Origin of the sequence: Streptomyces lomondensis, from assembly GCF_014651035.1 — a bacterium.
Taxonomy (GTDB): domain Bacteria; phylum Actinomycetota; class Actinomycetes; order Streptomycetales; family Streptomycetaceae; genus Streptomyces; species Streptomyces lomondensis.
The window spans coordinates 1-55290 of the sequence record NZ_BMWC01000017.1 but is presented as its reverse complement, the minus strand read 5'-3'; the positions used below and the strand labels follow the sequence as shown (position 1 = coordinate 55290).

Here is a 55290-nt window from a genome sequence, read left to right as displayed (position 1 = left end):
GAGTGTTCCACACGTACGCCGCCCAGTGCGGTAAGCCCAGCCGGCGGAAGTCGGCGATCGCCTGCTGACAGTAGGGCAGGGCCTCCAGGTGCCGGCCCAGCACGGTCAGGTACCAGGCCGTCCCCTTGCACGCGACCGTCTCCAGCAACTCGTCGGAGCAGCGTCGCGCCATGTCGAGTCCCTTCAAGGCGCAGGCGAGGGCCGCTTCGTCGTCGCCGGCCCTGTGCAGGATGGCCCCGAGCGCCAGCTGCACATGAATCTGCTCCGCGGGTTCGTCACAGCCCTCGAGCAGCGCCACTGCCGTACTCATATGAGTCATGGCCTCCTCGTGCCGCCCCGCCTTGCCCAGACAGCCGGCCAGCGCGCGGTGCAGCCTCGCCTGCTCGACCTGGTCTCCGCAGCGCCGGGCCGCCCCCAGTGCGATGAAGAAGACCGCGGCCGCCTCCGACAAACGCCCCTGGGTGACCAGGTAGTCCTGGATCCGCCAGGCCAGGTGGGTGGCGTGCCGGTCGAACCCCGTGTCCGCGGCCTGCCGCAGCACGGCCCTGAGTACGGCCTGTTCCGTCGCGTACCAGGCCATGACCTGCTGCTCGTCGCCCAGGCGCTCCGGTGTCACCCCGGGGACGGGCGGCGGAACGGCGGACCACGGCGTGAGGGTGATGCTCGGGCCGCTGAGTGACGCGGTGTGCAGATAGTGGTCATACATGCGGACGAGGGCCTCGGTGCGCGCCGTCTCCGTCTCGTGTTCGCCGACCAGCTCCCTGGCGTAGATGTGCAGCAGGTCGTGGAAGCCGAAGCGGCCAGGAGCACGTTCGTTGACCATGCGCGTACGGGTGAGCTCGGTGAGCAGGCGGCGGGTGTCGGCGGGCGGCAGGCCGGCCAGGCTCGCGGCGGCGGCCGCGGAGAAGCAGGGGCCCGGGTGCAGGGCCAGCAGGCGGAAGAGCCGGGCGGCCGGCGGGGTCAGCGCACCGTACGACCAGGAGAAGACGGCGCGCACGTCGACGGCCGTGTCGAAACTGCTGAAGGCGTCGAGGGTGCCTTCGCCGGCCCGCATGTCGTCGGCCAGGGCCCCCAGGGGAAACTCCGGATGCAGCGTGGCGCGTGCCGCGGCGAGGGCCACGGCGAGCGGCAGCCGCGCACACAGACGGATGATCTCCTCGGCGGCTTCGGGTTCCGCCTGGACGCGTGGCGCTCCCAGGCGCCGGGCCAGCGCGTCCCGGACGTCGGCCACGGGCGGTGTGTCCAGGGTCAGGGTCCGGGCTCCGGCGGTGGTGACGAGTCCGTGCAGCTGGTTGCGGCTGGTGATCACGACCATGCAGCCGGAGGCACCGGGCAGCAGGGGGCGGACCTGGTCCTCGTCCCGTGCGTTGTCCAGTACCAGCAGCACGCGACGCTCGGCCAGCACGGTGCGCAGCAGGGCGGTGCACGCGGTGGTGCGCGCGGGGACGGCCGCCGGGGGCACGCCCAGTGAGATCAGGAACTGCTGGAGAACCTCCTCCGGCTCCATGGCGGCACCGCCGGGGCCGAAGCCGCGGAGGTCCGCGAACAGCTGCCCGTCGGGGAAGGAGCCGCTGACCTGGTGGGCGAAGTGAAGGGCGACGGTGGTCTTGCCGACGCCCGGTACCCCGCCGATGACCGCGACGGGGGGAGCGGCGCTCTTCCCGGCCTGCTTCGGCACAAGCGCGTGCAGGGCGTCCAGTTCGGCCCGGCGCCCGGTGAAGAAGGCGGCAGCGGGCGGCAGTTGTGCGGGGCGCAGGCCGGGGCCGCCCGCCGGGAGCACGGCGGGGTCCTCGTCGGGCAGGCCGCGCGGTGCCGTGCCGTCCGCCGCCGAACCCGGCCGCGGCTGGGGCCGGGCGTCGTCGCGGGACCCGCGAACGGTCTCCAGAACGCGCGGTTCACGCGACAGCAGGGCGTCCTCGTACCCTGCGGCGACGAGGGACCGCGAGGTGTGGGTGACGAAGGCGAGGTCGTGGCGGAGGATCGCCTCCTGCAGCTCGCTGACCACCGGGCTCGGCTGGAGGCCGAGGTCCTCGGACAGGTGTGTGCGCAGTTCCTGGAACCGTGCCAGGGCGTCGGCGTGACGGCCGGTGAAATACAGGGCGCACAGCAGCAGGCCCCACGCCACCTCCCGGAGCGGATGCCGCTCGGTGAGCGCTTCGGCCGCGCTGACGGCCTGTCGCACCTCGCCGTCCTGGAGCAGCGTGCTGATGTGCAGTTCCTCGGCCGCGACGCGGGCTTCCTCGAGCTGGGTGGCCGGGCGCACAGCGAACAGGTAGTCCCTGACGTCCTGCAGCGCCGTCCCCCGCCACAGCGACAGCGCGTACTCGACCTCCCTGCGGGCCTCCGCCGCCCGGCCGCCCGCCAGTAAGCGGCCGGCCCGGGCCACCTCCCGCTCGAAACGGACGGTGTCCCGCGCCTCGGGCGGTACGCGCAGCGCGTACCCGTTGGACTCGCGCACCAGCAGCCCGGCCTTGCCGTGCCGGGGACGCTCCGGCTCCAGCACGGTGCGCAGCCTGCTGATGTCGGCCTGCAGGGAGACCACCGCCCTCGGCAGCGGGCGTCCCGGCCACAGGTCCTCGCACAGACGGTCGGTGGAGACGACACGTCCCTCCTCCAGGAGCAGACGCACCAGGAGCCCGCGGCGTTTGGGCGGCCCGACATCGAGCACGGTCCCCGCCCGCCGGACCAGGACCGGTCCCAGCAGGCCACAGAAGAGGTCCGCCGCCGCGGTGGGCGTCTCCTTGACCTCCGTGTCGTTGTTCGTCGTGCGCTTCACAGCCTTCGTTCCGGTCCGGAAGGAGTCGCCCGACCGGTCGCACCGTCGGCTGGCCGGCGGCCGGATCGGGTGGACTCCGGGAGAAGTGGACCTCGTTGTCCACGCGAGAGGTGGCGGCAGTGGGCCGCCCTACGGCCTCAGGGGGAGTATGCGCGCGTAGATGGAGCGCTGTGGGATCGAGGCTACAACCGGCACCAGCTGCGAAGGTATCTGTCCGTGCCCGAGAACGTCTCCCAGAGAGACTCCTCGTCTGAACCGATTCAACAGCCGGACGCGTGTAAGGGGAAGGGAAGGAATCAACCAGGAGAACGATCATGAGCGTCGTGTCCACAGCGTCGGTACCTGCCGAGGATCGGCTGGCGTACTGGTACGAGGTGATCGGTCAGACGTACGAGCAGCTCGCCTCTGTCCGGCTGGACCTCTCCAAGCTCACGAACGCGCCCTACACGGGCATGATCACCGCCGGCCGGATCGGCCCCCTGACCGTCGCCAGCACGGTCGCCGACCCCCTGCACGTCCGCAAGCCGAGGCGCGGGGAATTGACGGACGACGACTGTCTCAACGTGTGCATCCAGGACCACGGCCACCTGGTGATCGACCAGAACAACGGCCAGACACTGCTGAGGCCCGGCTCCCTGACCCTCTTCGACACCACCCGTCCCTACACGGTCACCTATCCCGACCCCTTCCGCACGCACGTCATCCAGATACCGCGGGCGATGCTGGGCTTCCGCGCGGCCGACCTGCACCGTCTGACCGCGGTACCGATCGAGGCCGACACCGAGACGGCCGCGCTGGTCACCCCGTTCCTCACCCGGCTCGCGACCCAGATGAACAGCCACTCGCCGCACATCGGCGAGTTACTCGCCCACAACGCCGCGGACCTGCTGGCCACCCTCCTGGCCGAGCGACTGGACCGTGACCTCCCCGACACCGGTACCGACGCGGCACGCACCCTGCTGCGGCTGCGCATCCAGGCGTTCATCGACCGACACCTCGGCGACCCCCACCTCTCCCCGCGGACCATCGCCGAGGCACACCACGTCTCTTTACGCCACGTCCACCGGCTCTTTCGGGAGCAGGGCACCACCGTCAGCCGCTGGATCCAGCACCGCCGGCTGGAAGCCTGCCGGCGTGAACTCAGCCGCCCCCACCGCGCCGACGTGTCCGTGACCGCCGTCGCACACCGCTTCGGCTTCACCAGCCGCACCCACTTCAGCCGCGCCTTCCGAGCGGCCTACGGCCTGTCCCCCCGCGAGTGGCGCGCCATCGCCCGGCACCGCAAGCACGCCTGACCCAGCACGCACCTGCCCTTCATGACGGACCAGGTGGCGATCGAGCAGGCGGACGCAGGCCTCCCTGCCGTCTGGCCGCTGCGGAAGGTCCTCGTGTTCGGCAAGATCAACGACCCGGGGCTGCCGAGCGGGCTGCTGGCCGCATGCTGGAACGGACGTGCCTGGCACCGGTACCCGTCCCCTGCGTCGACGAGGTGGCCGACGCGGGCACGGACAGCTCGGGCGCCGGGGGAGACATCGGCTGGCCCGTGGGCGCGAGCACGCGTGCTCCTCCGCTGGAGCGGCACCGCCCGGGCGGGCGAGGATTCTTCGGCAGACCTCACGTCCACGAGCCTGGCCGGCTCGATCACAGACCTCGACGGCGTTCCGGCATCCGCGCCGTGCCGGCCGCAGGTAACACCCAGTGCGACAGCCCGACAGACGTGTGCGGTCTGCTCGTCTCAAGCGGCCTGTGCTGACGGACGGCCGGGCTGCGGGTCGGGCGGGCGCGTCGCTACGACGGGCCGGTCGGGGGCGCGCCGCCGCCGTGTGACGGAGGTGTCCGAGGGCGGTCCATGAGGGGGAGGCGGGGGTCCGGGACCGGGTGGGGTACGGCCTGGCGGAGGGCGCCGGCGCGGTGCCGGGCGGGGGTGGGGCCGTCCCGCAGCACCCCGGGCAGGCGCAGCTGTACGGTCTGTTCGCCCGCCGCCCGGCCGAGGGCGGCCGGCCGCGCCGGCGGGGCAGGGTCTGTGGCCCGCTCGATCCGTACCGTCGTCTCGGCATCGGCGGCCGGCAGGGTCGGTTGCTGCCGCAGGCCCGCCAGGAGGGTGCGCCAGGTGGCCGAGCGCGGGGTACGCCACCCGAAGCGGACGGACAGCAGCCGCAGGGCGAAGGTGAGCCCGGCCGCGCACAGCGCCGTGAGCACGTTGAGGTGTCCCAGGTGATGCAGGAGGGCCGTCGTCCCCGCACCGGCCAGGGCCGGGACGACGTAGAGGTCCTGGTTCCAGCGCAGCACCGAGGGGATCTCGCGCGCCATGACACCGGCGATGATGCCGCCGCCCACGCCGCAGCCCAGGCCCAGCGCGGCGGCGGGCAGCGGGCCGAAGCCGTGGGCGAGCGCCTTGATCGCGCCGCCCACGGAGAACAGGCCGAGGGCCCCGGCGTCGGCGACGTCGAAGACGCCCTGCCACCGCTGGACGGTCGTGCTGAAGTACACCAGGGCGGCGGCCAGGACGGGGCTCGCGTAGTACCCGGCGTCCGTGAACGCCGAAGGCGTCACCCCGATGACCAGGTCCCGGAAGACCGCACCGCCCAGGGCCCCCGCCTCGGCCATCAGGATCGTGCCGAACAGGTCGAAGTCCTTGCGGACGGCCAGGAACGCGCCGCCGAGAGCGGCGGCAAACAGGGCCACCAGGTCCGCCGGGTACTGCAGGACATCGGTCAGGTGCTCGATGGACATTCGCCCGGGCCTCCCGTCGCTCGCGCCTTGTGCTCTTGTCCACTCCGCTACGCCGCGCGGGCCGGGCGGGTTCGAGGCGGCGCGATGATCGTTACGCGCTGGTGACGTTGGGTGCGAGGCACGTGTGCGCCCGCCGGTGCGTGCCGGCCGTGAGCGGGCGGGGCTGGTCCGGGGCGGACGGGCCGACCGCACTGCCCGCCATCACCCTCCAACCCCCGGCGTCTACCAGCGCGTCGGCACCCGTATCGACACGGAGGAGACCACCTAGGGGGTCGGGCCTCGGGCGACGGCGGTGCGGCTGCCGGCGGTCAGCCGCCCGCTGTGGGCCTCAGCCCTGTTCCACGCACTCGTTGAAGTGCTCCAGGTCGCTGCGGACCAGCCGGCCGATCGCGTTCGCCTGGGCGAACTCTCGGGGCCGCCGACCTCCCTGACCGTGTCGGGCGGTACGTCAGCCGCGCCAGGACGCGGGCGTGGCTCTCGTCGATGGGGCGCAGCGAGAAGGATCCCGCCGGCTCGGGTCTGTCCGTGGTACGCCTCAGCTGACGATGCCGCGGACGAGCAGTGCCCTGCGCAGCGCCCGCAGCGCGTAGTAGCTGCGTGACTTCACCGTGCCTTCGGGGATGTCGAGGATCTGCGAGACCCGGGCGACGCTGCTGCCGTCGAAGTGCATGTGCCGGAGGATCTCCTGTTGCTGTGGTGTCCAGCGGGTCGGGATTGGCCGGGCGCAGGGTGCACGCGCGGTGGTCGTCGATCAGAAGGTTGCGTACCACCGTGAACAGCCACGGCCGCTGCTCGTGCGGCGCGGCGCCGAGCCGTCCGGCGTGGCGCCAGGCCCGGAGGGCGGCCTCCTGCAGGAGGTCCTCGGCGCGGTGCCAGTCACCGCCCAGCCTCCGCGCCGCGTACCGCAGCAGCAGTGTTCCGTGCTGCTGGTAGATGGCGCGGATGAACGCCTCGGCATCCGCGCCGCGGGGCCAGGCCGCCTCCGGGCCCGAACCGGCGGTCGTCCCTCTCGCGCGGCGGCTCAACGCGCCGGGCATCCGTGGCACTGCTCACGGGGCCTCACACTTCCTCACGTAACTCGCCCAGGGGTCAAGACGGTGGCGGCTGGTCGCGGCGCGGCGCCCGTCGGGGGTGCGGTGGCCTACACGGCCCGGGGTTCGCCGACCCCGCGCGACGCCTCGGGCCTCGGGGCGGCCGGGGTCCGGCCGGGCTTGTCGACCACGCCGACCTGCAGCACGGCCACCTCGTCGGAGCCGAGGTAGGTGAGGGTCCGCTTGTCGAAGACCCACACGTCGCGATCCTTGGAGCCGAAGGCAAGGCCGATGCCGGGACGGCCGGCGGCGTCCTTCGCGTTGTCGACGACGGTCACCCCTGGGATCTTCGCGGCCGTGCGGTACAGGGTCGCGTTCACCTGCGGCAGCAGCGTCGCGGTCGGCAGCATCTGGCCGATCTCCTCCAGGGCTGCGTCCTCGTGGGTCGGCGCCCGTCCCTCGGTGGCGTCCCAGATCCGCTGGTACAGCGTGTCGGGGTCGGCGGGCAGGGCCTGCAGTTCGCGGTAGGTGGTGATGTTCGGGTCGGCCTTGAGGGTCATGTCGTACGTGCCCTCGTCGGCATGGGGGCCGGACAGGACGGTGACCCGGGCGAGCCCGTCCCGCCCGCCGTCGACCGGCTGCCAGTCCGAGCGGCGGAAAACGTTCTCGCCCTCGCCCCGGACCAGCTGGGTTCCCTGGGTCCGGGTGTAGACGTACTGGTCGTCGCGGACCGGGGTGGTGGTCTCGGCGGCGGCGAGCGTGGCGATGCGGTTGAGCAGGTTCACTGCCGCCGTGTCGGTCGCCGGGTGCCCGGCCCGGCCGTTCGTGTTGAGGGAGACCACCGTCGCCAGGACCGCGGCGACGGTGCCGAGCGGCACGGCGATCAGAGTGAGCCGCCGGCGACGCGGGCGGCGCGCGGACGCCGTCCCCGGGGCGCCGTGGGAGCGCGGGGCGGCCTCTCGGGTGATCTCCCGGATCAGGTGCTCCTCCAGGTGCGCCAGGCGGTCGCCCGGCAGGACCGGCTCGCCCGGACTCGGCAGCAACCTGGCGAGTTCTTCGCGTTCAGCGGGGTTCATCGGCCTCTCTCCTGTCCCTGTGTCGACCGGGCCGCCTGCTCGCGGCCCACCTGTACCTGTCCGTTGCCGCGCTGGAGTCCCGTTCTTTCCCGGGCCTTCGCTCTCCCGGGTGCGGGTGGCCCTGCCGAGGAGCCGCCGCGGCGCGCGAGTTCCGCCTCTGCCAGGCCGCGCAGCCGGTGCCGGGCACGCGAGAGCCTGGACCGCACGGTGCTGACCGGCACGTCCAGGGCCTCGGCGGCCGCCGCGTAGCTCAGCCCCGACCACACGCACAGCGCGAAGACCTCCCGCTCGCGGCGGTTCAGCCGGGCCAGGGCCGCGCGGGCGGCGGCGAGCCGGTCGGCGTCCTCCATACGGCCGACCAGTTCGTCGGCGAAGTCCGGTGCCGTGTCGCGTTCGGACGGCCGTCCCTGCAGCCGGCCGAGCGCGGCGGCATGCCGCCGGGTGGTGCGCCGCGTGTTGCGCAGCACGTTGGTGGCCACGCCGAACAGCCAGGCGCGCACGCCGTCGTCGCCCTCGCCCTCGTCGGGCCACTCGCCGTCGGGCCGCAGCTTCTCCCGCAGCCGCCAGGCTTCCAGGAACGTCAGCGACACGACGTCCTCCGCCGTGTGCAGGTCCCCGCTCAGCCGGGCGGCGTGGCCGTACACCGCCTGGGCGTGGGCGCGGAAGAGCTGGGCGAACGCCTGAGGGTCACCGGCCCGTATCCGGGCGCGCAGAGAAAGGTCCACACACTTCTCTGTCCGCTCGCCGGCGGGAGTCCCTGTGACGATGGTCACGCCGATGGGGGCGCCGGGGCCGGTCGATGACGTCGCCCGGCGGGTGGAGCGGGGCAGCCTCGACGTCGGTCGCCGCCCGGACGACCGCAGGACCAGGCGTTACGGGGCGTGGATGACGGGGCAGCGGGCGGAGCTGGAGCCCGCCCATCCGGCGGTGCGCGGTCGCGCCGGTGGCGGGCCAGCAGCCGGGCGAGGTCCGGGCTGTCCACGCGGGAGTGCCGCTCGCTGTCCAGCCACTCCTGCCGCAGCCGAGCGGCCAGGCCCGCCACGGGCTCGCCGGGCTCGTCACGGACCAGGACGGGCAGGGTGTCGGCGAGGGGCCCGACGAGCCGTTCGACGCCGGGCCCCTCGCGGCGGGCGCGGGTCACGGCGACCTCCAGACGGTTACTCCACCAGGCCAGGCAGCGGATGTGCGCGGCGAGCAGCAGGCGGAACAGGAAGCAGCCCTCGGCGGCGGCCCATTCCGGCAGCGTGGCGGTCAGGGCGGAATCGGTGGCGGTCGGATGGGCGGGGAACGTGGGTGGAGGAGGAGCGGGGGTCCGGGCGGGTCGTCCGGACCCTTGCCCCGTCGTGGGGCAGGCGGGGGAAGCGATGCTCGTGGCGGGGGGCGGCGAGCAGATCGCGCCAGTATGGAACACCTCGATCACACTCGCCCTGTCCGTCTGGCTGGTGGGTGCCTGTCTCGGCGAGACCGTGAAGGGCGTCTTCGAAAAGGCAGCGGCTGTTTCTTCGCGCGGGTAGGCGATCCGGTGGGGTGAGTGTCGCGGATTCGTAACGGATGTCGGGGCCGTGCAACAGGCCGCAGAGGCCGTCGAACCCGGGTGTGGGGGTGACCGTAGGCAGGGGTGTCCTGATTCGACGCGAAAGCCGAAGGGGTTTCCCCAATGACTGCTACCCGTTCCCGTCTGTTTCCTGCCCTGGGCGTTCTGCTGGCCGGTGGGATGTTCCTGACCGCGTGCGGCTCGGAAGATTCCGCCGCCTCGAACCCCGCCAGGCCGTCCTCGGCTCCTGTGGCCGCCACGGGGGCGGTGGCCGGTACGTTCACCGGCACGCTCACCTACTGGGCGCCGGGCAAGCTCCGCGTCGGCGAGCGCGCCTTCTGGGTCGCCCAGGACACCCAGATTTGGGGGTCGGGTGGGATCTGCGGTGACGGCAAGGGTCACTCCCTGGTCGAGTGCACCGTCGGCCAGTTGGAGAAGGCGGCGAAGAAGGGCACTGTCCGTGTCGAGGTGACTGTCGGTAAGGATGGCATCGCCAGCAAGGTCGTGGACCAGACGCCCAACAAGACGGCTGCCTCCGGCGGCGAGGGTGCGGGCGGCAACAGTGGTGTCGCCGGTACGTTCGCCGGCACGCTGACCTACTGGGCGCCGGGCAAGCTGCGGGTTGGTGAGCGGGCTTTCTGGCTCGCGAACGACACGGAGATTTGGGGGTCGGGTGGGATCTGCGGTGACGGCAAGGGTCACTCCCTGGTCGAGTGCACCGTCGGCCAGTTGGAGAAGGCGGCGAAGAAGGGCACTGTCCGTGTCGAGGTGACTGTCGGTAAGGATGGCATCGCCAGCAAGGTCACCGAGCAGTAGGACCACGAGCGGTACCAGCCGGACGGGGAGGGGACCCGGGCGGCCAGGCCGTGAACACACGCCACGGCTTGGAACGCCCGGTGGTATCTCTTCCCGTCGGCGCCGCCCGCCCCGGTCCTGCCCGATCAACCGGGGGCCGGCTCCTGAGTTCGTTCTCGGCGGTGGCCCGCGGGAGCCCTTTCGGTAGGGCCACGGGTGCCAGGGGCCAGGCGCTCGGCTCCCTGACGGCCTCGTACTCCTGGCCGAGCGCGACGATCAGGGAGTTCGCGTCGGCCATGGTGGCCCACAAGGGCCTCAATGGCCTACAGGCTGCTCGCCTTCGTGTGCCGGCAGTGCGTGTGATGACCCCGCGCGGGCGCACGCGCGCTTCGGGTACCGGCGGGGCCCGCGGTAGTGTGCTCAGTCCAGGATGTGCCGCAGGTAGGAGTGGGGCTCGGCGAGGTAGCGGCGCCAGTGGTCGACCAGGGCGAGGTCGCGCCAGGACGTCCGGCGCATGCCGTGCTCGCCGACCTCGATGATGTCCGCGCCCGGCAGGGCAGTCAGCAGCGGCGAGTGCGTGGCGCAGACCACCTGGCCGCCGCTCTTCGCCAACTGGTCCATGTGGCCGATCAGTTCCAGGCAGGAGGAGAACGACAGCGCGGCCTCCGGCTCGTCCATCACGTACAGGCCCGGCTGCGAGAAGCTGTCTCGGAACGCCGCGAGGAAGCCCTCTCCGTGACTGACGGCCTCCGGTGCGAGCCCTTCCCGCGTCAGCGCGTCCAGGGCCGTCTCGGCGCGCAGGAAGAACCCCGTGCGGGCGGACCAGGCGGCGAGCATGCGCCGTCCGCGCGGGGCGGCGTCGAAGCGGATCCGCTCACCCAGCGCCGACTTGGCGCGGTGGCTGGCGTAACGCCAGCTGTGCGAGCCGCCCCAGGAGTCCAGGCCGAAGCCCTCCGCGAGCGCCTCGACCAGGGTGGACTTGCCCGAGCCGTTCTCGCCGACCACGAAGGTCACCGGGGCGGTGAACCGCAGCCCATCCGCCAGGAGGCTTCGCACGCACGGTACGGACCAGGGCCACTCGTTCGTGTCGTACGAGACTATGTGCGCGTACGCCCGTTCGACGATCACTGTCGGTCTCCTGCGAGGGGTCATGGGCGGGTGCTCAGCGTACGACGCGGGTGTACAGGAGCGGCCGTCGAAGAAGAAGTGAGCGGCCGGCCCGCAACACGTGCAGCTGTCTGCCGAAGACCGCGGCGGCGCGGTGGAGTCATTCGACATCGTGGTGCGGGAGGCGGTGGTGCAGAGGCTTCCGCACCAGCTTCAGCGCATCATGCGAACGGCCATGGGCGCCGCCTGCCCGAGGTCCACGACACCGCTGCACAGACTCTGGATCGCATGCGCTGCGAGATGGCGGCCCGGCCTGATGGCGCGCTCGCCGGCATCAGCACGTGGGCCCGACACCGTCACGGTCCTTCGTCGCGTGGAACGTGGAACTCCAGACAACCGGGCCGACTCCGGTGTTCCACAGAGGAGGGTGTCCGATACCGGGCACCCTCCCCTCCGCCGAGGGTCGGGCCGCTCTGGCTGCTGCCGCCAGACGTACCGACGGCAGTGGTACGTACCCGAGTCGTCCCAAGAATCTGTGCTCGTTGTAGCGCGCCGTGTGCCGCACAGTGGATGTCGTGCCGCACCGAAGGCCTGGTGAGACGGATGCGGTTCCTGTTCAACCCCCGGCCGCCTCCGGGCGCTCATCCCAGGTACTTGTGGGACGTATGCGGGATCCGGCGATCCCTAGGACCCGTGGGACTCGGGCTGCACCTGGAGGCAGCTGCCACCGGTGTTCGGGCCGGCCTGGCCCACGGTCTACCGGCGCTTCGCCCAGTGGAGCCGGGATCGGGTGTGGGCCAGACTGCACCGGGTCATCCTCGACGAACTCGGCGCTCGGGGCGAACTGGACTGGTCGCGGTGCGCGATCGACTCCGTCAGCGTCCGGGCGGCAAAAGGGGGCCACTGACCGGACCGAATCCGACCGACCGCGGCAAGCCGGGATCGAAAATCCACCGCATCACCGACCGGACCGTCCGGCTCGCTAAGAACCTCTGAGGCTGTGACGCAACTGCCGTAACGGTGAAGGACCTCGAGCCACACGTCGACACCCGAGTTGCGAACCATGCCTCCCCACCCGGCACGACGAAGTAGACCGCCCCGGTCTCCGGCTCAACACCGAACCATGACCGTCCAAGGGATGCCTGCGGAGGGTGTGGGGTGGGCGGCGGCCGAAGCCACCGCGAGACGGTCAGCGGCGGGCTGCCGGCCCTGGTTGCCGAGGTGGCAGCGGGCGGTCAGGAGTCAGGGCCGACTTCGGGGTGCGTGAACCGCACGGGCTTGCCCAGCGACCGGGCGTAGGCGATTTCGGCTCGGGTGCTGTCTCCGATGTAGTCGCCGACTACGAGCACCTCATCAGCGAGGCGGATCTTCGCCCGATGCAGATCGTCGAGTCGAACCTTCAGCGCCTCGGCCTCGACAGGGTCGGACCAAAGTTCGTGCGGCGACTTCATGTCACAGCCCGGTTTGCGGCCAGCGCGATGCCGAACATCGCGATCACGCGGTCCGGGGGGCTCAACAGCTTCTTCGCGTCCGCGAGCTTCTCCTCGGGGGTGAGCAGTTGCGGGTATGACACCGGTTCCTCCTGGTGCTGTGGTCCAAGGGGTGCCTGCGGAGACGAGAACGAGGGTGTCCAAGATCGTTTTGTGACGAACGACGTGGACACCCTCGCGACAGCACTCTAATGCGACGACCGACGACATACTGAAGGAGCATCCCGACCTGGCGCCGTGGCGCCCGCCGGTCGGCATGACGCCCCGCCTGAGCGATGCGGAACTGGTCACCCTCGCCACGATGCAGGCCATACTCGGCTACACCTCCGAGGCCAAAATGGCTCCGCCATGCCCGTGCCCACCTGCGCCACCTCTTCCCCTACCTGCCCAGCAGCCCGACTACAACAAGCGGCTGCGCAAGGCCGCCGGTCTGATGCGAAGCGTCAACCCCGGTGGAATGCGGCCGCTCCCGCGAGACCGTCAAACGCTCCGACCTGGCAGGTTGGGCCGAATACGGCTACTGCGCCAGCCACAGCCGCTTCTTCTGGGGCCTGCGCCTGCACCTGGTCCGCACCCTTCAGGGACTGCACATCGCCTTCGCCCTGACCGGGGCCAAGGCCGACGAACGCGAGACCCTCCTTGACCTCCTGGCAGCCGAATGCGAGCTTCTTGTCGGCGCACGACTTTGACTTCCCAGCGGCGTACAGGTGAACGTCCCCAGTTGCTGGTACGCGTTCGTGAGCGGACCTCGTGAGGTCACAAGATCGTCTGCGGCAGGCAGGCTGACTCAGGAACCGGACTCACGACTCGTCCCTGCCCGACTCGCCTCGCGGCCTGAAACGTATCGTGCATCAGGCCGCCGATCTGGCCACGGCAACCGCCCAGGCGATGTACAGGATGTTCACCACCAGCCGAGCCACCGCACCGGCCGGCCGTTCCAGCAGCCGGGGCAGGTCCGGCCGCGCGCGTCGCAGCGCGTCCAAGTGGGACACCAGGTAACAGGTGATCAGAGCGGCGGCGGCCCAGCCCCCGACCGGTCTACTGCAAGGAACCAGCACCAGTGCACCCACCATGACCTCTGCCGACCCGCTGACGGCCACGAGGAGCCGCTCCCGGCGGAGCCAAGCGGGTACCAGTCTGAGGAAGTAGCCAGGGACCAAGAAATGCAGGACTCCCGTGACGACCAGGAACACCGCCAAGGCGACGGCAGCGATAGCGTGCATGGCACGATGATCCGTTCACCTCGTGCCTGGGCACTTGAACAGAACGATCGCCGCATCGTCTTCGCCTCCGGCACCGAAGCGACGATGTTCGCCGAATTCCGCCCGTTCCGCGTCACCCAACACCGGCTGCCCGCGTGGAAAGCCGTGCTGCCGATCGGCGGTCACGTCGAACTCCGCCAGCCGGGACGGCCCTTGGTGGCGGCGTCCGGGCTGATCGTTCCGCCCCAGTTGGCCCACACCTGTGCGGCGACCTCGCCCTACATCGCCCTGTTCGTCGATCCCTGGCTGCTGCCCTGCTACCCGGAGCCGATACGGCTCGCTGCCGGCGAGGTCCGCCGCCTGCTCGCCGCGCTCGGCACCATCGATTCCGACGGCCCCGACGCCGGTGTGGACCTGACCGCCGGATACACCGAGCTGCGGACACTCGCGGGGTGCCCCTCCCCACTCGATCCGAGAGTCGCCCACGCTGTCGACCTGTGCACGCTGCGCGATCCGGACATGCCCATCACCTCCATCGCCATCGAGGTCGGCCTGTCTGCCCCGCGGTTGCGCGCCCTGGTCCGCCAGGACGTGGGCATTACGCTCACCCGCCTGCGCCGATGGGGCCGGCTCCGCACCGCGATCGCCGCCCTGCCCGATTCGACCGCCGCCCTGGCCGCAGCCACCGCAGGCTTCGCCGACCAGGCCCACCTCGCCCGTACCGCGCGGGACTTCATCGGGCGTACGCCTGCCTCTCTGCGACGCGCTGAAGCGTAGGGCGCGCCCTTGCCAGGCCGACATGCCCCGCCCCTGAGAGATCCGGCGAGCCCCGGCCCTCCCTGAATACTCGACCGCCTTCAGGACCGGGGACGTATGGCTGTACCTGACTGGCCGCGTTCAGGTGTACGCCGACACTTCTGCGAGAGCGCCCCCGACAGACTCTCACCGGCGACAAGAACTACTTCGGCCGTGGTTTCGAACGCGAACTGTCCGAGAATGGAGTCCAGTTGCTGCGGCCTGCCCGTAAAGGTGAACGGGAACGGCCTGGCGCAGCCCTGTTCAAGCCGCTGCGACAGGTCATCCATCAACGAGTGGTTGTGACCATCACACTCCGATACACCGCCTAGGGCCGCGCCTCCGCCTCTGCCCTCGCGTCCGCGCCGGCCGACTGTGTGGCGCCCGCTGTCGGCTCGTGGCGCGTGCGCGAGGCATGCAGCGTCAGCGAGACGGCAGCGACCAGGCCCACCACCGCGATGCCCGCACCGGACAGGCGCAGCGCCCGACCGCGCCGAGGCCGGCCACCAGCGGTCCGCCGAGCGCCGTGCCCAGGGGCACCGACAGGACCCGGACGGCCGAGCTCGCCGCGGGAATCGGCGGCTACACCCCCAGCAAGCCGCGTCACCAACCTGTCCGGACAGCACACCTAGCCGGGTGGTGTGCGCCATCCTCTTGCCTGGGGTCCCTGTCAGTACCCCCCACAGGAGGGACTCCGGGTCGGCCGGTACCGGAACCGGTCCGAGGGAGATCTCGGAGACCTCCAGGTCCGAGCTGCCGAGGTGCGGTACCGCATGATTGCTGTCCACCCTGGCGCTCGCCTGGATCCTGCGCCGCAGCGAGGTCCCCTCCGCGATCACCGGCGCCTCCCGCCCCGAACAGGTCCACGCCAACGCCGCCGCCTCCGGCGTGAAGTTCTCCGACGACCTGCTGACCGCGGTCGACCATGCCCTCGGCGGCGTCAACGCTCGGCGTCGTGCCATGGGGCAGCCTTCGCCTGATTCTGGGTGGCTGCCCAGCTGGCCAGGAGCTGCAACCCCTCGGCGGCAGGCGTACCCGGCTCGGTCGGCCAGCCACTGCCGCGCCGGTGAGGGCGTGGGCAGGTCGGCGTCCTGACGCCACTTGCCGGACAGCCGGCCGCCGGCGAGCGGGCTGTAGGCGAGGACCAGCACGCCGTCGATGTCCACGATCACGTGACGGGCGGCGGCCGGACCGTTCGCGACTGCCAGTTCCCAGACCCGCGACCGTACTTCGGCCCGCGCCGACCGGATCGCGGTGAGGCCTTCGGGCATGCTGCGGCGAGGGCGTCGATGAGCCGGGAGGCCGTGGGGTTGGACGCCACTGGACCGAATACGTCGGGCGCGGCCCGCAGCATGGCGACATCGGCCAGGCAGTCGTCGCCCAGAGCCGCTGCGAGCGCAATGTCCAGCAGAACCTTGCCTTGTCGTCGTGCACTGCCCGCGGCTTGCGCCACGGCGCCAGTGCCGCCGATATCGCGGCGTTCAGGCGGGACTTGGGACCGTCTCCGACCAGCAGCACCGCCCCGGCCTGCGAGACTGCCCCGCTGCCGCCGCTCTCGACGCGGGCACGCGGGTACAACCCCATACGCTTGCTCACCTGGAGTGTGCTTCTTTGAAAGCGCGAGGCTGACGCTGCACCCGCTTGGCGGAAACCAGCCATCCTCTTGGCTCGAACCTGCCATCGCGGCCGACGGGTGTTCCGGCGCACCTACGCTCGGTTCCATCGGCGTGATCCACGCAGATCTCCGCAGGTGTGCCCCGGCGCCGGGCCGATCGTGGCTCGACCAGGACCGGGCCGGGACGGAGCTGACAATGACCGGTACCCATCCGGACCGGGCCGGCGGCCGGGACCCGGGGATCATCGCGGTACTCGGTGCGTTCGTTCTCAACGGCGCGCTGCTTGGCTCGTGGGCCCCTCGAGTGCCCGCGCTGGCCGCGCAGATCGGTGCGGACGAGGGTGCGCTGGGGCTGTCCCTGCTCGGTGCCAGCGTGGGTATGATCGCCGCTTCGATTCTCGCCGGCCGGCTGTGCGCGGCGTTCGGCGCTCGCGTCGTGATGACGGTGTCCGGCGTCGCCGGGTCCGCGATGCTTCCGGCTCTGGGACTGGCGAGGTCGCCCGCGACGCTCGGCCTGCTGCTGATCGTGCTCGGCGCGACGGTCGGCGTGATGGACGTGGCGATGAACATGGCCGGCGTGACAGCGACCCGGCGGACCGGCCGGGCGATCATGCCGCTGTTCCACGCGGCCTTCAGTTTCGGCACGCTGGCCGGTTCGGTAGGCGCTGCGGTCGCGGCCGGACAAGGGCTGGCACCGAGCCGTCATTTCGTCATCGTCGCGGTGATCTGCGGCGGCGTCACCGTCGGCATCGCCCGCTGGATTCCCGTCGAGGAACTGCTGAGGGTGCCCGCGAAGAGCGGGCGCGCCGGGCGGGCACCGTTCAGGCGACCGGCGCTGTGGCTGCTCGGCGGCGTGGCACTATGTGCCTCGATAGCCGAAGGAGCGGCCGCGGACTGGTCGGCGCTGTTCGGTGTGCAGGAGCGCGGTCTCAGCGAGGCCACCGGCGCCCTGATCTACTCGTGCTTCTCGATCACCATGGCGTGCACCCGCCTGTGCGGTGAGGCGATCCAGCGTCGTTGGGGCGCACCACGGATGCTCATCGGGGGTGCGGCGATCGGTGGGCTGGGGCTGGCCACCGCGGTCATGGCGCCGTCCCCGGCGCTCACCTTCGCCGGCTTCGCCGTCGCCGGTGTCGGTTTGGCGTACGCGTCTCCGGTCGTCATGGAGTTGAGTGGCTCGGCCGGGCGGCGGGCCGACGGGGGCGGTGGTGAGCGCGAGGTCGCGTTCGCGACAACCATTGCCTACAGCGGGTTCTTGCTCGGCCCTCCGATGGTCGGCGGGGTCGCCGAGCTGACCAGCCTGCCGGTCGCGCTCGGCGCTGTCGCGGTGCTCGTGTTGTTGATCGGCCCGTTGACTCTGGCCGCGGGTACTTTCCGGCGCCGGGAGTTGTCGTCGGCCGAGGAGTCAGCGGCGAACCCAGCCCGAGGCACAGCGATCCGCCGCAGAATGGGCTGAGCCCGCCGCCAGGTCATGGGTGCGGGGGTTCGTCGGGATGTGCAAGCGCTGCGTCGTCGTGGAGTGCGTCCGCGTGTCCGCACCGCAGACGAGCGGAGTGGGCGTGCGTAAGATGCGCGACGTCTCCGCGGGCTACCCGCATACGCAGGCCGGCGCCAAGGCGGCTGCGACCAACTGCACCACGATCAGCGGGCGTTCAGGCTTCCTGACGGACAAGGACGCTCGGCACCGCGGGAACGCGGAAATGAGTGACTGAGCCCGAGCAGGACCTGCGGCAGATCACCTGGCGCCGCTTTCGCAGAGCCGTCGAGGGACTTACGGGTATCGACGTCGCGCCTCCAGTTCCGCATGGTGGCGCTGTTCAGGCTGTTCCCCGGTCGGCAGCCCGGCATCCGATAGACCAGGTAAGCCTGTTCGACCAACTCCGAGCCGCCGGAGTTCCCGCCCAGCGCGGCCGGGCCTCAGCGATCCGCCGGCTGGTCCTCCGAGCCCCCGCGCCCGTCATCCCCGGGCATCAGCGACGACTACCTGCCCGAAGAGATCAGCGCCTTGGAACTGTGGCGCCTGTGGGTGGACCAGGCCGCGAACAAGGCTTCCAAGCCGCGCCTTTTGCCAGGACTCTGCCGACGGACCCCGAGTTGGTGAAGCTGTCTTGGACCGCGGGTGGAACGCTACGGCAGCCGACAAGGGCGGGTTCATCCAGGAGGTGACGGGCTGGAAGCCGGCCCCGTTGCAGCATGGCAGATAGGCCAGGTGGGCGTTCTGCTCGCCGTATACGGTGCGCCCGGGAGAGGCTCCTGGAGACGTTGAACGCCGCCCCGGGACCGGCTGGTTGTCACCTGGCTCGCCAGACGGGGGCTTGAGGGTCGGTGCGAACAGGACGCTGCATGAACACCGCCACCGTTCCCGAACCTCGCACCGCGGCGGCCCTGGCTGCACGCCGCCGCAAGACCGAAGCCGCCCTTGAACGCGTCCACCAGGCCATCGCCCGGCTCCGACGCGAGAAAGCCCAGGTCAGCGTCGCCGACGTCGCCCGCCGAGCGGACGTCTCACGCACTTCCTCTACGACGGCGTCGAGGCCGGAGCCGCGGTCGTCGCAGCGATGGCTCAGGCCGGCGAACACCAATTCCGCACGCTCGCTGAACAGGACGGCGAACGCGAAGCGACCTGGCGCGCACGCGCCCTGAACGCCGAGGACGCCCTCAAAGCCGCCCACACCGAGATCCTCGCCCAGCGCACTCCGATCGGCGAACCCGATCGGCGAACTCCTCGGCTAGATACGCGACTTGCGGGCTGAGTGGACAGAGGGCGGCATGAAGCCCGCATCGCCGAACCGGCGCCGAAGTCCTGATCCCTCCCGCCCAACCACTCCACGGCCCGTCCACCGTCCCGGTCGACGGGGCCGTCCCATGAGACCTCCCAGGCGAGTTACAGCAACTGTCCTTTGACGGTGAACCCGGTCGCTCCGTCATCCAACCCAACCCAGTCGACGCCGACAACGCCGCTGGCGTCGCCCCGGCACACCGGATTGAACGGGGTTGTCGATGCCAGGCAGCGCCACCGCCCCAGTTCCCGCAAAAACCTGTACAAGAGGCCACTTGGACAGGGAAAACGCAACTTCGACATGGCTCGCAGAGGCAGCTACCTTCATCTGGTCTTCGGTGGTCGCCCACGGTCGCACAGGGGCTCCTTCAGGCTGCGCGAGCCGCGACGGGATGAGTCGGTCACGCCCCACGAACCCTCGCCCCCATGCGTAAGCCACCGAACCGGGTCCACGCCAGGCAACCCCAACCAGGGAGAGACGCATGCCCCATCTTGCGCTGTACACATTCGGCGTCCTGAAGTCACCTCTCGCCGATCCCGCACCTCTCACGCGCGAGTTCTACGGCATTGGTGAGGCCGTCTACCGGAAGATGAGTCAGCACCCCGGATATCTCACGCATGCTGAAGCGGCAGACGGTGACCGGGGCGTGCTCTTCGAGGCGGACTGGGGTGCATGGGGGGAGTTCGCCGTACCGACTTGGTACGGAAAGGGCCGTACGCAGGAAACCACCGCCCTGGCCACGACCCTCTCACTCTGGACCGACCTGCGCCCCGCCTTCGACGCCGTCTACACCGGTCTGCACCGTGAGGCGCTGAACAGGCGTTACGACTGGTTCGAGAGGACAGGGCGCCCGAATTACGTGTTCTGGTGGGTCTCCGACTGCGCGATACCCACCTGGCGGGACGGGGTTTCCAGGCTGGAGCACCTCCACGACCACGGCTCCGCGCCGCACGCCTTCACCTTCCACGACTCGTTCGCCCCGGACGGAACTCCGACCAGGATCAAAGGCATCGGGCCGAAGGGCGACCAGGTTCGCTGACAAGGAAGCCTGACCCGGGGGTGGGTCGCCTGCCGAGGGGGTCGACGACGTGTGGCTCGGCCTCGGGGACGGCGTCAGCCGGGTGCAGCGCAAGCAGTACCGCGCGTATCAGCGCCCGCGGAACTTCGCCTGCGTCTGCCCGCCGCAGAAGACCAAGCCGCTCGTCCATCTCCGCGCTTGAACCCGGGAAGCGCAGCCGGGACGACGTCCTCGGAGTCACGGACGTGGCCGACACCGACCACCGGGCCATGGTGCGGGACACGCAGCGGAGGGGCGGGCTGCCAGGCCGGACGCGTTCGCAGAGGACGTGATGGGCGGCTCACCCCCGAATCCGAGCCGCTGCGCCGTGGCCGGTCGCTTCACCGTACGGGTGGGCCTGTCTGGTCCGTGGGGAATTCCTGGATGCCGAGTACCCGCAGCAGCTCCAGCCGCTCGCGGGTCTCGGCGTCCGCCGGGGTGAGCACCAGCAGTTGCTGACCCTGGTCGGGCGTGACCAGGGTCTCGCAGTCCATCAGTAGGCGCCCCACCCCCGGGTGCAGGAAGGTCTTGCGGTCGGCGCGCCGGACCGCCACCTCGTGCTCGGCCCAGAGCCGGCGGAAGTCGGCGCTCGCGGCCTGCAACCGGTCGACGAGTCCGGCGACCGTGGGGTCGCCGGACCGGCGGCCGGCGGCCGCACGCAGGTCGGCCACGAGCTGGCGGGCGTGGTGCTCCTGCTCCTCGGGCGGGCAGAGGGCGCGGGCAGCGGGGTCGGTGAACCAGCGGTGCACGATGTAGCGCCGGTCGCCGGACCAGCCGGTGTGGTCGCCCGTGAGCAGGAGGGCGGCCCGGTTCTGGGCGAGGACCTCGCCCAGGTCGGACAGCACCAGGGCCGGGGTGTCGCCGAGCAGGTCGAGCATGCGGATCAGGCCGGCGCGGGCCAGGCGGGCCACCCCGTCGGCGGGCGGGGGCCGGTGGCCGGCCAGGTGGAACAGGTGGTCGCGCTCGTCGTCGGAGAGGCGCAACGCCCGGGCCAGCGCGCCGAGCAGCTGGGTCGAGGGCTGGCTGCTGCGGCCCTGTTCGAGGCGTACGACGTAGTCCACCGACATGCCGGCGAGCATGGCCACCTCTTCCCGGCGCAGGCCGGTGGTCCGGCGGCGGGGGCCGTCGACGATGCCGACCTCGGCCGGGCGGATCGCCTCGCGGCGGCGGCGCAGGAAGTCGGCGAGTTCGTCACGTTCCATGGCCCCATGGTCCCGCGCGAGGGCGGGCCGAGCCAGGGAGCGGCTCTCCCATGATGAACGCTCCGCTCCCGTAGATCGCGGCGCGGGCGCAAGGTGGGTGACAGACCGACGACGAAGGAGAACACGATGCAGACACGAACCCTGGGCAGCACAGGCCCGGCCGTTTCCGCGCTGGGCCTGGGCGCGATGGGCATGTCGGGCGCCTACGGCGCGGCCGACCGCGCGGAGAGCATCGCCACCGTGCACGCCGCGCTGGAGGCCGGCGTCACCCTGATCGACACTGCCGACTTCTACGCCATGGGCCATAACGAGCTGCTGCTCGCCGAGGCCCTGCGCGGCCGGGACCGGGACGGTTACCGGCTGAGCGTCAAGTTCGGCATGCTGCGGGGGCCGGGCCCCGAGTTCGGCGGGCAGGACTGCCGTCCCGCAGCGGTGAAGAACTTCCTGGCCTACTCGCTGACCCGGCTGGGCACCGACCACATCGACATCTACCGTCCCGCCCGGCTGGACCCGGCGGTACCGATCGAGGAGACGGTGGGCGCGATCAAGGAGTTGATCGACGCCGGGTACGTGCGGCACCTCGGCCTCTCCGAGGTCGATGCGGCGACGATCCGCCGGGCGCACGCCGTGCACCCGGTCGCCGACCTGCAGATCGAGTACTCGCTCCTGTCCCGCGCGGTGGAGGCCGAGATCCTGCCTACGCTGCGGGAGCTCGGCATCGGCCTGACCGCGTACGGCGTCCTCGGCCGCGGCCTCATCTCCGGGCACTGGTCCGCCGGCCACACCGCCGGCCCCGGCGACTTCCGCGCCTTCAGCCCAAGGTTCTCCAGCGGGAACGTGGAACACAACCTCGCCCTCGTGGAGGCGCTGCGCCGCGTCGCCGAGGCGAAGGGATGCAGCGTCGCCCAGCTGGCCATCGCCTGGGTGGCCGCACAGGGGGAGGACATCGTGCCGCTGGTCGGCGCTCGCACCCGCGAGCGGCTGGCCGAGGCGCTGCCCGCGGTGGAGTTGGACCTCACCGCGGACGACCTCGCCGAGATCGAGAAGGCGGTGCCGCCGGGCGCGGCACGCGGCGACCGGTACCCGTCCGCGTTCATGTCCGGCCTCGGCGTGGGGAACTGAGTCCGGCTCTGGTACCCGTACCGCTGCCGGTCCTGTCCTTCGGCCGCGCGTCACCCTGAGATGCGGGCTTCGATGCCGTCGAGCAGGAAGTCGAGGCCGAGCCGGAAGGTGTGGTCGGCGTCCAGGTGGGCGGCATCGCGTACCACCGTGGCCAGGGCGGGGAAACGGCCGGTGGCGAAGGTCCGCTCCAGATAGGGCCCGAGTGAGGCCTGCCAGCGCTTCTCGTCCATCCCGGTGGCCCGCTCGGCGCGCCGCTCGGCGATCTCCCGCCGCACGGCGCCGATCACGTAAGAGTCGACCGCGGTGACCACCGGCATGATGTCGTCCAGGTCAACGCCGTCCAGCGCGGCCACGACGGCCTCGCCCCTGGCCAGCGCGTGCGGACCGAGCTGCGGTCGTCCACCGAGCAGATCGGCGAGCCATTCGTGCTCGTGAGCGGCCTGCCGGGTGGTTTCGGCAAGAGAGCGCAGCACCTCCCGCCAGTCGTCTCCGACCGGCCGGATCTCGGCGTGGATCGCGTCGACCATCAGGTCGAGCAACTCGTCCTTGCTTGCGATGTAGCTGTACAGCCGCATCGGCCCGACGCCCAGCGCGGTGGCGACCTTGCGCAGGGACACCGCCTCCAGGCCGTCCGCGTCGGCCAGTTGGATCGCCGCTCGCACGATCCGCTCCCTGCTCAGCGGTGCCGGCGCCGGTCGATTCGGCGGCTCCGGCCTCTCCCACACCAACATGCCGCTGACAATACATGGCATCGGGCAATACAGTGTATCGACCTGTACGATGTATCGAGGAGAGGCAACGCATGACCATCGCCATCGTCGGAGCCGGCCTCGGCGGCCTGGCTCTCGCCCGTGTGCTGCATGTGAACGGCATCGAATCCGTCGTCTACGAACGTGAATCGTCCCGCGACGCGCGCGGGCAGGGCGGCATGCTCGACATCCACTCCGGCCAGCGGGCGTTGCGCGAGGCCGGTCTGATCGACCAGTTCTTCGCGATCGCCCGTGGTGAAGGCCAGGACATGCGTCTTCTCGAGCCGGACGGCACCCTGCTGCTCCAGGAGGACACACCCGACGACGCCCCGCTCGATCGACCCGAGGTCGACCGCGCCGAGCTGCGCGACCTGCTGCTGGATTCCCTCCCCGAAGGCGTGGTGCGCTGGGGGCACGCGTTCACATCCGCCGACCACGGCCTGCTGCGCTTCGCCGACGGCAGCAGTGCGACGTATGACCTGCTGGTCGGCGCGGACGGCGCGCACTCCCGGGTCCGCGCGCTGCTCACCGACGCCCGCCCGGCGCACATCGGCCAGAACGTCGTCGAGATCGGCATTCCCGACATCGACCGCACGCACCCCGACCTCGCGACGATGGTCGGGCGCGGCAACTATTGGGTGCTCGGCAACGGAATATCCCTGGCGGCGCAGCGCAACGGCGACGGCCGCGTTCGCATCGGCATCAGCTTCTACCACACCGCCGAGGACTGGTTCGCCGCCAGCGGCATCCCGTTCGACGACCCGGCCGCCGCCCGGGCGCGGCTGATCGACCTGCTCCCCGGCTGGGACCCACGGTTCACCGCGCTGATCGCGGCCTGCGACGACACGGTCGTGCCACGGTCGATCACCAGTCTCCCGGTCGGCCTGACCTGGCCGTCGAGGCCGGACGTCACGCTGCTCGGCGATGCCGCGCACCTGATGCCGCCGGTGGGAGAGGGCGCCAACATGGCGCTGCTCGACGGCGCCGTGCTCGGTCTCGCGCTGGCCGCGCACCCGGACGACTTTCCCGCCGCCGTCGAAGAATACGAACGCGAGATGTTCGAACGCACCAGCGCCGCCGCCCGGATGTCCGCGGACATGCAGGAACTGCTGATGTCGCCGGACGCCGCCCGGAAATTGCTCGCATTCTTCCAACCCGTCTGACGCCCTAGGAGCCGCTGGTCTCCGGCTCCTGGAGGCTGATCGCCCGGGAGGGGCAGACACCGGCGGCCATCCGTGCGGCCGTGCGATGGGTGGCGGGTGGCTCGGTGTGCAGCAGGAGCACGCGGCCGTCGTCGGGGTCCTGGTCGAAGACCTCGGGGGCGGTCAGGGCGCACATCCCGGCGCCGATGCAGCGCTCGCGGTCGACGCGCAGGCGCGTCGTCGTCATGACGCCTCCCTGTCCCAGGTGACCGGAAGGCTCTTCACTCCGTAGATGTCCGCGGTCTCCGGACGCAGCACGACCTCTTCCGCCGGTACGGCCAGACGCAGCGTGGGGAAGCGGTCGACCAGGGCGCGGAACGCGACCCGCATCTCGACGCGGGCCAGTTGCTGACCCAGGCACTGGTGGATGCCGTGACTGAAGGCCAGGTGCCCGTCGTACTGCCTTCGCAGGTCGAGCACATCCGGATCGGCGAAGCGCTCAGGGTCGCGGTTGGCGGTGTGGTACGACAGAACGACCGTCGTGCCGGCCTTGATGGTCTGGCCGCCCAGCTCGACGTCCTCCAGCGCCGTCCTCATGAACGTCTTGGCGACGCTCAGATACCGCAGCAGCTCCTCCACGGCCCCGTCCGTGAGCGCGGGATCGGCGCGCAGTGCGGCCAGTTGCCCCGGGTTTCGGAGCAGCGCGAAGGTGCCGAGGGCCAGCATGTTCGCGGTGGTGTCGAACCCGGCCGCCAGCAGGATCAGGCTGATGCCCTTCAGCTCTTCATCGGTCAGATCGCTGTCGGTGAGTTCGCTGAGCACGTCGTCGGTGGGATTCGCACGCTTGGCGGACACCAGCTCCGCCAAGTACTCCTGGGTCGCGGTGTAGGCCGCCATCAGCTCCTCGTCGCTCGTCTCGCCGCCCATGAACGTGTCGATCTGCTCCTGGAAGGAACCCCGGTCCTGGTACGGCACCCCCAGCAGTTCGCAGATCACGATGGTGGGGATGGGCTTGGCGAACGCGGTCACCAGGTCCGCCGGAGGCCCGGTCTTCTCCATGGCGTCCAGGCAGTCGGTGGTGATCTGCTCGATGCGCTCGGTGAGCAGTCGCATCCGCCGTACGGTGAACTTGCCCACCAGCGGTTTCCGGTAGCGCCCGTGCTGCGGCTCGTCCATGAGGAGGAACTCGCCGGGCGGTGCCGGGGGAAGCTCGAAGTCGGCGACGTTCATGAGGTCCCTGCGCGAGCTGAACCGCGAGTCGGCCAGGACCGATCTGACGAGGTCGTATCCGGTGATCAGCCAGCCGGGTTTCCCTCCGGGGTGGGTGTAGCGGCTGATGGGGCCGTGCCGGCGGGCGTCGATCAGCTCCGCCGGCGGGTCGAAGGGGCAGCCGGGCTGACGCGCCGTCGGCAGCGCCGTGACGGTGTGGACGGACTCACTCATGACTCTTCCTCACATCGCGATGGAATGTCGTTTGGCGAGTTCGAAAGCTACGTTGCGTTCATAGTTGCGTCAATCGAGTGGAAGGTTGAACACCAGCTCACAGGCGGTTATTTGGTGCAATGACCCTGGAAGCAAATGCAATGATGCGTTGCAATGAAATGGAGGCGAAGGCGCCGCCGGGGAAGAGGGTGAACGGATCGTTTTCCGCGCACGAAGATGCGTCAACTCGTCGTTGACCGGCCGTCCGCGGCAGGGCCAGGGTGATGGAGACATCGGATCGCGATCCATCCGGTCACCGAACCGCGTGCAGGAGGCCGTGATGCTCCAGACAGACACCCGCGAACAGCCCGGGTCCGGGGAACACCGGGCAGCGGTTGCCGCCGGGACGACGCCGGCGGTCGAACCGGCCGAACCCGCGGGTTGCCGCGAACTCTTCTTCCAGCGCTGCCTGTGGTGCGGCACACCGGCCTACCGCCGTTCGTTCTGCCGCGTCTGCGGCGCCATGGCCTTCGCCCGGGAACGCAGCGCGGGCACGGGAGTCATCGTCCGCCGCAACGGCCACACCCAGCACAACACGTGGTGCGTCGCGATGGACGAGGGCTTCAACCTGCTCTGCCAGGTCGCCGGGACGTCACCGGTCGTGGTCGCGGTGGGCGCACGGGTGACCGTCGTACGGTCGGTCGCCCCCCTCGGCCCGGGGCTTCCCGTCGTCGAACTCACCCGCCCGGCGCCGCTCCTGGAGTGCTGGTGGTGACAGGACCCGGCTCCGGCGGGCCACGGACGGGCGGGACGATCAGAGAGGAGGGTGTGTGAGCACCCAGCACCAGGCGCCGGACGGACGGACCGGCGCGGCCGGCGGAACAGGGCCGGGCGCGCTGCACGGCCTGCGCATCGCCGACTTCTCCCGGGTTCTCGCGGGACCCTACGCCACCATGCTCCTCGCCGACCTCGGCGCCGACGTGATCAAGGTCGAGAGGCCGGGCACCGGGGACGACACCCGGGCCTGGCACCCTCCCACCGACCAGGACGGCACGTCGACCTACTTCCTGAGCGTCAACCGGAACAAGAGGTCCGTCGTCCTGGACCTGGCCACGGAGGCCGGTCGGGAACAGGCACGCGCCCTGATCGCAGCGTGCGACGTGGTGGTGGAGAACTTCCGGCCCGGCACGATGGAACGGCTCGGCCTCGGCCACCAGGAGCTCCTCGCGCGGCACCCCCGGCTGGTCTACTGCTCCATCAGCGGTTTCGGCAGCGGTGCGGGCGCCGCCATCCCCGGCTACGACCTGCTGGTGCAGGCCGTCGGCGGCCTGATGAGCGTGACCGGGACCGCGGACGGGGAGCCGGTGAAGGCGGGCGTGGCGCTGGTCGACGTGATCACCGGACTGCACGCCTCGCTCGGCATCCTCGCGGCGCTGCGGCACCGGGACGCCACCGGACAGGGCCAGCTCGTCGAGGTCAACCTCCTCGGCTCCCTGCTGTCCGCCATGGTCAACCAGGCGTCGGCGTACGCCGTCGCCGGTGTCGTCCCCGGGCGGCTGGGCAACGCGCACCCGAGCATCTCCCCGTTCGTCATCGCCTACCGGAGCGGTCTGGCGAAGCCGCACCCCCGCAGCTGGACCGGCCCGCGGACGTACGGTGCGCAGCCGGCCCGGGGGACCGGTCAGCGGTGGGGCGAGCGGCGGACGGTCAGGACGGCGACGTCGTCGTGCCGGGCGTCGTCGGCGGCGAAGGCGCGGGCGTCTTCGTACAGGGCCCGGGGCAGTTCGGCGGGGGAGAGGCCGAGGTGCCTCGTCAGCCGTTCCTCGACCGGATAGAACGTGCCGTCCGCGGACCGGGTCTCGTCGAGCCCGTCGGTGGTCAGCAGCAGCGTCGAACCCTCCGGGAACGCACACCAGTTGACCGTCGTGGGGTCGTCCGCCAACTCGGCGAGACCGAGCGGGACACCGGTTTCCAGCCGCGGTGTGGAGACGGCGCCGTCCTGCACCAGCCGGGGCGGGACGTGCCCGCAGTTCACGATCTGCGCCTCAAGGCCGGCGTCGACGCCGACGACGAGCGCGGTCACGAACCGCTCGTCGTCACCGGCCTGTTCGGCATGGGAGTTGTGGCGGACCACCGCGGCGTCGAGGGCGTCGACGAGCGCGGTGAGCGTGGGCTCGCGGTACGCCGCCTCACGGAAGGCCCCGATGACGGCGAACGCGGCGCCCACGGCCGCCAGGCCCTTGCCCTGCACGTCCCCGATCAGCACGCGGCTCCCCCAGGGCGAGTCCACGACGTCGTAGATGTCGCCGCCGACGAGCCGGTCCTCCTGCACGGGCTCGTAGACGCCGTTGACGAGGACGTCGCCGGTCAGGAGGGGGAGGGGGTGCAGGATGTGCCGCTGCATGGCCGCGGCGGTGGAACGCAGCCGGAGCATCTCGTGCTCGCGTCCGAGGCGCCGGCGGCAGGCGTAGACGGAGGTCGCTCCCAGGGCGATGGTCAGCATGATCAGCAGAGCCCGGTCGAGCCACCGGCCCACGTCGGTGTCCCGCACCAGCAGGGTGAGGGTGACGACCAGCGTGGTCCACGCGGAGACGAAGGCCGTCTGCCGGACCGTGCACAGCGCCGACGCGGTTCCCGGCAGGAAGACCAGCAGCCCGAGGAGCCACACCTCGGACCCGGACACCACGCCGAGGAACTCCACGAGAGCCGTCACCGACACCACGCCGACGAGCACCTGGAGGGTGTCCGGGGGCTCGATGGCGTCCAGGGCGTCGACGGATCTCGTGCGGCGGATACGGGGCATGGGAACTCCCGGACAAGTGATGATCTCTCCGTACGTTGTACAGCTCCCGGGATGTCCCGGCCCTCCCGGCCCTCCGTGTCGCCGGTCCGTACGACAGGCCTCTCCCGCCCGAACGCGTCGACACGCCGTACCGTACGACGACTCGTATGCTCCGCCGCTCTCCTTCACTGGCTCGCGCGACCCCGGACCGCATCGCCGAGACCGCCCTGCTCCTGATCGACGAGGGCGGCCCCGAGGCTCCCCACCGCGCCGGAGATCGTCGAAGCGATGGCCGCGGCGGCCGACCTTCTGCCGCCTGCCCCGGCAGGTCACCGAGGGCCTCCTGGCCGAGGGCGTCGCTTTCTACCACGACCGCTGGGAGCCCGGTGTCGTCCGCTTCGTGACCTTCTTCGCCAGCACGGAGCAGGACGTCGACCACCTCGTGCGGGCGGTCGTCCCCCACGCCGCCTGACCGCGGCGGCCGCCGGCGTCGGTCAGGCGCCGACCCTCAGCAGCAGCTTGCCCGTCGAGGTGCGTCCGCCCATCAGCCGGTGGGCCTCGGCCGCCTCCGACAGCGCGAACTCCGCCGTCACGGGGAGGCTCACCGTGCCGTCGGTGACCTTGCGGAAAGCGCGCTCGGCCAGCGCGCGCAGCGCCTCCGGCCCGGACTGGGCCAGAGCCAGGATGGAGAAGCCCGCGACGGAACGGCCCTGCGGATACAGCTCGGGCTGCCCGACGCGCCACGGCTCCGCGCCGCTCGCGTTGCCGAAGGACACCAGGCGCCCGAAGACGGCCAGCACGTCGAGTCCCTGGCGCAGGGTGTCGCCGCCGATCGGGTCGAGGAGCAGGTCGACGCCCCGGCCGCCGGTGGCGCGGCGGACGTCGTCGGCGAAGGTGCCGGTGGTGAACACCTCGTCGTAGCCGTGCTCCAGGGCGTGCCCGGCCTTGGTCGGGGAGGAGACGACGCCGTAGACCGCGCCCGCTCCCGCCGCCCGGGCCAGTTGTCCGGCCACCGTGCCGATGCCGCCCGCGGCACCGTGCACCAGCACGCTCTCTCCGGCGCTGAGCCGGCCCACCTCGTGGAGCAGGGCGTGCGCGGTCGGCACCACGGTGGGCAGGGTGGCCGCCGTCCGCAGGTCCAGGCCCTCGGGGAGCGGGAAGACGGTGGCGGTGTCGGCGACGACCACCTCCGCGTAGGCGCCGCTGTCGACGAGGGCGGCGACCTCCTGCCCGGGGCGCAGCCCCTCGACCCCGGCGCCCACGGCCCGGATCCGCCCGGAGACCTCCAGGCCCGGGCGGTAGGGCAGCGACGGCACCCGGTAGCCCTCGGCGCGGGCCTTGAGGTCCGCGAAGTTCACGCCGGCGTAGGCGCTGTCGACGGTCACCTGGCCGGGTCCCGGCTCGGGGGTTTCGGCCTCGACGACCTTCAGCACCTCGGGATCGCCGTACTCCTCGAACTCCACCGCACGCATCATGGCAACGCACCCTCCGACCGAGTGTTCAATAGAAAGCGAACACCCGGACTGTAAGATATTCATCGAACACTCGGCAAGCGGCTCGGCCACCCGACAGGTGCGCCGGGGCCGCGGGGCAGGGAGAGGGGCATGGCGAAGCAGACCGCCGGCGCGAGTCACCGCGCCGCACCGGTGCACACGGACCCCGAGGACGTGTCCGTCCTGACCGCGCTGTCCGCGCTCGCCGATCCGGTGCGCATCCGGTTGATCCGCGAGCTGGCGGATTCCGCGGTGTGGACGCGCAGTTGCGGCAGTTTCGACGTGCCGGTCGGCAAGGCCGCGCTCAGTCACCACTTCTCCGTCCTGCGCGGCGCCGGCCTGGTCGAGCAGCGTGACGAGGGGCCGAAGCGGGTCAACCGGCTGCGCCGCGAGGAGTTCGACGCGCGGTTCCCGGGGCTGCTCGACCTGGTCCTGCGCGCCGACGACGTCGAGTGATCCGTACCGCTCACCCGCGCGCCACCCCTGGGCCGGGGGTCACCGGCGCCGGGGGTGGGGGGCCGACAGCGCGGGAAGGCCCGGGCTACCTCTGCGTGAGCGGTGTGACCGCGACCCGGTCGATGACCGGTGCGTACGGGGAGCGCTGGTCGCACTGGTTGAACGTGTCGCCGTCGAAGTCGGGCTGTTCCTCCGCGGTGAAAGTGAGCCGGTTGGTTCCCTTCTTCAGGGTGGCCGGGACGGTCCCAGAAGTTGTTGAAGTGGAAGGTCGTCGGGAACAGGATCCGCCGGGCCGGTCCGCCGTTGACCGAGAGGTCGGCGTGGCGGGCGATCGGGGCGGGGTTGTAGTGGGTGGCGGGGGCCTGTCCTGCGGCCGCACCTCGACCCCACCGGAAGGATCACGCACGTCACGGGCTCGCAAGTCTCGCCGTACGGCGAGATCAGGAGCGAGTGGCGGGTGACGGACGGCAGCGCGAGGCTGTCGTACGAGGCCGTCGTGCCCGCGAACAGCGAGGCCACGCTGCACCTTCCGGCGGTCTCGGCCGACTCCGTCCGCGAGGGGCGGTCTCCCCTGGCCCGCGTGGACGGCGTGCGATGCCTCGGGCACACCGACGGTGTGGCCTCGTACCGGCTGCCGTCCGGCTCGTACCGCCTGACGAGCAGGCTCCGCTGACGCGTTCCGCCCAGGGCGCGCAGCCGCGCGGGACGAACGCGACCGTGTCGGCCCGAAGCATGGCGATGAGTGGCCGGCCGACGCGGTCCGGCGGCCCCTGGCGGACCTCACCCGGCGCTGACCGTGCTCGATCAGCTCCGTGGTGAGCTCCTCCAGGCGCCTCCGTCACCGGCCCACGCGGTTCCGCGTCTCCAGCGGTTCCTGCGCACGACGGATCCGTTGGGTGAGGAGCCCCTGGAGTAGCCCTCAGCCCTTGAGGTAGCGCAGTACGGCCAGTACCCGGCGGTGGCCCTCCTCCGTGCGTTGCAGGCCGAGCTTGGTGAAGATGCCTGCCGTGTGCTTCTCGACCGCCCGCTGGGAGATGCCGAGGGCCGAGGCCACGCCCGTGTTCGTCCGGCCCTCGGCCATCAGGGCCAGCACCTCGTGCTCGCGGGCGGTCAGTGCCGACAGACCGTCGCGGGCGTGCCGGGCGAACAGCAGCTGGGAGACCACCTCCGGGTCCAGGGCCGTGCCGCCCGCGGCCACACGGTGCAGCGCGTCGACGAAATCGCCCACGTCGACGACCCGGTCCTTGAGCAGGTAGCCGAAGCCGGACATGCCGGTGGCGGCGAGGCGGTCGGCGTAGCGCGTCTCGACGTACTGGGAGAAGAGCAGCACCCCCAGCCGCGGGTGGCGCTCGCGCAGAGCGAGCGCCACCCGCAGCCCTTCGTCGCGGAAGGTCGGTGGCATCCGGATGTCCGCGACGACCGCGTCGGGGCGGTGCTCCGCCACGGCGGCGAGCAGCGCCTCCGCGTCGCCGACGGAGGCCACCACGTCCAGGCCGCGGTCGCGCAGCAGCTGCACCAGGCCCTCCCGGACCACGGCCGCGTCCTCGGCGATGACGATGCGCATGAAAGGCTCCTAGCCGAGGGGCAGTCGGGCCGTGACGGTGGTCGGGCCGCCGTGGGGGCTGTCGATCAGCAGCCGCCCGTCCACCGTACTCACCCGCTCGGCCAGCCCGGTGAGGCCCGTGCCGCCGGAGCCGTTCCCCGCCAGCGGCCGGGCGCCGCCGCGCCCGTCGTCGCGCACCACCAGGTGCAGGACGCCGTCCTCTTCGTACGCCTCCACCTCGGCGCGCGAGGCGCCCGCGTGCCGGGCGGCGTTGGCGAGGAGCTCCGCCGCGCAGAAGTAGGCGATCGACTCGATGGACTCGGGGGGACGGGACGACAGGTCGATCCGGGTGGTGACGGGCAGGCCGGCGCGGGCGGCGAGGGTCTCCAGGGCCACGTCCAGGCCGTCGTTGAGGGCCGGTGGGTGGATGCCGCGGACCAGGTCGCGCAACTCGGCCATGGCGGTACGGGAGTTGTCGAGCGCGGAGTCCACCAGATCCCGGCCGCGGGCCAGTTCGGGGGTGTCGCCGGGGGCGCGGGCCAGCTGGTCCTTCGCGCCGGCGAGGGCCATGGCGACGGCGAGCAGCCGGGACTGTGCGCCGTCGTGGAGGTCCCGTTCGATACGGCGGAGGGTCGCGGCCGAGTCCTGGACGGCCAGCGCCCGGGTCTCCTCCAGCACGTGCACCCGCTCGTCGAGCCGGCCGCGGCCGAGCAGGGCGCGTGCCATGGGCCGCACGACCTGGGTGAGCAGCCCGCGCGTCGACCAGGCCGAGAAGGCCAGCACGCCCAGCCCCACGACCGCGGTGAGCAGGGCCGTCGGCCAGCTGTCCATACGGACGTCGCCGGCGATCCCGATCCCGCGCGCTCCGTCCTCCTCCTCGACGGCCCACCACCACAGCGGATAGGTCAGCCCGGCGAGCCCGTACAGGCGCACGCCGACGGAGACGACGAACAGGACGACGCCGAGCGGTGCGTACGCGACGGCGAAGGCCGCCGCCCGCCATCCGTCGCTGTCGGTGAGCGCCGCCCGCAGCGCGGCGACGAGCCCGCGCGCCCCGCCCCGCCCGGGCGGGGCGGGGATGTCCTCGCCGAGCAGGGCCCGCAGCATCCCGCGGTGCAGTGCTCCGGTGGCCCGGGCCACGGCGAGGACCCCGACGAGCAGGACGAGGCCGACCTGGGTGACGGAGGCGACGAGGGAGACGGCGAGCAGGGCGAGCAGCGCGAAGCCGCAGACGATGCCCGGCAGGGGAGCGAGCAGCGCGTAGGCGGCCTCGCGGGGGTTCCCCAGGAGCTTGCGGCGTGGGTGGGGCATGGGAAGCGGCTTTCGTCGCGGCGGTGTCGGAATCATGGTGTCGCGCATGTCGGTCTCGTGTCCTCCGCGGCGCGTGTCGCGCATGTCGGCCTCGTGTCCTCCGCGGCGCGTGTCGCGCATGTCGGCCTCGTGTCCTCCGCAGCGCGTGTCGTGCCTGTCGGCCTCGTGTCGTGGATGTCGGTCCCGTGCCCTCCGCCGCACGTGTCGCGCATACCGGCCTCACGTCCTCCGCAGCACCCCCTCGATCGGCCGCACCCGCAGCATGCGCCCCAGCGGCGCACACGACGCCGCCCACACGAGCGCCGCGCCGCAGCACAGCGTCGCCGCCCACACCCACCCCGGCAGCCCCGAAACGGGCGTGCCGGTCCTGGCGCCGAGCGGCACCATCACCGCGCAGGCCGCGAGCACCCCCGCGCCCACCCCGGCCAGGGCCGTGACCGCGCCCTCGGCCACCACCACCGCCACGACCTGCCGCTTCTCCGCCCCGACCGTCCGCAGCAGGGAGAACTCCCGCAGCCGCTCCAGCACCAGCATGACGAGGGTGTTGGCGGCCACGAGACCGGCGAAGCCCGCGTACAGCAGCGTCCCGAAGACCTCCATCCAGTCGGTGGCCCCGGCCCCGGTCAGCGACACGAACTTGGCGAGCGCGAACGCCGTCACCAGCGCGATCGGGGTGATCGCCGCCGACAGCCGGCGCGCCCGCGCCCGGCACCCGGCGACGGCCAGCTCCCCCGCGACCCCGCCGAAGCGCCGCAGCAACGGCGCCGCGACCGCCGTCGCCAGCCGCCCGATCCAGGGCCCGGCGAGCCCGATCGCCACGAGGTAGGCCAGCAGCACCAGCGGGATCTGCGCCGCCGCGTCCCGCGCGGAACTCACCGTCGAGGCGACCGTCAGCGCGCCCGCCGCGGCGAGGAAGGCCAGCGAGGCGAACCCCCGCACCCGGCCCGGCCGTTCGCCGCCCTGCACCTGTGAGCCGGCGAGCGCCTCCGACGGCCGGATCCGCGACGCCCGCCAGGCCCCGATCATGCCCCCGAGCTGCGAGGAGACGAAGAGCACCCCGAACGCCGCGAACAGCGGCGGCAGTCCGGTCCGCAGCGCCATCCCGTCCGGGACCGACCCGGCCCCGGCCAGCCCGGCGAACCACACACGGGCCAGCAGCGCCCCCAGTGCGTACCCGACCGGCAGCGCCAGCAGCGCCGCGCACAGCGCCTCGACCGCCACCATGCGGCGGATCTGCCACGGCCCGGCGCCGACCGCACGCAGCAGCGCGCTCTCCCGCCGCCGCTGGGCGACGGCCAGGGACATCACCTGGCCGATGACGAAGACGGACAGGTAGACGGTGAGCAGGGTGAAGGCCACGCCCATCTCGGACAGGGCCGCCTGGGCGGCCGACGCGGGCGCTTGGGCTGCGGAGACCGCGATGGCCACGCAGGCGGTGACGACGGTCGCGGAGAAGACGAGGGCGGCGAAGACGCCGGCGAACGCGGAGGGGCGGGCCCGGACCGAGGCGGTGGCGAGACCGGTGGTCATGCCGGCACCCCCACGGTGTCGTGCGCGATCCGGCCGTCCGCCAGCCGCAGCACCCGGTCCGCCCGGGCGGCGACCGCCGGGTCGTGGGTCACGACGACGACCGTGGCCCCGTGTTCGCCGACCGCCTCCCGCAGCAGCTCCAGCACGCCCGCCGCCGTGTCCTGGTCGAGCGCGCCCGTGGGCTCGTCCGCGAACACCACGTCCGGCTCGGTGATGAGCGCCCGGGCGATCGCCACACGCTGCTGCTGCCCGCCGGACAGCTCGCCCGGCCGGGCGTCCGCGCGCCCGTCCAGACCGACGCGGGCCAGCATCCGGCGGGCCCGGACCGGGTCCCGGCGCCGGCCGTCCAGGCGCAGCGGCAGCAGGACGTTCTCCTGCGCGGTCAACGTCGGCAGCAGGTTGAAGGACTGGAAGACGAAACCGATGCGCGCGCGCCGCAGCCGGGTGAGCTCGCGCTCGCCCATCGCGCTGATCTCCCGGCCGGCCAGCCGCACGGTGCCGGAGGTGGGCCGGTCGAGCCCGGCCGCGCACTGGAGGAGGGTCGACTTCCCGGAGCCGGAGGGGCCCGTCACGGCGGTGAGGGAGTGCGCGTACAGCCGGGCGTCGAGGTCGCGCAGCGCGTGCACGGCGTGCGGACCGTGACGGTAGGTCCGGGTGACGTGGGTCAGCTCGAGGACGGCGTCCATGATGCGGGGTGCCTGCTTCCGCGGTCGGGCCGGCGCCCCGGATGCGCGCCGACGGTCCTTCGACGGTACGAATCCGCAGGTCAGAGCACCATGAGGGAGGCACCCGGACTGGGGGTTCGGTTCTTCCGAACCCCAGCCGCCGCGGGGAACCGAACCCCCGGCCGGCGCATGGGATGCGGTCACCACCTGACCGCATCCCCTGCGACGGTGGTCGTGCGAGCCGCCCGGACATCCCGACGGGCCGGCCCAGGCACACGATGCGAAGGCCGAGATGCTCCGATGACCGTTCTCGACGCCCGGGCGCTCAACCGCGCGACCCTCGCCCGGCAGTTGCTGCTCGACCGCGCCGACCTGCCGGTGCTCGACGCCGTTACGCACCTGTGCGGCCTCCAGGCGCAGGAACCGCAGGAGCCGTTCGTCGGGCTCTGGTCCCGGCTGCGGGCGTTCGACCCGGCGGCGCTGTCGGACCTGCTGACCGGTCGGCGCGTGGTGCGGACCCACCTCATGCGCCGCACCGTCCACCTCGTCACCGCCGACGACGTCGTGGCCTGGCGGTCCCGCCACGACGGCATGCTGCGCCAGCGAGTGCTCGGGACCTACCGCCGCGAACTCGACGGGGTCGATCTCGGCGAACTCGCGGTGGCGGGCCGCAAGGTCATGGCCGACGGCGAACCCCGCACGATGTCCGAACTCGCGCGAGCCGTCTCCGACCGCTGGCCGGCCCCGGGGCCCCGGCCCCTGGGCGAGATGCTGGCCGCCGCCCTCCTCCCGACCGCGCAACTGCCGCCGCGCGGGCTGTGGCGCACGACCGGGGGAGCGCGCTACGCGCTGATCTCCTCCTGGCTGGGGCGCGACACCGACCCTCCGGCCCCGGACGGCTCCGATCCCGTGGGGCAGGCGCTGGTACGGCGTTACCTGGCCGCCTTCGGGCCCGCCGCCTCGGCCGACCTGCGCGCCTGGTGCGGCCTGGCCGGACTGCCGGCCGCGGTCTCCGCCCTGCGCGGCGAACTGGTCGCCTTCCGCGACGAACGCGGCCGGGAACTCCTCGACCTCCCCGACGCCCCACGCCCCGACCCCGAGACGCCCGCCCCGGTGCGGTTCCTGCCCGCGTTCGACAACGCGATCCTCGGCTACCACGACCGCGGCCGGATCATCGACGACGCCCACCGCGGCCTCTCGGTCGCCGGCGCCCGCGTCGTCCTGGTCGACGGCCGGGTCGCCGCGACCTGGACCGTCGAGGCGGACACCGTCCTGGTCACCCCGCTGCGCCGCTTCTCCCGCGCCGAGCGCGCCGCCGTCGCCGAGGAAGGGCGGGCGCTGGCGTCCTTCCTCTCCGACGGCGACAGCCACCGGATGCGGATCGCCGCGTCCCCCGGCTGACGACCGTCACCCACTGATACGCGCCCGGCCCCGCGGGTACCCAGGAGTGCGCCGCGGGCGCGACTCCCGGACGCGTCCGCACGGAGCAGCAAACGGAGCAGCGAGGAGCCCGGCATGGGACGCGAGCGGCCGCGGACGGACCGGAGCCGGGCCGCACGCCTGCGGCAGGCCGCCGCCGAGGTCTTCGGCTGGGACACCCTGCTGCCGGAGCAACTCACCGCCATGGAATGGGTGCTCGACGGCGAGGACACCCTCGTCGTCATGCCGACCGGCGCCGGCAAGTCCGCCGTCTACCAGGTCCCCGCCCTGCTGCTGTCCGGCCCGGTCGTGGTCGTGTCGCCGCTGCTGGCCCTCCAGCGGGACCAGATCGCGGGCCTGCCGGACGGCGACCGCGCGCCCGGCGCCGTCGCGGTCAACTCCGACCTCGGCGCGGCCGCGACGGAGGACGCCTGGGACGCGGTGCGCCGGGGCGACGCGCGCCTGCTGTACCTGTCGCCGGAGCAACTGGCCAAGGACGAGGTGGTGGAGCGGCTGGCCGAGGCACGCCCCGCCCTGTTCGTGGTGGACGAGGCCCAGTGCGTGTCCTCCTGGGGCCACGACTTCCGCCCCGACTACCTGCGCCTCGAACAGGCGGCACGCCGCGTGGGCCGGCCACCCGTCCTGGCCCTGACCGCCACCGCCGCCGCACCCGTGCGCCGGGAGATCGCCGAACGCCTGGGCATGCGCCGGCCGCGGCTGCTGGTCACCGGCTTCGACCGCCCCAACATCAGACTGGAGGCCCGCCGCTTCCTGGACGACGACGAACGGCGCCGAGCCGTCGTAGAACGGGCCGCCGTCGAGCCCAAGCCGGGCATCGTCTACGCCGGGACCCGCAGGGACAGCGAGCACTACGCCCGCGAACTGGCCGCCCTGGGCCTGGCCACGGAGGCCTACCACGCCGGACTGCGCGCCGCCGAACGCGAGCGGATCCATGACGCCTTCCTCTCCGGCGCGGCCGACGTGGTGGTGGCGACCTCGGCGTTCGGCATGGGCATCGACAAGGAGGACGTACGGTTCGTGCTGCACGCCTCGCTGCCGGGTTCCCTGGACGCCTACTACCAGGAGATCGGCCGCTGCGGCAGGGACGGGCATCCGGCCCTCGCCGTCCTGCACTACCGGTCCGAGGACACGGGCATGCAGACGTACTTCGCGGGCCGCGCCCCGGGCCGCGACACCCTGTCGGACGTGGCCCACGCCGTCCACGAGCACCGCGAGGACCCCCGGGACCTCGACGAACTCCGCCAGGAGACCGGCCTGTCCAGGAACCGGGTCACCGCGGCGGTGAACCTGCTGGAGGAAGCCGACGCCGTGGCCACGGGGGAGGAGGGCGAGGTGCGCCCGGCCGGCGGCGTGTCTCCCGGGCAGGCGGTCGAGGAGGCCGCGCGGGCGGCGCAGGCGCACCGCCGGACCGACCGGACGCGGGTCGAGATGGCCCGGGCGTACGCCGAGACCACCGGCTGCCGGCGGCGCTTCCTGCTCGGCTACTTCGGCGAGGAGCACGCGGGGCCGTGCGGGAACTGCGACCTGTGCGACGCGGACCCTGCCGGGCAGGGGCCGGAGGAGCGGCCCGCCCACCCGGCCGCGGCCGCCTATCCCGTCGGCACCGAGGTGCGGCACGAGCAGTGGGGCGAAGGGATGGTGCTGAGCGAGGACCAGGACCGCATCACCGTGTTCTTCGGGCAGGCCGGCTACCGCACGCTGGCCCTGGAGGCGGTGGCCGGCCACGACGGGCTGCTCACCGTGGTGCGCAGGCCGGGCGAGGACCGCTGGGCCGGCTGACGTGTCGGGAGCACACTGGAAGGGAGCGCCGGTGCTCACGAGGGGGTGTCGGCCGATGGAAGCGTCAGAGCGTACGACCGTGCGGTGCTGGCGGTGGCGACGCAACGCGCTCAAGCGGCGCATCGACGTCGTCGAAGCCTGGGTGGTGCTCGCCGGCTGGGTCTTCGCCCTGCTGGGCGGGCTGGTCGCCGGGGCGATGGCGGCGGACGCAGTCGAGCGGGCCGTCGAACGGCAGCGGGCCGAGAGCCGTCAGGTCGCGGCGGCCCTCGTCGCGGACGCGCCCGGCCCGTCCCCGGCCCGCGCGGCGAGCGACCACCGGGTCTGGGGCAAGGTGCGGTGGACCGCGCCGGACGGCTCGGCGCACACGGAGGAGGCACGGGTGCCGCCCAGGGCTCCCGCCGGGAGCACGATCTCCGTGTGGGTGGACCGCAGCGGCGACATCACGACCCCACCGGTGTCCCCCGGAGAGGCCTGGCTGCACACCACCGTGGGCGGCGTCCTGGCCGGGGCGTTCGCGGGCGGCGCGGTGCTGGGAGTCGCCTGGCTGGTCCGGCTGTGCCTCGACCGGCGGCGGATGGCGCAGTGGGACGCGGAATGGGAGCGGATCGACACCCGGCGGGGGTGGAAGACGGGCTGAACCGGGCGGCGGTTCCGCGGTCTCGTCCGGTGGGCGACGCCCGTACGCAGGCCCTCACCGGTGTCAGGCGCGGCCGACCGTGTCCTGGCCCTCGATCGTCTCGTGGTCGCCCGGCGGAACCGCCGTCCCGGCCGGCCTCCGGCGTGCGCGGCGGCCGGTCAGTCGGGTGGCCAGCGGCTCGGTCCAGCGGGCGGTCAGCGGGCCGAGGAGGACCAGGATGAGGACGTACGCCGTCGCCAGGGGGCCGAGGGACGGCTCGATGCCGGCCGTCACGGCGAGCCCGGCGATGACGATGGAGAACTCGCCGCGGACCACGAGCGTCCCGCCGGCGCGCCAGCGGCCCTTGGGCCCGATCCCGGCGCGGCGCGCGGCCCAGTAGCCGGTGGCGATCTTCGTCAGTGTGGTGACGGCGGCCAGCGCGAGGGCGGGCAGCAGGACGGGCGGGATGCTGGCCGGGTCGGTGTGCAGGCCGAAGAAGACGAAGAACACCGCGGCGAACAGGTCCCGCAGCGGCGCCAGCAGACTCGACGCGCCCTCGGCGACCTCACCGGACAGGGCGATGCCGACCAGGAACGCGCCCACGGCGGCGGACACCTGCAACTGCTGGGCGACCCCGGCGACCACGAGGGTCACTCCCAGCACGACCAGCAGCAGCTTCTCGGGGTCGTCGCTGGAGACGAAGCGGGAGACGTGCCGGCCGAAGCGCACCGCGAGGACCAGCACGAGCGCCGCCACCCCGAGGGCGATGGCCAGCGTGAGCGCGCCCGCGGCCAGGCTCACCCCGGCCAGCAGGGCCGTGACGATGGGCAGGTAGACCGCCATGGACAGGTCCTCGAGGACCAGGATGCTCAGGATGGCCGGGGTCTCGCGGTTGCCGAGCCGCCCCAGCTCGCCGAGGATCTTGGCGATGACGCCGGAGGACGACACCCAGGTGACGCCGGCCAGCACGACGGCGGCGACCGGCCCCCAGCCGAGCAGCAGGGCCAGCGCCGCGCCGGGCAGGGCGTTGAGGACGGCGTCGACGATCCCGGCGGTGTAGTGGGTCCTGAGGTTGGAGACGAGGTCGGCGGCCGTGTACTCCAGGCCCAGCATGAGCAGCAGCAGGATGACGCCGATCTCCGCGCCCACGGCGACGAAGTCCTCGCTGGCGCCCAGCGGCAGCAGCCCGCCCTCGCCGAAGGCGAGCCCGGCCAGCAGGTAGAGCGGGATCGGCGAGAAACGGAAACGTCCGGCGAACCGGCCGAGCAGCCCGAGCCCGAGGATGAGGCAGCCGAACTCGATCAGGAAGACCGCGGAGGAGTGCATGGCGGATCAGTCCCTCCCGAGTATCGCGGCGGCCGCCTCCACGCCCTCGCGGGTCCCGATGACGATGAGGATGTCACCGCCGGCGAGCCGGAAGTCCGGGGCGGGGGAGGGGATCGCCTCGGCCCGGCGCAGCACCGCCACGACGGACGCGCCGGTGTCGGTGCGGAGCCGGGACTCGCCCAGCAGCCGCCCGTTCCAGTGCGAGGAGCCGGGCAGTTCGATCCGCTCGGCGACGAGGCCCAGGTCGGTGGTGGACAGCAGGTTCGGCGTGTGGTGGGCGGGCATCAGCGCGTCGATGAGCGCGGCCGCCTCCTCCGCCGTCAGGCGCACCGACAGGTCACACGCGTCGGGGTCGTCCTCGCGGTAGGCGCTGATCGTCCGGTGGCCGTCGCGGTGGGCGACCACGGACAGGCGGCGGCTGTCCCGCGTCGTCAGGTCGTAGCGGACACCTATGCCCGGCAACGGCGTACTGCTGAGGCGCGGCGCGCTCATCTCTGTCCCCCTTCGGTCGGCGTGCGCGTTCCGGTGACTCGCCTGCGGGGGGCCGCGCCCGGACGAGCGCCCAGATCCGGCCTGTGAGGTCATCCTAAGCGGCCGGGCGGGACCGTACCCGTCCTGCGTGTGCTACCTGGACGGCTCCGGGACGGGGGTTCCGGACGGGAAGGGAGTGGTCGTGGGCATCCTCGCGGTCGCCCCCTCCACCTGCCGCACGGTGCCCGTCCCCGGCCGGCTGCCGGGGCCCGCACCGGTGGACAGCTGGGACCAGGCCCCGAGGGCCAGCGCCACGGCGGCGGCGGTGGCGACGACACGTCCCACGCGCCGGACCTTGGCACCGCGGTCCAGGTCCCGCCACGCCACGCGCACCCACAGCTCCTCCGGCTGCCACAAATCGCCGACGGCGTGCGGGGATTGGGGCCGCCGTCCCGCCGCACGCTCCGTCGCGGAGGGTTCCCGGGGCGCCGAGGCGCGTATGGCGGACTCGCTGTCCGTCAGGAACCGCGACCACACCTCGTCCGGGATCGAGGGAACGCCGTCCGGCTCGTCGGGCGTTCCCCGCCCGCCCGGTCCTTCGGTGGTCACGTCCCGCCGTCCCCTCTCCGCCCGTCGGCCTGGTCGCCGCGCAGCGGAGATCAGTATGCCGCGCGCTCATGCCGCTCGTCTGCGAGGGCCCCGGAGGCGGGAGCGCCGCGCGGCGCTCCCGCCCAGGGGGTCAGACCGCTGCCGGCAGGACGTGGTCGCCGACCTTGTCGGTGCTCAGGCAGAGCGAGCAGACGACCGCGTCATGGGTCTGGCAGGCGGCCACGTCCGGGCGCTCGAACTGCTGCCGGCACACGTGGCACTCGTAGGCGACGGCGCTGGGGTTGCCGTCCTCGTCCAGGAGCGGCTCGGCGATGCCGTCGTCGGTGCGGCGCAGGTAGTACCGGCCCTTGGTGGCCACGGCCATCAGCGGCGTGAGGACGAAGGCGATGACGGCCGCGGCGACGGGGGAGTACGGCTGGAGCGTGTCGCCCAGCGCGTGGAAGTACATGGCGATGGACAGCGCGGACGCGGCGACGAACGCCACGACACCGACCGGGTTGACGGCGTAGAGCATGCCGCGGCGGAACTCGGGGGCGTGCGGGGACAGCTTCAGCACGTACTTGTTGACGCCGATGTCCGTGGCCACGGTGACCACCCAGGCGATCGCGCAGTTCGAGTAGAAGCCCAGGATGCTGTTGAGGAAGCTGAACATGTCGGCCTCCATCAGGGCGAGCGCGAAGCCCAGGTTGACCAGGACGAAGACCATCCGGCCCGGGTAGCGCTTCGTGACGCGGGTGAAGGAGTTGGTCCAGGCGAGGGAGCCGGAGTACGCGTTCGTCACGTTGATCTTGATCTGGCTGATCACGACCAGGGCCACGGCCAGCGGGACGACGATCCAGGACGGCAGCATCGCGTCGAAGGCGTGCTTGAACTGCTGGATCGGCTCGGGCGCGGCACTCGCTCCGACCTCGGCGATGATGTAGACCGCGAGGAACACCCCGATGGCCTGCTTCAGCGCGCCGAGCACCACCCAGCCCGGGCCGGCCATCACCACGGCCGTCCACCAGGCGCGCTTGTTCGCCTCGGTCTTGGGCGGCATGAACCGCAGGTAGTCGATCTGCTCGCCGATCTGCGCGATCAGCGACAGGCACACGCCCGCGCCCAGCAGGACGGAGGCGGTGTTGACGCCGCCGTCGCCGTCGGTGCCCGCGTAGGCGAGGAAGCGGTCGACGCTCCCCGGGTCGGTGGCGACCAGGTACACCAGCGGGCCGACCATCAGCAGCAGCCAGATCGGCGTGGTCCACACCTGGAGCTTGCTCAGTGCCGTCATGCCGTAGATGACCAGCGGGATCACCATGAGCGTGGAGACCAGGTAGCCCAGCCACAGCGGCAGTCCGAGGCCCAGCTTCAGGCCCTGGGCCATGATCGAGCCCTCGAGGGCGAAGAAGATGAAGGTGAAGCTGGCGAAGATGACGCTGGTGAGGACGGAGCCGAAGTAGCCGAAGCCGGAGCCGCGGGTGATCAGGTCCAGGTCGATGTTGTAGCGGGCCCCGTAGTAGGCGAGCGGGAAGCCGGTCACGAAGATGACGACGGCGGCGACGGCGATCGCGAGGAGCGCGTTGCCGGTGCCGTGGGCCAGACCGATGCCGGCGCCGATGGAGAAGTCCGCCATGTAGGCGATGCCGCCGAGCGCGGTCGTCGCCACCACCATCGGAGTCCAGCGCCGGTAACTGCGCGGCGCGAAGCGGAGGGTGTAGTCCTCCAGGGTCTCCTTGACGGCCTGGTCCGTACCCCGCGCTGCCTTCTGCGCGGGTTCCGGCTCGACGACTTCTGCCAGTCGTGGCTCCGTACTCATGCCACGCCTCCTTGCTGCGGGTTGGGGACCGACAAGGCAGGCACGGTAGGCAGCGGTCGTTACCCCTAAATACTTCCTGCGTGAAGGGAATGTTTCGGAGGCATCTCACGGGACTCGCTCGTGCAGGACTCCGGGCATGGCAAAGGGCCCGTGCACAGGCACGGGCCCTTCCGACTGGCCGAAGCTGCTCGGCGGTGACGCGGTGACGCGGTGACGCCTACCTGCGGTCGCCCTTCGGCTTGCCCGGCTGGTCGGGCGTGCCGTGCGGCGGCGCGCTGAACGGCTCCGGCGACGTGGCGGGCGACACCGGAGAGCCACCGTGCCCCTCGCCCGTCTCGGGGCGCAGGGCGCCCGGGTCGCCGGACGTCGGTTCCGCGCCCGCACGCAACTGCTCCAGCCGGGCGCCCAGCAGCTCGGTCACCGGCAGCCGGTCGGCGTGCGACCGCTCGTACGCCAGCAGTTCCTCGACCTCGTCCGCCGACAGCGAGCGCACACGGCTCTCCAGGCCGCCGATCGGCAGATGGTCGTAGTCGGGCAGCGGCAAGGTGTTGCGGGCGGGATCGGCCATGGTTCTCACTTCCCTGTGTACGACGTGATGTACGACTGGGGCGGGCGGCTGGGGACGAAGGACGTCAGGGCCTCAGGGCTGCCGGGGCGGCGGCTCAGCGGCCGCCCGCGCCGCCGCTGCCGAACGAACCGCTGCTGCCCTCGTTCCAGCGCGGGCGCTCCTGCGACGCGCTCGTCCGGTCGCCCTGGTTGCCGTGGCCCTTCAGCTGGTGCGGCGTCAGACGGTCCTCGCTTCGCGGCACCTCATCGGGCTCCCGGCGCTCACGCGTCTCGCGGACCGGGCCCCCGGCCGGCATGCGCGGCTGCTCCTCCGGCCGCGGTGTGGGCAGCTCCCTGCGCTTGGCGCGGAAGCCGAGGACGAAGGCCCCCAGCAGCAGGCCCACGACCACCACACCCGCCACGACCAGCCCGATGCCGAGGGCGCCACGGCCCGCGGCCAGCTCCATCCATGCGGTATTCATGGCACGCGGGTACCCCTGGTCCGCACCGTGAACCGGCTCACCTCGATCGCGAGGAGGAGCCCGACGAGGACCGGGACGACGTCCGCGAGGACCTGGTCCGCGAGCGGTTCTCCTTGCGGACGGCGTCCAGCAGCTCCGCCTTGGACATGCGCGACCGCCCCTCGACGCCCAGCCGCTTCGCGAGGTCGTAGAGGTGTGCCTTCGAGGCCTGCTCGTCGACGCCCTCGCCGCTGCGGCCGCCCTGCTGCCGGGGCCGGGCCGAGCGCGGGTCGGAGGGGCCCTTGCGGCCGCCCTCCTTGCGCTCCCAGTGGTCGCCGACCTTCTCATGCGTGTGCTTCAGCGCGCCGAACGCCGTGCGGTGCGCGCGCTCGCCCTCGCCGTACTGCTCCACGGCCGAGTCGTGCGCCTTGATCCAGGTGCGCTGCGCCTCCTCGGAGGACCGCTCCAGGGTCGAGGGAAGCTCCTGTCGCCCGGGCATGTGACTCACCTCCGTGCGTGGTCGTTCCGGGGCCGGCCGGGTGCCCGCCGACGGGGCCGGAAAACGGGGGCGCGGCCCGTGGGAACACGGGTTTGACCGGCAGGCCCGGGGCTACCCGCGCGGTGTGACTTCGACGACATCCCAGCAGGAGCTGTTCCGGTTCCTGGAGGACCGCTTCGCCTGTGCGCAGGCCTGCACCGAGTGCGCCCGGGCCTGTGCGCTGCGCGCGAGCCTCGTGGATCCCGACGGCACCGAGAACCAGGAACTCGTACGGCGCAAGGGCATCATGTGCGCGGAGGTCTGCGACGCGACCTGCCGTGTGCTGTCCGAGCAGAACCAGGTGGACGAGACCAGCATCCGCGTCCAGGTGGAGTGGTGCCGGACCGTCTGCCTGGAGGCCGCCCATGTCTTCGACCGGCAGCCCGGGGCGGAGGACTCGGCGGCGGCGTGCCGCGCGTGCGCGCGGGCGTGCACGGACTTCCTCGCGACGCTGAACTGAGCCGACACCCCGACCAACACCCCGCGGAGGCATCGCCATTCCCAATTTCTGAAACACGTTCTACGGTGTGCGCCGACAGGACCGGCCTGCGGACCCTGGAGGCGCCGTGCACCTCGACTACACGCCCGAGCAGCAGCGGCTGCGCAGCGAACTGCGCGCGTACTTCGCCGAACTGGTCCCCGACAACGCCTACGCGCGGCACAGCGACCCGGCCGCCCAGAAGCGGTTCTACCGCGAGACCATCCGGCGGCTCGGCGCGGACGGCCGGCTCGGCGTGGGCTGGCCCCGGGAGTACGGCGGGCGCGGCCTGACGGCTATGGAGCAGTTCATCTTCTTCGACGAGGCCGCCCAGGCCGGCGTCCCGCTGCCGCTGATGGCGCTGAACACCGTCGGCCCGACGATCATGAGGTACGGCACCGACGAGCAGAAGGCGTACTTCCTGCCGAAGATCCTCGCCGGCGAGATCGACTTCGCCATCGGCTACAGCGAGCCCGGCGCGGGCACCGACCTCGCGTCGCTGCGGACCCGCGCGGTACGGGACGGCGACGAGTATGTCGTGAACGGCCAGAAGATCTGGACGACCAACGGCGACACCGCCGACTGGGTGTGGCTGGCCGTGCGCACCGACCCCGCCGCCCCGCCGCACAAGGGCATCACCATGCTCCTGGTGCCGACCTCCGCTCCCGGCTACTCCTGCACCCTCATCAACACCCTCGCCTCGCACGACACCACGGCCAGCTACTACGAGAACGTCCGGGTCCCCGTCTCCCACCGGGTCGGCGCCGAGAACCAGGGCTGGCGGCTGATCACCAACCAGCTCAACCACGAACGCGTCACCCTGGCCGCCCACGGCACCATGGCGATCCGCGCCCTGCACGACGTGCAGCGCTGGGCCATGGAGACCAAGCTCGCCGACGGCCGCCGCGTCGCCGACCTGCCCTGGGTACGCCGCCTCCTGGCCCGCACCCACGCCCGGCTGGACGCGCTGAAACTGCTCAACTGGCGGATGGTCGGCGCCGTCCAGGACGGCACGCTCACCCCGCAGGAGGCCTCCGCCGTCAAGGTCTACGGCTCCGAGGCCCGGCGCGACGCCTACGCCTGGCTCATGGAGATCGTCGCCGCCCCCGGCGCCCTGAAGGAGGGCTCGGCGGGCGCGGTCCTGCGCGGCGAACTGGAACGCGGCTACCGCTCGGCGGTCATCTTCACCTTCGGCGGCGGCAACAACGAGATCCAGCGGGAGATCATCTCGTGGCTCGGGCTGGGGATGCCGCGGGTACGCCGCTGACGGCGAGCTGTGCGAAGGCACCACCGGCCCGGCAGTCCCGTCAGCGCAGGAGTGCCTGCCGCACGGTGATGCCGTGAGGCGACCGGAGTCGTCTGACGTGGTCTCAGCGGCCGCCGATTGCCGGAGCCCGGGCGGCGAGTTCCCGGAGGGGTTCACCGCTCAGCCGGCACACCGTCCACTCGTCCAGCAGCTCCACGCCGAGCGACTTGTAGAAGTCGATCGTCGGTTCGTTCCAGGCCAGGACCCACCACTCGAAGCGCTCGTAGCCGTTCTGCCGACACACCGCGGCCAGGGAGGCGAGCAGGGCCTTGCCGTGTCCTCCGCCTCGGGCGGGCGGCCGTACGTAGAGGTCCTCCAGGTGCATGCCCCGCGTGCCGGTCCAGGTCGAGAAGCGGGGGAACCACAGGGCATAGCCCACGACCTGTCCCGTCGCGTCGTCCTCGGCGATCAGGGCGTACGCGGCGGGATGTTCCCCGAACAGCGCCTCGCGCAGCTGCTCCTCGGTCGCCCGGGCCTGCTCGGCAGCCCGTTCGTACTCGGCGAGTTCGCGGATCATCGCGCGGATCTCCGCGATGTCGTCCACAGTGGCGGCCCGGATCATGCCGGAGATCATCGGTCACCGTACCGGGCCGTGTCCATCGGATTGCGCGCCTTCCCAGCGGCGAGAACCCGCCCTTGTGGGGCATCGGCAAGCTTGGCGATGCTGCCTCGATGATGACTTCCGTCGTTGCGTTCGTCGGTGCGGCCTTCCTGATCGCCATGGTCCCGGGGCCGAGCACGGTCGTGATCCTGCGCCGAGCGGTGGCGAACGGCCGGAAGACCGGCACGGCCGCGGTCCTGGGCAACGAGAGCGGGGTGCTGCTGTGGGGCCTCGCCGCGGCCTTCGGCCTGTCCGCCCTGCTGCTGGCCTCGCAGGTCGCCTACGACGTCATCCGGATCGCCGGCGCCGCGGTGCTGGTGTGGATGGGAGCACGTGCCCTGTGGCAGGCGAGGCGAGCCGGCCGGCCGGACCAGGCACCGGCGGAAGCAACCGCGGTGTCGCTGCGGCGGGCGTACTGGCAGGGCCTCGTCACCAACGTCGCCAATCCGAAGGCCGGCGTGTTCGCCCTGTCCTTCCTGCCGCAGTTCGTGCCGGACGGGGCCCCAGTTCTTCCGACGCTGCTCGCCTTCTCGGTCATCTGGGCCGTGGTCGACCTGATCTGGTACCTGCCGTTGGTCTGGCTGGCCGGACGGGTGGGAGGCGTGCTCCAGCGGCAGTCCGTCCGGCGCCGGATGGAACAGGTCTGCGGGGCGCTCCTGGTCGGGCTGGGGGTGCGTCTGGCCACCGAGTCGTAGCAGCGAGACTGTCCGGGAAGGCAGCGGCTCCCGGCGGTGTTCAGCGTGACCGCGTGAGGCGTTCGACCCGGTCGTGGAGGCGCTCCACATGGTGCTCTGATTCCGGCTTCATCAGGACGCTGCGCAGGACGCGCGCGCCGACGGCGTCCGCGTCGACCTTCGGGTGGCGTGCGGTGAACGCCTCGCGGTCGGCCTTCAGGGTGCTCAGGAACACCGGATCGGGACCTGTCATACCGTCCGCCAGGACCCGTGCCGACGCCGCGTCGACGGCCGTGAGGGTGGCCGGTTCCACCGCGGGGAAGTAGCTGACGATGTCCAACTCGGGCCGCTGGTACAGCTCCAGCGCGTCGGACGCGCTGATCAGCTCGGACCACCGCAGGGCGGCCCGGCGCCCGGCCCCCAGCACACGGCCGAGACCTTCGGGCGCGGGCGGGAGGAGCTGGAAGGTGAGCCACAGAGCGGCAGCCGAGGCACCGGCGCGTGAGCACTCCAGGCTGATCTCCCCGAGATGGAGTTCGCTGGAGGTGAAGTAGGTGTACGGCGAGTCGTGGAGGTAGAAGCGGCCCACCTCGGGGTCGCGGAAGAGGACGGCGCCGCAGCCGTAGGGCTGGAGTCCGTGCTTGTGCGGGTCGACGACGATCGAGTCGCACCGGGCGATCGCCCGCCAGGGCTCCGGCGGCAGTCCTTCGGGGCCGTCGGCGCCGGCCAGCAGGGTGAAGAAACCGCCGTAGGCGGCGTCGACGTGGAGTCGGACGCCGTAGCGGTCCCTGAGGGGCAGGGCGGTGTGGATCGGGTCGATGGCCCCGAGACCGGTGGTGCCGGCGGTGAGGACGACCGTGCCGACTTCTCCCGTCCGGAGGACGTCGTCCAGCGCGTCGAGGCTGATGCGGCCGCGGTCGTCCGTCGGGATCGGGTACCCCTTCATGCCCAGGACGTGGCACATGCGGCCGTGGGTGTAGTGCGCGTCGGCGCTGTAGGCCACGCCGCGGCCGGGGTGGAGCTCGCGGGCGACGAAGAGGGCTTCGAGATTGGCGATCGTGCCGCTGGTGGTGAGGTGGCCGAGGTGGGTGTCGTAGCCGAACATCGCGGCCAGCTGCGCGACGGCCTCGCGTTCCATGCGGGCGGTGGCGGGGCCGCCGTCCAGGGCGTGGTTGTTGGGGTTGATCAGCATGGCGGTGAGGTAGCCGACCACGGCCGCCGGGTGCGGGGGCTTGAGCATCTGCCCCGCGTAGTTCGGGTGGAAGAAGGGGTAGTTGTCGGTCAGCCGCCCGGTGAACTCCTCGAAGAGGGCGGCGAAGCGGTCGTCCTCGACGAGGAGGGACGGGTGCCGCTCGTAGGGCCCGAAGGTGTCGGCCCACTCCTGTATCGCGTCGTTGGCCCGGCCGAGCCAGTGCTGGAGGTCCACTGATCTCCCTTTCTGCCGCGTTGCTGAGGTGGTGGAGGCTCACCATAGGATTTCGTTGACGGCTCAGCAATTGGTTGCTCAGTAATTGAGACGGCAGTAGGTGAAACCGCAGTAAAGTCGGCCTGGTGAACACATCGAACCGAGACGACGACGAAGCCACCCGGGCCGCCGGCAGCCGGCTCGTTCACGACTTCGGACTGCTGATCAAGGTCGCCACCCGCCTGGAACAGCGGATCGACACGGTCCTGCGCCGGGAGTGCGGGATCAGCCACACGATGTTCGAGGTCCTCATCAGGCTCTGCCGGCAGCCGGACGAGGAGGTCTCGCAGCGCCGGCTCGCCGACGACCTCACGCTCACCAGCGGTGGCATCACCCGCCTGATCGACCGCATGGAGGAAGCCGGCCTGGTGCGACGCGTGCCGGCCCCGGAGGACCGCAGAAGCGTCCTGGTGGAGGCTACCGATCACGGCCGTACGGTGTTCCTCCGGGCCGCCGCCGCCCACGCGCAGGTCGTCGAGAAGTGCTTCGTCGCGCCGGTGGCCCCTGACGACTACGGACGGATGACCCGAGCGCTGAGCGAGATCCAGCAGGCCCTGCGCGACACCTGACCGGCAGGCCGCGCCGGTGGCGCGGCCTGCGTCCGGCGGACGCCGGCCGTCACGTGCCGGGGACGGCTGTCCCGCCCGCGTCCAGGACCAGCACCGCGACATGCAGGGACGTGCACTGAAGGCCCGATTCCAGATCGCAGCCGAGGAGCCGTTCGATGGTGTGGAGGCGCTGGTAGAACGCCTGCCGGGACATGCCGGCCCGCTTCGCCGCGACCGACTTGTTCCCCGCCGCCGTCAGATAGGCGCGCAGCGCCGGGAGCAGGTCGCCGCCGTTGCGGTCGTCGTGCTCGACGAGCCGCGTCAGCTGCCGTTCCGCGTACCGCTGGAGGCGCGTGTCCTCCCGCAGCACACCCAGGAGTTCCGGTAGCCGGACGTCGGCGGGGACGTAGAACCACCGCTCAGGCGACGCCGGTGTGATGGCCTCGGCCGTCTGCTCGGCCTCCTGCCACGACCGGGCGATCCCGGAGAGGTCGGTCACGCCGGGGCCGACGGCGACGACGGCCTCCGGGCCGAGCTCCTCGCGGGCGAGCCGGCCGATGCGCTCGGCGGCCGGCTGCCACGCGCTCGCCTGCGCCAGCGCGAGGAGGACGCCGATCCGCCCCGGGGCCGTCTCGCCGACCAGCGCGCGGACACCGGTCTGCGCCAGGGCCTTCGCGATCCGTTCGTCGAGGTGCTCGCTCTCGGTGCCGGTCTCCGTGTGGCGGATCACCACGGCGAAGAGGCGGTGCCCGAACGCCGGCAGCCCCAGCGCCTCGGCGCGGGCGCGGGCATCGGCGGGGGAGCGGAAACGCTGTTCGCACAGGTCCCGCAGCACCGAGCGGTGCGCCCGGCGCTCCCACCAGGCCGGTCCCGCCAGGCGTGCCATGGTCAGCGCGACCGCCGCGCGCTCCAGCACCAGGACGTGCTCCGGGTCCGGCTCCCCGGTCAGCCTGCTGTCCAGCAGGACCAGCCGCCCCCACAGCCCCTGATGGTCCTGCACCGGCGCGATCAGCCACCCCTCCGGACCGCTCGGCGCGATCTTCTCCAGCGTCGGCGCCGCCCGGGACCGCCGGGACCAGGCCGACACCACCGGCTCGTACGGCCGGCCGAGCAACTCGCACATCAGCACGCGATGGTTGAGATCCTCCAGCACCACGGGGGCGCCGGTGAGCTCCGCGGTGGTGTGCACCAGCTCCTCGGGAGTCGCGCCCCGCAGCGTCAGGGCGGTGAAGATGTCCTGGATGTCCCGGCCGCGGCGCAGCAGCGCGCCCTGCGCGTCGAGGATGAGGGCGTGCACCGTCTGCGTGACGTCGATGAACCGGACGCCACGGGCGAGCTCGATCAGCGGCACCTCACGAGCACGGCAGGCCGCGACTAGCTCGTCGGGCACCTTCCGGTAGCGGTGACCGAGCTCCACGATCAGCCCGGCCGCGCCGACGTCGGCGAGCTGGTCGACGTAGTCGCGCAGCCTGGAGGCGTCGTCCGGGTACGGCATGCCGGTCGTCAGCACCAGCTCGCCGCCCTCGAGGAAGTCGGCGGGATTGAGCAGCTCGGTGACATGCACCCAGCGCACCGCACGGTTCAGCCGTGACTCACCGGCCAGGACGCGCGGCAGCCCTTCGACGAGCACAGGGAGGCGCAGAACATCCGCAATGGTGAGGAAGTGCCCGGTTGAAGGACGTTTCGGCGGCATAGAAGGTGCTTTCAGCCAAGGGGTGGGGGGCCACCTTCGCACCGGGGCATCACGGTGGCAAGGGGGGTGCCGTTAATTCCGCGGGCCGCTCCACCCGCTGCGACAGACCGTCTCGAGAAGCTCCGAACGCGGAACAGAGTGTGCGTTGACCTGCGGGATCGGCCGGGACGAGAGTGAACGCCATCCCCAGCAGGGCCCGAACCGGACGAGTCCGCACGGTGTCCGCACGGTGCTGGGGGACACGACTGCCACCCAGGCCGCCACACTCGGCGAAAGGAGCGACCTCATGCGCACCCCGAAGCGCGTCGCCGTGATCGGTGCCGGCAGCATGGGCAGCCAGGCCATGTGGCGACTGGCCGCCCGCGGAGCCGAGGTCATCGGCTACGACCGGTACGCCCCGGGTCACGACCGCGGCGCGGCCGGGGGCGAGACCCGCATCTTCCGCGCCGCCCACCTCGGCGAACCCGGGTACATTCCGCTGCTGCGACTCGCGGACCGCATGTGGGACCGGCTCCAGCGCGAGACGGGCCTCCCGCTCCGGCGCCGCAGCGGATGCCTGGTGATGGGCGAGACCACCGCACCGTCCATGCGCCTCCTGCTCTCCTCCAGCGCCACCCACCGGCTGGACCACGAGGTCCTGGACCGGGCGGACCTCGCCCGCCGCTACCCGCAGCACCGCCTCCCGGACGGACACACCGCCGTCCTCGACCGGATGGGCGCCGTCATCAGGCCCGAGGCGTCGATCCAGGCCGCCGCCACCCGCGCCGAGCAACTGGGCGCCCGGCTGCACCGCTACACCCCGGTGCGGGAGATCGCCCCCGCGGCGGGCGGCGGGGTGCGCGTCGTCACGGATCACGGCACGGACCACGTGGACGCCGCCGTGGTGACCGTGGGCCCCTGGATCAACACCCTGCTCCCGGACCTCCCACGGACCGTCGACATCCGCCGGCTGATCAGCTCCTGGCACCTGCCCACCCGCCACGACTGGTTCGCGGGCGGCGCCCCCGCCTTCGTACGCAGCACACCCCACGACTGCTACGGACTCCCGTCGCCCGACGGCATCTCCGTCAAGCTCGGCCTGTCCCTCGCCCGCTATCTGCCGGTACCCGACCCCGAACGGCTCGACCGCACCGTCCGCCCGGAGGAACTCGCCACCTTCCGCGAGCTCATCGGCGAGCTGATGCCCGACCTGAACCCCGACCCCATCAGGCTCTCGGTCTACATGGAGGGCTACACCGACTCCGGAAACCCGCTCGTCGGTCATCTCCCCGGCGAGGACGACATCGTCGTCATGGCCGGATTCTCCGGCAGCGGCTTCAAGCTCTCGCCCGCGATGGGGGAGATCGCCGCCGACCTGGCGCTCGACGGCACCACGGACCACCCCGTCGACTTCCTCTCCCCGGCCGGCACCCGCGCCGTCTGACCGCTGCCCCGTCTGACCGCTGTCCCGTCTGATCCCTGTTCCGTCTCCCGAAGCACAGAGTGGAGTTCCTTCATGCGCAAGATTCCCTCGTTGCAGTTCCGTCCGAAGTACGTCTCGTTCGACTGCTACGGCACGCTGATCGAGTACCCGATCACCCCCATCACGCGTGAGCTCGTCGGAGACCAGATCCCCGCGGAGCAGTGGGACCAGTTCGTCCGGGAGTTCCGCGGCTACCGCTACGACCAGGTCCGCGGCGAGTACTACCCCTACGAGCAGGTGCTCCAGGACTCCTTCGAGCGGGTCTGCCGCAAATGGGGTGTGAAGGCCGCGCCGGACGCGGGCAAGCGCTTCGCCGACGGCGTCCGCAGCTGGGGACCCCACGCGGACGTGCCGGAGCCGCTGAAGAAGATGGGCGAGAACTACAAGCTGGTCATCCTCTCCAACGCCGACGACTCCTTCCTGGAGGAGAGCGTGCCCCGGCTCGGCGCGGACTTCCACGCCGTCCTCACCGCTGAGCGGGCCGGCTACTACAAGCCCCGCTACGCCGCGTTCGAGTACATGCTCGACCAGCTCGACGCCTCGCCCGAGGACTTCGTGCACGTCTCCTCGCACACCCGCTACGACCTGATGCCGATGCACGACATGGGCTTCCGCAACCTGATCCTCCTGGACCGCGGCTACGACCCGGTGACCCACGGCTACGACTACGTGCCGGTGAAGTCCCTCGACGAGCTCAACACGATGCTCGGCATCTGACCGGGCCGCACATCCCGCGGATCCCACCCCGTACTCCCAACGATCTCCAGGAGGCCCTGTCATGGAAACCAACCGGATAGGCCGCAGAACACTCTTGCGCACCGCAGGTGCTGTGGCCGCTGCCGCCGCAGTGACCGGCTGCGGCACCCTGATGGGCAACGGCGAAAGCCGTGGCTCCTCGGGCGGCGGCGGTAAGAAGCGGCTCGTCGTCAGCAACAGCGGCGGCGCCTACAGCGACGCGTTGACCAAGGCGATCTACGAGCCGTTCACCAAGGAGACCGGCATCACGGTCACCACGGTCAACTACCAGTCGGCCCAGGTCATCGCCCAGGTCAGGCAGGGCCGCCCGCAGGTCGACCTGATGGACAACTCGCTGCTGATCTTCCAGAAGATGGAGCGCCTGGAGTGTCTGGAGCCGGTGGACTACGACCGGCTGAAGAACGTCAAGGGCGCCGGCATCCCGGAGGTCCAGCTGCCGCAGCACGCGGTCGGCAAGAACGTGTGGGCCAGCGTGATGGCCTACCGCACGGACAGTCTGAAGCGCGCCCCGAAGAGCTGGGCCGACTTCTGGAACCCGGACGCCTTCCCCGGTCCGCGGTCCCTGCAGAGCGCGGACGCCGACCTTCCCGAGCTGGAGTTCGCGCTGCTGGCCGACGGGGTGCCGCTGGACAAGCTGTACCCGCTGGATGTGGACCGGGCGTTCGCGTCGATGTCGCGGATCCGCGGCGATGTGAAGAAGTTCTGGAACACCGGCGCCCTGCCGGCGGTCCTGCTGGGCCGCAAGGAGGTTGTGGCGACCAGCCTGTGGGGAGGCCGCGCGGATGAGCTGATCAAGCAGGGGCAGCCGGTCGCCTACCAGTGGAACGGCGCCCGCCGGATGACCAACGGCTGGGGCATCCCGAAGGGCGCGGGCAACACGGACGCCGCCTACCAGCTGATCGACTTCTCGCTGCGTCCCGAGGTGCAGGCGGCGTTCGCCAAGCTCTCCCCGACGGGCGGCCCGGTCGTCCCCGGCGCCGTCAAGCTGCTCTCCGACGACGTCCTGGCCACGCTGCCGACCTCGCCCGAGCGCCTGAAGACCGGGTTCGACGCCGATGTCGCCTGGTGGGACAAGAACCAGGAGGCGGTCATCAAGCGCTGGCAGGAGTGGGCCGATGCCTGAGCAGACCACACTCCTCGCCTCCGCCCTCGCTCCGGGGTCCTCGCTGACCGGCAAGTCGCTGTCGGTGACGGGCCTGCGGAAGTCCTACAGCGGCACGACGGTCGTCGACGGCGTGGACATGGAGATCGCGGCGGGCGAGTTCGTCACCTTCCTCGGCTCCTCCGGTTCGGGCAAGACCACCACGCTGATGATGCT

General features: G+C 72.0%; 50 protein-coding genes and 9 pseudogenes (1 of these 59 only partly in view). 27 read left to right on the top strand and 32 right to left on the bottom strand.

Annotated features, from left to right (window positions below; genetic code table 11):
- Positions 1 to 2776, bottom strand: the 5' portion of a protein-coding gene (locus IE255_RS35795) for an AfsR/SARP family transcriptional regulator (protein ID WP_190054584.1). It extends 272 nt beyond the left edge of the window; the window shows 2776 of its 3048 coding nt (coding positions 1-2776); it begins with the start codon at positions 2774 to 2776; the stop codon falls past the left edge of the window.
- Between the two features lie 314 nt (positions 2777 to 3090).
- Between IE255_RS35795 and IE255_RS35790 the strand changes: the two genes are divergently transcribed.
- The gene (locus IE255_RS35790) at positions 3091 to 4071 is read left to right on the top strand and encodes an AraC-like ligand-binding domain-containing protein (protein ID WP_229906756.1); all 981 of its coding nucleotides are present in this window, start codon (positions 3091 to 3093) and stop codon (positions 4069 to 4071) included.
- A 493-nt stretch (positions 4072 to 4564) separates the two neighbouring features.
- Here IE255_RS35790 and IE255_RS35785 read toward each other — a convergent pair whose 3' ends face one another.
- From IE255_RS35785 to IE255_RS35765, 6 genes and pseudogenes are all read right to left on the bottom strand, one after another.
- Positions 4565 to 5509, bottom strand: coding sequence for a trimeric intracellular cation channel family protein (locus IE255_RS35785; protein ID WP_190054583.1), 945 nt, complete (start codon positions 5507 to 5509; stop codon positions 4565 to 4567).
- Positions 5510 to 6044: 535 nt separating this feature from the next.
- The gene (locus tag IE255_RS39680; protein WP_229906755.1) at positions 6045 to 6179 is read right to left on the bottom strand and encodes a sigma factor-like helix-turn-helix DNA-binding protein; all 135 of its coding nucleotides are present in this window, start codon (positions 6177 to 6179) and stop codon (positions 6045 to 6047) included.
- A gap of 127 nt (positions 6180 to 6306) precedes the next feature.
- A pseudogene (locus IE255_RS39675) lies at positions 6307 to 6546 on the bottom strand (sigma factor); the annotation flags it as partial.
- A gap of 104 nt (positions 6547 to 6650) precedes the next feature.
- Positions 6651 to 7616 (bottom strand): CU044_5270 family protein, encoded by a 966-nt coding sequence (locus tag IE255_RS35775; protein WP_190054582.1) that lies wholly within the window; start codon positions 7614 to 7616, stop codon positions 6651 to 6653.
- On the bottom strand, positions 7613 to 8341 hold the full coding sequence (locus IE255_RS35770) for an RNA polymerase sigma factor (RefSeq protein ID WP_190054581.1): 729 nt from the start codon (positions 8339 to 8341) through the stop codon (positions 7613 to 7615). Before IE255_RS35770 ends, IE255_RS35775 begins: the two co-directional genes overlap by 4 nt.
- A gap of 44 nt (positions 8342 to 8385) precedes the next feature.
- Positions 8386 to 9027 carry a condensation domain-containing protein gene (locus IE255_RS35765; protein WP_190054580.1) on the bottom strand — a complete coding sequence of 214 codons (642 nt, stop codon included), beginning with the start codon at positions 9025 to 9027 and terminating at the stop codon, positions 8386 to 8388.
- 246 nt (positions 9028 to 9273) lie between these two features.
- Between IE255_RS35765 and IE255_RS35760 the strand changes: the two genes are divergently transcribed.
- A complete protein-coding gene (locus tag IE255_RS35760; RefSeq protein WP_190054579.1) occupies positions 9274 to 9966 on the top strand; it encodes a hypothetical protein in 693 nt (230 codons plus the stop codon).
- Between the two features lie 399 nt (positions 9967 to 10365).
- Here IE255_RS35760 and IE255_RS35755 read toward each other — a convergent pair whose 3' ends face one another.
- Positions 10366 to 11073, bottom strand: a complete 708-nt coding sequence (locus tag IE255_RS35755; RefSeq protein WP_190054578.1) for an AAA family ATPase — start codon at positions 11071 to 11073, stop codon at positions 10366 to 10368.
- Between the two features lie 679 nt (positions 11074 to 11752).
- Between IE255_RS35755 and IE255_RS35750 the strand changes: the two are divergent.
- Positions 11753 to 12021, top strand: a pseudogene (locus IE255_RS35750) (transposase); the annotation flags it as partial.
- 266 nt (positions 12022 to 12287) lie between these two features.
- On the opposite strand, the pseudogene IE255_RS35745 reads toward IE255_RS35750, so the two are convergent.
- Positions 12288 to 12625: pseudogene (locus IE255_RS35745) on the bottom strand (hypothetical protein).
- A gap of 70 nt (positions 12626 to 12695) precedes the next feature.
- On the opposite strand from IE255_RS35745, the pseudogene IE255_RS35740 reads away from it, so the two are divergent.
- Positions 12696 to 13213, top strand: a pseudogene (locus tag IE255_RS35740) (transposase family protein); the annotation flags it as partial.
- Positions 13214 to 13393: 180 nt separating this feature from the next.
- Here IE255_RS35740 and IE255_RS40665 read toward each other — a convergent pair.
- A complete protein-coding gene (locus IE255_RS40665; RefSeq protein ID WP_190054577.1) occupies positions 13394 to 13765 on the bottom strand; it encodes a DoxX-related protein in 372 nt (123 codons plus the stop codon).
- Here IE255_RS40665 and IE255_RS39670 point away from each other — a divergent pair.
- From IE255_RS39670 to IE255_RS40495, 3 genes and pseudogenes are all read left to right on the top strand, one after another.
- Positions 13706 to 14521, top strand: coding sequence for a helix-turn-helix domain-containing protein (locus tag IE255_RS39670; RefSeq protein ID WP_229906754.1), 816 nt, complete (start codon positions 13706 to 13708; stop codon positions 14519 to 14521). The genes IE255_RS40665 and IE255_RS39670 overlap by 60 nt on opposite strands.
- A 137-nt stretch (positions 14522 to 14658) precedes the next feature.
- Positions 14659 to 14826, top strand: a pseudogene (locus IE255_RS40625) (IS982 family transposase); the annotation flags it as partial.
- A 490-nt stretch (positions 14827 to 15316) separates the two neighbouring features.
- Positions 15317 to 15634, top strand: coding sequence for an aldo/keto reductase (locus IE255_RS40495; RefSeq protein WP_372487634.1), 318 nt, complete (start codon positions 15317 to 15319; stop codon positions 15632 to 15634).
- Positions 15635 to 15669: 35 nt separating this feature from the next.
- Here IE255_RS40495 and IE255_RS39660 read toward each other — a convergent pair.
- Positions 15670 to 16123: pseudogene (locus tag IE255_RS39660) on the bottom strand (transposase); the annotation flags it as partial.
- Positions 16124 to 16350: 227 nt separating this feature from the next.
- Between IE255_RS39660 and IE255_RS35720 the strand changes: the two are divergent.
- From IE255_RS35720 to IE255_RS35710, 3 genes and pseudogenes are all read left to right on the top strand, one after another.
- Complete coding sequence (locus IE255_RS35720; protein ID WP_190054576.1) at positions 16351 to 17610, top strand: MFS transporter; 1260 nt, start codon at positions 16351 to 16353, stop codon at positions 17608 to 17610.
- A gap of 1805 nt (positions 17611 to 19415) precedes the next feature.
- Positions 19416 to 19973 (top strand): DUF3291 domain-containing protein, encoded by a 558-nt coding sequence (locus tag IE255_RS35715; RefSeq protein WP_190054575.1) that lies wholly within the window; start codon positions 19416 to 19418, stop codon positions 19971 to 19973.
- Positions 19974 to 20004: 31 nt separating this feature from the next.
- A pseudogene (locus IE255_RS35710) lies at positions 20005 to 20148 on the top strand (transporter); the annotation flags it as partial.
- Between the two features lie 184 nt (positions 20149 to 20332).
- On the opposite strand, the gene IE255_RS35705 reads toward IE255_RS35710, so the two are convergent.
- Positions 20333 to 21193 (bottom strand): helix-turn-helix transcriptional regulator, encoded by an 861-nt coding sequence (locus IE255_RS35705; protein ID WP_190054574.1) that lies wholly within the window; start codon positions 21191 to 21193, stop codon positions 20333 to 20335.
- Positions 21194 to 21319: 126 nt separating this feature from the next.
- Here IE255_RS35705 and IE255_RS35700 point away from each other — a divergent pair, with 126 nt between their 5' ends.
- Positions 21320 to 22315, top strand: coding sequence for an aldo/keto reductase (locus IE255_RS35700; RefSeq protein WP_190054573.1), 996 nt, complete (start codon positions 21320 to 21322; stop codon positions 22313 to 22315).
- Between the two features lie 50 nt (positions 22316 to 22365).
- Here IE255_RS35700 and IE255_RS35695 read toward each other — a convergent pair whose 3' ends face one another.
- Entirely contained in the window at positions 22366 to 23046 is a 681-nt protein-coding gene (locus IE255_RS35695; protein ID WP_190054572.1) for a TetR/AcrR family transcriptional regulator, read from the bottom strand.
- 71 nt (positions 23047 to 23117) lie between these two features.
- Here IE255_RS35695 and IE255_RS35690 point away from each other — a divergent pair, with 71 nt between their 5' ends.
- The gene (locus tag IE255_RS35690) at positions 23118 to 24227 is read left to right on the top strand and encodes an FAD-dependent oxidoreductase (RefSeq protein WP_190054571.1); all 1110 of its coding nucleotides are present in this window, start codon (positions 23118 to 23120) and stop codon (positions 24225 to 24227) included.
- A 4-nt stretch (positions 24228 to 24231) separates the two neighbouring features.
- Here the strand turns inward: IE255_RS35690 and IE255_RS35685 are convergent, their stop codons facing one another.
- Both IE255_RS35685 and IE255_RS35680 read right to left on the bottom strand, forming a co-directional pair.
- Positions 24232 to 24453: a ferredoxin gene (locus tag IE255_RS35685; protein WP_190054570.1), complete on the bottom strand. Its 222-nt coding sequence runs from the start codon at positions 24451 to 24453 to the stop codon at positions 24232 to 24234.
- Positions 24450 to 25649 carry a cytochrome P450 gene (locus IE255_RS35680; protein ID WP_190054569.1) on the bottom strand — a complete coding sequence of 400 codons (1200 nt, stop codon included), beginning with the start codon at positions 25647 to 25649 and terminating at the stop codon, positions 24450 to 24452. The genes IE255_RS35685 and IE255_RS35680 overlap by 4 nt, the downstream gene beginning before the upstream one ends.
- A 319-nt stretch (positions 25650 to 25968) precedes the next feature.
- On the opposite strand from IE255_RS35680, the gene IE255_RS35675 reads away from it, so the two are divergent.
- Positions 25969 to 26403, top strand: coding sequence for a Zn-ribbon domain-containing OB-fold protein (locus IE255_RS35675; RefSeq protein WP_190054568.1), 435 nt, complete (start codon positions 25969 to 25971; stop codon positions 26401 to 26403).
- Positions 26404 to 26458: 55 nt separating this feature from the next.
- Positions 26459 to 27217, top strand: a pseudogene (locus tag IE255_RS35670) (CaiB/BaiF CoA transferase family protein); the annotation flags it as partial.
- Between the two features lie 92 nt (positions 27218 to 27309).
- Here the strand turns inward: IE255_RS35670 and IE255_RS40245 are convergent.
- Together IE255_RS40245 and IE255_RS35660 are read right to left on the bottom strand one after the other, a co-directional pair.
- Entirely contained in the window at positions 27310 to 28431 is a 1122-nt protein-coding gene (locus tag IE255_RS40245) for a PP2C family protein-serine/threonine phosphatase (protein WP_190054567.1), read from the bottom strand.
- A gap of 473 nt (positions 28432 to 28904) precedes the next feature.
- Entirely contained in the window at positions 28905 to 29882 is a 978-nt protein-coding gene (locus tag IE255_RS35660) for a quinone oxidoreductase family protein (RefSeq protein ID WP_190054656.1), read from the bottom strand.
- Between the two features lie 132 nt (positions 29883 to 30014).
- On the opposite strand from IE255_RS35660, the gene IE255_RS35655 reads away from it, so the two are divergent.
- Complete coding sequence (locus tag IE255_RS35655) at positions 30015 to 30359, top strand: ArsR/SmtB family transcription factor (RefSeq protein ID WP_190054566.1); 345 nt, start codon at positions 30015 to 30017, stop codon at positions 30357 to 30359.
- 85 nt (positions 30360 to 30444) lie between these two features.
- On the opposite strand, the pseudogene IE255_RS39645 reads toward IE255_RS35655, so the two are convergent.
- A pseudogene (locus IE255_RS39645) lies at positions 30445 to 30730 on the bottom strand (carbohydrate-binding protein); the annotation flags it as partial.
- On the opposite strand from IE255_RS39645, the gene IE255_RS35650 reads away from it, so the two are divergent.
- Entirely contained in the window at positions 30727 to 31032 is a 306-nt protein-coding gene (locus IE255_RS35650; protein ID WP_190054655.1) for an alpha-L-rhamnosidase C-terminal domain-containing protein, read from the top strand. The pseudogene IE255_RS39645 and the gene IE255_RS35650 sit on opposite strands and share 4 nt — an antisense overlap.
- 246 nt (positions 31033 to 31278) lie before the next feature.
- Here the strand turns inward: IE255_RS35650 and IE255_RS35645 are convergent, their stop codons facing one another.
- From IE255_RS35645 to IE255_RS35630, 4 genes are all read right to left on the bottom strand, one after another.
- Positions 31279 to 31923, bottom strand: coding sequence for a response regulator transcription factor (locus IE255_RS35645; protein ID WP_190054565.1), 645 nt, complete (start codon positions 31921 to 31923; stop codon positions 31279 to 31281).
- A gap of 9 nt (positions 31924 to 31932) precedes the next feature.
- Positions 31933 to 33213 (bottom strand): sensor histidine kinase, encoded by a 1281-nt coding sequence (locus IE255_RS35640; RefSeq protein ID WP_190054564.1) that lies wholly within the window; start codon positions 33211 to 33213, stop codon positions 31933 to 31935.
- Positions 33214 to 33432: 219 nt separating this feature from the next.
- Positions 33433 to 34743, bottom strand: coding sequence for an ABC transporter permease (locus IE255_RS35635; protein WP_190054563.1), 1311 nt, complete (start codon positions 34741 to 34743; stop codon positions 33433 to 33435).
- Positions 34740 to 35429: an ABC transporter ATP-binding protein gene (locus IE255_RS35630; RefSeq protein WP_190054562.1), complete on the bottom strand. Its 690-nt coding sequence runs from the start codon at positions 35427 to 35429 to the stop codon at positions 34740 to 34742. The genes IE255_RS35635 and IE255_RS35630 overlap by 4 nt, the downstream gene beginning before the upstream one ends.
- Before the next feature lie 279 nt (positions 35430 to 35708).
- On the opposite strand from IE255_RS35630, the gene IE255_RS35625 reads away from it, so the two are divergent.
- From IE255_RS35625 to IE255_RS35615, 3 genes are all read left to right on the top strand, one after another.
- On the top strand, positions 35709 to 36809 hold the full coding sequence (locus IE255_RS35625) for a winged helix DNA-binding domain-containing protein (protein ID WP_190054561.1): 1101 nt from the start codon (positions 35709 to 35711) through the stop codon (positions 36807 to 36809).
- 114 nt (positions 36810 to 36923) lie between these two features.
- Entirely contained in the window at positions 36924 to 38627 is a 1704-nt protein-coding gene (locus IE255_RS35620) for a RecQ family ATP-dependent DNA helicase (protein WP_190054560.1), read from the top strand.
- 55 nt (positions 38628 to 38682) lie between these two features.
- A complete protein-coding gene (locus IE255_RS35615; protein ID WP_190054559.1) occupies positions 38683 to 39264 on the top strand; it encodes an Rv1733c family protein in 582 nt (193 codons plus the stop codon).
- Positions 39265 to 39327: 63 nt separating this feature from the next.
- Here the strand turns inward: IE255_RS35615 and IE255_RS35610 are convergent, their stop codons facing one another.
- The 7 genes from IE255_RS35610 to IE255_RS35580 all read right to left on the bottom strand — a co-directional run bounded on the left by IE255_RS35610 (position 39328) and on the right by IE255_RS35580 (position 44950).
- A complete protein-coding gene (locus IE255_RS35610) occupies positions 39328 to 40569 on the bottom strand; it encodes a cation:proton antiporter (protein WP_190054558.1) in 1242 nt (413 codons plus the stop codon).
- Between the two features lie 6 nt (positions 40570 to 40575).
- Positions 40576 to 41061: a cation:proton antiporter regulatory subunit gene (locus IE255_RS35605; RefSeq protein ID WP_190054557.1), complete on the bottom strand. Its 486-nt coding sequence runs from the start codon at positions 41059 to 41061 to the stop codon at positions 40576 to 40578.
- A 132-nt stretch (positions 41062 to 41193) separates the two neighbouring features.
- Positions 41194 to 41649 (bottom strand): hypothetical protein, encoded by a 456-nt coding sequence (locus IE255_RS35600; protein ID WP_190054556.1) that lies wholly within the window; start codon positions 41647 to 41649, stop codon positions 41194 to 41196.
- 130 nt (positions 41650 to 41779) lie between these two features.
- Positions 41780 to 43444 (bottom strand): purine-cytosine permease family protein, encoded by a 1665-nt coding sequence (locus tag IE255_RS35595; RefSeq protein WP_190054555.1) that lies wholly within the window; start codon positions 43442 to 43444, stop codon positions 41780 to 41782.
- Between the two features lie 217 nt (positions 43445 to 43661).
- Positions 43662 to 44012, bottom strand: a complete 351-nt coding sequence (locus tag IE255_RS35590; protein ID WP_190054554.1) for a DUF8129 domain-containing protein — start codon at positions 44010 to 44012, stop codon at positions 43662 to 43664.
- Between the two features lie 94 nt (positions 44013 to 44106).
- Positions 44107 to 44472: a DUF6479 family protein gene (locus tag IE255_RS35585; RefSeq protein WP_190054553.1), complete on the bottom strand. Its 366-nt coding sequence runs from the start codon at positions 44470 to 44472 to the stop codon at positions 44107 to 44109.
- A 37-nt stretch (positions 44473 to 44509) separates the two neighbouring features.
- Positions 44510 to 44950, bottom strand: coding sequence for a ChaB family protein (locus tag IE255_RS35580; protein ID WP_190054552.1), 441 nt, complete (start codon positions 44948 to 44950; stop codon positions 44510 to 44512).
- A 124-nt stretch (positions 44951 to 45074) separates the two neighbouring features.
- Here IE255_RS35580 and IE255_RS35575 point away from each other — a divergent pair, with 124 nt between their 5' ends.
- Positions 45075 to 45449, top strand: a complete 375-nt coding sequence (locus tag IE255_RS35575; protein ID WP_190054551.1) for a four-helix bundle copper-binding protein — start codon at positions 45075 to 45077, stop codon at positions 45447 to 45449.
- A gap of 106 nt (positions 45450 to 45555) precedes the next feature.
- Positions 45556 to 46734, top strand: a complete 1179-nt coding sequence (locus tag IE255_RS35570) for an acyl-CoA dehydrogenase family protein (protein ID WP_190054550.1) — start codon at positions 45556 to 45558, stop codon at positions 46732 to 46734.
- A 103-nt stretch (positions 46735 to 46837) separates the two neighbouring features.
- Here IE255_RS35570 and IE255_RS35565 read toward each other — a convergent pair whose 3' ends face one another.
- A complete protein-coding gene (locus IE255_RS35565; protein WP_190054549.1) occupies positions 46838 to 47335 on the bottom strand; it encodes a GNAT family N-acetyltransferase in 498 nt (165 codons plus the stop codon).
- Positions 47336 to 47445: 110 nt separating this feature from the next.
- Between IE255_RS35565 and IE255_RS35560 the strand changes: the two genes are divergently transcribed.
- Positions 47446 to 48069, top strand: a complete 624-nt coding sequence (locus IE255_RS35560; RefSeq protein ID WP_190054548.1) for a LysE family translocator — start codon at positions 47446 to 47448, stop codon at positions 48067 to 48069.
- A 40-nt stretch (positions 48070 to 48109) separates the two neighbouring features.
- Here the strand turns inward: IE255_RS35560 and IE255_RS35555 are convergent, their stop codons facing one another.
- The gene (locus tag IE255_RS35555) at positions 48110 to 49474 is read right to left on the bottom strand and encodes a pyridoxal phosphate-dependent decarboxylase family protein (RefSeq protein WP_190054547.1); all 1365 of its coding nucleotides are present in this window, start codon (positions 49472 to 49474) and stop codon (positions 48110 to 48112) included.
- Between the two features lie 125 nt (positions 49475 to 49599).
- Between IE255_RS35555 and IE255_RS35550 the strand changes: the two genes are divergently transcribed.
- Positions 49600 to 50082 carry a MarR family winged helix-turn-helix transcriptional regulator gene (locus IE255_RS35550; protein WP_190054546.1) on the top strand — a complete coding sequence of 161 codons (483 nt, stop codon included), beginning with the start codon at positions 49600 to 49602 and terminating at the stop codon, positions 50080 to 50082.
- Between the two features lie 49 nt (positions 50083 to 50131).
- Here the strand turns inward: IE255_RS35550 and IE255_RS35545 are convergent, their stop codons facing one another.
- The gene (locus IE255_RS35545; protein ID WP_267975597.1) at positions 50132 to 51754 is read right to left on the bottom strand and encodes a PucR family transcriptional regulator; all 1623 of its coding nucleotides are present in this window, start codon (positions 51752 to 51754) and stop codon (positions 50132 to 50134) included.
- Between the two features lie 286 nt (positions 51755 to 52040).
- Here IE255_RS35545 and solA point away from each other — a divergent pair, with 286 nt between their 5' ends.
- From solA to IE255_RS39640, 4 genes are all read left to right on the top strand, one after another.
- Positions 52041 to 53177, top strand: coding sequence for an N-methyl-L-tryptophan oxidase (gene solA / locus IE255_RS35540; protein WP_190054545.1), 1137 nt, complete (start codon positions 52041 to 52043; stop codon positions 53175 to 53177).
- Positions 53178 to 53249: 72 nt separating this feature from the next.
- Positions 53250 to 53933 carry a haloacid dehalogenase type II gene (locus IE255_RS35535; RefSeq protein WP_190054544.1) on the top strand — a complete coding sequence of 228 codons (684 nt, stop codon included), beginning with the start codon at positions 53250 to 53252 and terminating at the stop codon, positions 53931 to 53933.
- Between the two features lie 61 nt (positions 53934 to 53994).
- On the top strand, positions 53995 to 55095 hold the full coding sequence (locus IE255_RS35530; protein ID WP_190054543.1) for an ABC transporter substrate-binding protein: 1101 nt from the start codon (positions 53995 to 53997) through the stop codon (positions 55093 to 55095).
- On the top strand, positions 55088 to 55290 hold a 203-nt coding region (locus IE255_RS39640; RefSeq protein WP_373309673.1), incomplete at its 3' end, for an ATP-binding cassette domain-containing protein. The genes IE255_RS35530 and IE255_RS39640, both read left to right, overlap by 8 nt.

Excerpts from the sequence above, each read along its gene's own strand:
- IE255_RS35790 (WP_229906756.1), top strand. The coding sequence starts at position 3,091 with ATGAGCGTCGTGTCCACAGCGTCGGTACCTGCCGAGGATCGGCTGGCG.
- IE255_RS35785 (WP_190054583.1), bottom strand. The coding sequence starts at position 5,509 with ATGTCCATCGAGCACCTGACCGATGTCCTGCAGTACCCGGCGGACCTG.
- IE255_RS39680 (WP_229906755.1), bottom strand. The coding sequence starts at position 6,179 with ATGCACTTCGACGGCAGCAGCGTCGCCCGGGTCTCGCAGATCCTCGAC.
- IE255_RS35775 (WP_190054582.1), bottom strand. The coding sequence starts at position 7,616 with ATGAACCCCGCTGAACGCGAAGAACTCGCCAGGTTGCTGCCGAGTCCG.
- IE255_RS35760 (WP_190054579.1), top strand. The coding sequence starts at position 9,274 with ATGACTGCTACCCGTTCCCGTCTGTTTCCTGCCCTGGGCGTTCTGCTG.
- IE255_RS39670 (WP_229906754.1), top strand. The coding sequence starts at position 13,706 with ATGCAGGACTCCCGTGACGACCAGGAACACCGCCAAGGCGACGGCAGC.
- IE255_RS40665 (WP_190054577.1), bottom strand. The coding sequence starts at position 13,765 with ATGCACGCTATCGCTGCCGTCGCCTTGGCGGTGTTCCTGGTCGTCACG.
- IE255_RS35720 (WP_190054576.1), top strand. The coding sequence starts at position 16,351 with ATGACCGGTACCCATCCGGACCGGGCCGGCGGCCGGGACCCGGGGATC.
- IE255_RS35715 (WP_190054575.1), top strand. The coding sequence starts at position 19,416 with ATGCCCCATCTTGCGCTGTACACATTCGGCGTCCTGAAGTCACCTCTC.
- IE255_RS35705 (WP_190054574.1), bottom strand. The coding sequence starts at position 21,193 with ATGGAACGTGACGAACTCGCCGACTTCCTGCGCCGCCGCCGCGAGGCG.
- IE255_RS35700 (WP_190054573.1), top strand. The coding sequence starts at position 21,320 with ATGCAGACACGAACCCTGGGCAGCACAGGCCCGGCCGTTTCCGCGCTG.
- IE255_RS35695 (WP_190054572.1), bottom strand. The coding sequence starts at position 23,046 with ATGTTGGTGTGGGAGAGGCCGGAGCCGCCGAATCGACCGGCGCCGGCA.
- IE255_RS35690 (WP_190054571.1), top strand. The coding sequence starts at position 23,118 with ATGACCATCGCCATCGTCGGAGCCGGCCTCGGCGGCCTGGCTCTCGCC.
- IE255_RS35685 (WP_190054570.1), bottom strand. The coding sequence starts at position 24,453 with ATGACGACGACGCGCCTGCGCGTCGACCGCGAGCGCTGCATCGGCGCC.
- IE255_RS35680 (WP_190054569.1), bottom strand. The coding sequence starts at position 25,649 with ATGAGTGAGTCCGTCCACACCGTCACGGCGCTGCCGACGGCGCGTCAG.
- IE255_RS35675 (WP_190054568.1), top strand. The coding sequence starts at position 25,969 with ATGCTCCAGACAGACACCCGCGAACAGCCCGGGTCCGGGGAACACCGG.
- IE255_RS40245 (WP_190054567.1), bottom strand. The coding sequence starts at position 28,431 with ATGCCCCGTATCCGCCGCACGAGATCCGTCGACGCCCTGGACGCCATC.
- IE255_RS35660 (WP_190054656.1), bottom strand. The coding sequence starts at position 29,882 with ATGCGTGCGGTGGAGTTCGAGGAGTACGGCGATCCCGAGGTGCTGAAG.
- IE255_RS35655 (WP_190054566.1), top strand. The coding sequence starts at position 30,015 with ATGGCGAAGCAGACCGCCGGCGCGAGTCACCGCGCCGCACCGGTGCAC.
- IE255_RS35645 (WP_190054565.1), bottom strand. The coding sequence starts at position 31,923 with ATGCGCATCGTCATCGCCGAGGACGCGGCCGTGGTCCGGGAGGGCCTG.
- IE255_RS35640 (WP_190054564.1), bottom strand. The coding sequence starts at position 33,213 with ATGCCCCACCCACGCCGCAAGCTCCTGGGGAACCCCCGCGAGGCCGCC.
- IE255_RS35635 (WP_190054563.1), bottom strand. The coding sequence starts at position 34,743 with ATGACCACCGGTCTCGCCACCGCCTCGGTCCGGGCCCGCCCCTCCGCG.
- IE255_RS35630 (WP_190054562.1), bottom strand. The coding sequence starts at position 35,429 with ATGGACGCCGTCCTCGAGCTGACCCACGTCACCCGGACCTACCGTCAC.
- IE255_RS35625 (WP_190054561.1), top strand. The coding sequence starts at position 35,709 with ATGACCGTTCTCGACGCCCGGGCGCTCAACCGCGCGACCCTCGCCCGG.
- IE255_RS35620 (WP_190054560.1), top strand. The coding sequence starts at position 36,924 with ATGGGACGCGAGCGGCCGCGGACGGACCGGAGCCGGGCCGCACGCCTG.
- IE255_RS35615 (WP_190054559.1), top strand. The coding sequence starts at position 38,683 with ATGGAAGCGTCAGAGCGTACGACCGTGCGGTGCTGGCGGTGGCGACGC.
- IE255_RS35610 (WP_190054558.1), bottom strand. The coding sequence starts at position 40,569 with ATGCACTCCTCCGCGGTCTTCCTGATCGAGTTCGGCTGCCTCATCCTC.
- IE255_RS35605 (WP_190054557.1), bottom strand. The coding sequence starts at position 41,061 with ATGAGCGCGCCGCGCCTCAGCAGTACGCCGTTGCCGGGCATAGGTGTC.
- IE255_RS35595 (WP_190054555.1), bottom strand. The coding sequence starts at position 43,444 with ATGAGTACGGAGCCACGACTGGCAGAAGTCGTCGAGCCGGAACCCGCG.
- IE255_RS35590 (WP_190054554.1), bottom strand. The coding sequence starts at position 44,012 with ATGGCCGATCCCGCCCGCAACACCTTGCCGCTGCCCGACTACGACCAT.
- IE255_RS35585 (WP_190054553.1), bottom strand. The coding sequence starts at position 44,472 with ATGAATACCGCATGGATGGAGCTGGCCGCGGGCCGTGGCGCCCTCGGC.
- IE255_RS35580 (WP_190054552.1), bottom strand. The coding sequence starts at position 44,950 with ATGCCCGGGCGACAGGAGCTTCCCTCGACCCTGGAGCGGTCCTCCGAG.
- IE255_RS35565 (WP_190054549.1), bottom strand. The coding sequence starts at position 47,335 with ATGATCCGGGCCGCCACTGTGGACGACATCGCGGAGATCCGCGCGATG.
- IE255_RS35560 (WP_190054548.1), top strand. The coding sequence starts at position 47,446 with ATGATGACTTCCGTCGTTGCGTTCGTCGGTGCGGCCTTCCTGATCGCC.
- IE255_RS35545 (WP_267975597.1), bottom strand. The coding sequence starts at position 51,754 with ATGCCGCCGAAACGTCCTTCAACCGGGCACTTCCTCACCATTGCGGAT.
- solA (WP_190054545.1), top strand. The coding sequence starts at position 52,041 with ATGCGCACCCCGAAGCGCGTCGCCGTGATCGGTGCCGGCAGCATGGGC.
- IE255_RS35535 (WP_190054544.1), top strand. The coding sequence starts at position 53,250 with ATGCGCAAGATTCCCTCGTTGCAGTTCCGTCCGAAGTACGTCTCGTTC.
- IE255_RS35530 (WP_190054543.1), top strand. The coding sequence starts at position 53,995 with ATGGAAACCAACCGGATAGGCCGCAGAACACTCTTGCGCACCGCAGGT.